The following is a 57,671-nucleotide window of genomic DNA, read 5'->3' on the forward strand; positions in this document are numbered from 1 at the left end:
GAGCCGAGGTCAGTGTTGGCCGCGATGGTCTCGAGGCGGTCGTGGGCGGTCTCGGTGAGGGTGCGCTCGGCCGGGTACAGGAAGTAGGCGTACGCGCGATCGCGGCCGCGGCCAACGCGCCCGCGCAACTGGTGCAGTTGCGACAGCCCGAAGGTGTCGGCGCGTTCCACGATGAGCGTGTTGGCGTTGGAGATGTCGAGACCGGTCTCGACGATCGTGGTACACACCAGCACGTCGTATTGCCTGTCGTAGTAGTCGACGATTACCTGTTCGAGTTGCTTCTCGCTCATCTGGCCATGCGCCACGGCGATGCGGGCCTCAGGCACGAGTTCGGCCAGTTGCACGGCCGCGCGAGTGATGGTCTTGACGGAGTTGTGAATGTAGAACACCTGCCCGTCGCGCAACAGTTCGCGGCGAATAGCGGCGGCCACCTGGGCCTGTTCTTGAGGGCCAACGTAGGTGAGGATCGGGTGGCGTTCCTCTGGCGGCGTCGCGAGCGTCGACATTTCGCGGATGCCCGTGACCGCGAGTTCGAGAGTGCGCGGGATGGGCGTGGCCGACATCGACAGGACGTCCACGTCGGTGCGCAACGCCTTCAAGGTCTCCTTGTGCTCGACTCCAAAGCGCTGCTCCTCGTCGATAATCACGAGGCCAAGGTGCTTGAAACGCACGGAGCCGGTGATGAGCCTGTGCGTGCCGATCACCATGTCGATCGTCCCGTCCGATAGGCCTTCGACGACGGCCTTGGCCTCCTTATCGCTTTGGAAGCGGCTGAGTGCGGCGACTTTCACGGGGAAGGGAGCGAAGCGTTCGGCGAAGGTGTCGACGTGTTGCTTGACCAGCAGTGTGGTGGGGCACAGCAGTGCCACCTGCGTGCCGTCCTGGATGGCCTTGAACGCGGCCCGCACCGCAATCTCGGTCTTGCCAAAGCCCACGTCGCCACACACCAGCCTGTCCATGGGCACCGGCTTCTCCATGTCGGCCTTGACGTCGTCGATCGTGCTCAGCTGGTCGGGCGTCTCGACGAACGCGAAGGCTTCCTCGAGCTCCCGCTGCCACGGAGTGTCCTGGCCGAACTCGCGGCCCTTGGTCGCCATGCGCGCGGAGTACAACCTGATGAGCTCAGCCGCGATCTCCTTAACGGCCTTGCGGGCGCGCCCCTTGGTCTTCGCCCAGTCGGCGCCGCCCATCTTGTTGACTGTCGGAGCCTCGCCACCCACGTACTTGGTGATGAGATCGAGTTGGTCAGTGGGGACGCTCAGCCGGTCCCCCGCCTGCCCCTTCTTGGAAGGCGCATATTCGATCACCAAGTACTCACGTTCGACGCCGCGGACGGTGCGCTTGGTCAGTTCCACAAAACGGCCGACGCCGTGGCTTTCGTGGACCACAAAGTCGCCAGGGCGTAGCTGCAGGGGGTCGACGACGTTGCGGCGCTTCGATGGCACCTTCACCTTTGGCCCGGCGACGGCGGTGGCGCGGCCCGTCAGATCGGACTCGTGGAGCACCAGCAGTCGCTGCTCCGGGACTTGGAAGCCTCCGCCGTTGACTCCGGCGACGATGTCGATTACCCCTGGCGACACCTCCGCAGTGTCGTCGCTGACGCGTGAGGGCAGGTCCGCGTCGCGGCACTGCTCCGCGATGCGCTGCGCCGAGCCGGTGCCGGCGGCAGCAATCACGATGCGCCACCCCTCCGCCAGGCGCGTTCGCGCCAACTCAAGAGCGGCGCCGGCCCTGCCACGGAAAGACTCGAGCGCGACAAAGCCCGTCTCGCTCGCGTCGTCACCACCGAACGGGCCGATGGTCGCCCAGCCGATTCCGGCCGACTCCATCGCCTCGTGCAGTTCATCCATCGTGAGGAAGCCGCCCTTGGCGAGCGGGCTATCGCTGGCCGAGTCGGCAACGGCGGCCAACTCAAGGGGTGCGTCGGCGCCAGCCGTGGCACTCACCCACGCCGCGGCGAGGAACTCCTCCGCCGTGCTGTGGAGGTCTTCAGCGCGGCGCGCCAGCCGCTCCGGCTCAAGCGCGACGATGCGCGTGCCTCGCGGCAGCAGCGCTGGCAGCGTTTCGAGGTGGTCGACCAGCACCGGCAGGAGCGACTCCATTCCCTCGACAACTTGCCCTGCAGCGAGGCGCCCCAACAGGTCAGCCGCCGCAGGAAGCATCGACTGCACGGCGGAGGCGCGGCGTTGCACCTCTTCAGTAAGCAACACTTCCCTGCACGGAGGCGCCCAGAGCCGTTCGACCTCCGCGAGGGAACGCTGGTCGGCCACCGAGAACTGCCTGATCGACTCCACCTCATCGCCAAAGAACTCGATGCGCACAGGGTGAGGGTCCGTCGGAGCGAACACGTCGACGATGCCGCCGCGTACCGCGAACTCACCGCGGCGCTCGACCATGTCGACGCGCGCGTAGGCGGCCCGCGCCAGCCTTTCCACCACGTCGGTGAGGTCGACACGCTCGCCTCGCGTCAACCGGACGGGTTCAAGGTCCGCGAGGCCCGGAGCCAGGGGCTGCAACGCCGCGCGCAAGGGCGCCACGACGATGCGAGGAGCCGGCAATCCAGTCTCCACGGCAGCCTGTTCAGGGTGCGCGATGCGGCGCAAGGTGGCCAACCTGCGCGCGACCGTGTCCGCGCGGGGGCTGAGCCGCTCGTGCGGGAGCGTCTCCCAGTTGGGAAACAGGGCGACCTCGTGAGGGTCGAGATACGCGCCAAGGGCGGATTCGAGGGCTTCGGCGTCGTTGCCCGTGGCGGTCAAGACGACGAGGAGGCTCTGAGGGTCAACGGCCGACGCGATCAGGGCAGGCGACGCCGACGGCGGAGCCACCAGGTGGTCGCCGTCTGCGATGCGGGGTGCCCCGACGGAAGCGACAAGCGGCGCGAGCGGACGTGACAACGGGGGCCTCCAGGGCATGCCAATAGACCGGATTTCCGGCTTCACCATCCTAAGCGCCGACGCCGACACCGCCTCCCGGTAGCGTGAGGCAAATGACAGAGTTGGCCGAGTTGCCCGATCTTGACCAAGCCGACGCACGTGATCTCGTGGGACGCGCGGTGCTCGATGGCCTGCGCCTGGACGGCGCCAACCTGGACGGCACGAGCGCCGCGCAGGTACGCCTCTTGGAATGCGCGCTCGTCGACTGTAGGGCCGATGCCCTCGACCTTCCGGGGGTCACCGCAGTCGACGTCTACGTCGGCGGCCTCCAGGCGCAGACCCTCAGTTGCAGGAACGGCGAGTGGCGCGACGCCACGTGGGCGGAGGTGCGCATCGGTGCCGTGTCGGCCGATGGCTGCGAGTTCACCGACTTCACGGTGCGCGACTCGCGAATCGATCTTCTGTCCCTGCGTGATACGCGCATCCGACGCCTCACCGTGCGCCACTGCCGGATCGACACCCTGGACCTGTCGATGGCTACGGTGGAGGATCTCACGGTCCTCGGAGGCACGGTGGGAGAGGTGTTGACCGAGGAATCGCGCATGACGCGCGTGGACCTGTCAAACACCACACTCGGTGCCGTCGGCCACCCAGGCTCCTTGCGCGGCATGATGCTGTCGCGGCCACAAATCGAGGACATCGCGCCGGCTCTCGCCGCGCACCTGGGGATCGCCGCGAAGGACGTCGGTTAGGCGTCGCGGTCTGGCTCACTCTGGCCGTAGGGCCAGGCAACGACGACGGTCGAGCCGCCCTGCGAACCGTGCACCTCCGGGGCGGAGCCAGCAAGGTCATGACCGAGGTTCATGTGCCAGTCGAAGAGGACCTCGAGGGACGAGCGGATCAGTGGGTAGAGGTCGCGCCGGTAGGGGAAGCTGATTTCTCCGCGCGGCTGGCTGGGGCGGTGCACGAGGGACGTTCCGACGGGCACATCCGGCGGCTGCGGAACGGCCACGCAGAACTCGACCGCGCCCGCAAGATCGTCTGTGACGGGTTCGGGAAACCGCATGTACATGGGTCCGTGATCGAGTGGACCGCACGCCTCAGCGAACACGGCGAACCATGACTGTGCGGCCTGATCGACGCCGATCGCGTTGCATCGCGTCGAGCCGACAAGCGCGAGATGCGCGGGGGCGTGCCCGATGGTGACGTCCAGCGCGGGGGTGCCATCAGGCACCGCGAGCCTGTTGATGACCTGGTGGAGCCGAAACTGCTTGCCTCGGAGCGCCTCGGCCTGGCCGTAGACCAGCGTCTTGATGGCGTCAGCCGCCGACTGGGGCGCGCCCATGTCGGCACCGAGCACGGCAACCACATCCACCAAATCAGCTCGGGTGAAGCCCACGGTACGCAGTTCGCGGAGCAGCACGCCCAGCTCGACCTGGTCTGGATGGTAGTAGCGGAATCCGGTCCGGTCATCGACGAGGTGCGGGGAGATGAGGTCAATCTCCTCGTAGCCGCGGAGCGTCTTGCGGCTCAGGCCGGTGCGTCGTGCGAATTCACCCGCCGTGAGCACGTCGGCGGCGTCGTGCCAGGGGTCACCCGTTGCCGTCCGCATAAAACCCAAGATAGGCCTCCACGTTGTCCACCCAGTACGAGAAGTCGTGGCCACCCTGACCCAACTCGAAGTGCACATCCGCTCCGCGGGTCTCGAGCAACTGGGCGAAGTCTTCCGTGGGTGGCCGGAAACCCCACTCGTCGTTGTCGCCCACGTCGAGGTAGAACTCAAGGCCATTGAGATCGGCTGTCTCTGCCAGCAGGAAGGGGTCTCGCTCCTCAAGGGGCACGTCGGGCGGATACAACCAGGTGAAATCACGGTCAGTGACAAGCGCCGGCGAGTGAGCTCCCACCCGGGAGAACAGGTCGGGATGGCGCAGTGCCAGGTGCAGCGCCGCGAACCCTCCCATGGAGATTCCGCCAACAAAGCGACCGGATCGGTCATCCACCGTGTCGTACTCCTGGTCGATGAAAGCGATCAGGTCCTCGGCCAGGAAGTCCTCGTAGCGGTTGCCGTCGTAGTAGACCGAGGGCCTACCGGGTATGTCGACCATGCCCGACTCGGTGTTGTTGACTCCGAAGCTGTTGTCGATGTTCGGCATGACGATCAGCATCGGCTCGATCACGCCAGTGGCGATCAGGTTGTCTGACACACTCGCCACACCCAGGTTGCTCCACATGTTGTTGTTCTCTCTTTGGCCGTGCAGCAGATACACCACCGGAACCGGACCAAGGTCTTCAAGGCCAGGGGGTTCATACACCGTCACCGATTGCGTGTGCCCGAGCGCCTGGCTTTCGACCTGAAGCTGGTACACCTTGCCCGCGCTCGACGGCGAAGGTGAAGGTGCCACCGCCGCGTCACCCGACGCGATGCTGCCGGGCGACGCCGTCTGGCTCCCCCCGGGACCAGCGTTCACCGTTGTCGGTTCCGCGCAAGCACTCACACCAGCAACAACACAAGCAACCATCGTGACCGCACTCAAGAATCTCATGAACGCGATCTTGACATTGGCCCCAGGGGCCAACACAAGCGTTGCTCGGGCGGGCGTCTGCTAACTCAGCGAGTTCGGCGCTTCCATCTCCACATCCGTCACGTCCGCCTCGTTCACGTTCGGCGGCAACGATGCCGTGACGACAGTGCCGTCGGCGCGCAGCGTGCCGTGATACTTCTGCGGATCAGGCATGCCGTCGATGCGCGGTCCCTGATCCTCGAGAGGCACGACGACCTCGGCGTGAGCAAGGACGTTGTGGTGAGTGCCGCGCACGTCGACGGTGAGGCCCGGACCCTCCTCGATGCTGAAGGCGATCGACTCCTTGCGCACCGTCACCTTGACCCTCGTCCCCCGCTGGGTGAGCCTGAAGGTGAGCGACGGCCACGCGTCGGGAAGCCGCGGGTCGAAGTGGAGCATCGAACCGTGATCGCGCAGGCCGCCGAAACCAAAGACAAGCGCGGACCATACGCCGCCAGCCGAGGCGACGTGCACGCCGTCGGCCGTGTTCGAATGCAGGTTACCGATGTCGACAAAGATGCCGTCCCAGAAGTACTTCAAGGCGAGCTGGTGGTAACCGACTTCTGCCGCGATGATCGACTGGACGACGCCTGACAACGACGAGTCTCCCGTGGTGATCGGGTCGTAATACTCGAAGTCGGAACGCTTCTCTTCCAAAGAGAAATGCTCAGACTGCAAGAAGAGCGCAAGCACCACGTCGGCTTGCTTGAGGACCTGGAAGCGATAGATCACCAGTGGGTGGAAGTGCAGCAGAAGTGGCCGCTTTTCCGGAGGCGTGTTCGCCAGGTCCCACACCTCGCGCTCATTGAATAGCGCGTCTTGAGGGTGGATCCCAAGGTTGTCGTCCCACAGGATGGCCATGGCCTCCGCGGCGCGTTCCCACTCCTCGACTTCCTCCTGCTCAAGACCCAGGCGCGCCACCATCTTGGCGTGCTGATCGGGCCACGTGTCGGCGAGCTTGCGCACCGACTGGGCGGCACAGCGCAAGTTGAAGCGTGCCATCACGTTCGTGTAGAGGTTGTCGTTGACCACCGTGGTGTACTCGTCCGGTCCAGTCACCCCGTGAATGCGGAACGATGTTTCGTTGCCTGCGGTCCCGCGCCAGAATCCGAGGTCCGCCCACATCCTGGCGGTCTGCACCAAGATGTCGATGCCCTCGCGTGCCAAGAATTCGTCGTCTCCCGTGGCGTGCACGTACTTGTTGATCGCGTATGAGATGTCGGCGTCGATATGGTACTGCGCGGTTCCTGCGGCATAGTATGCGGAGGCCTCCTCGCCGTTGATGGTGCGCCACGGATACAAAGCCCCCCGTTGGGCGAGTTCGGCGGCCCGTCGTTCGGCGGCCCCGAGCATCCGGTACCGATATCTGAGGGCGTTGCGCGCCATCACGGGGGACGTGTAGGTGAAGAATGGCACCACGTAGATTTCGGTGTCCCAGAAGTAGTGGCCGCCGTAGCCGGAACCACTGACTCCCTTGGCGGAGATGCCGTTCCCGTCGCCGCGCGCGCCCGCTTGCGCGAGTTGGAACAAGGACCACCTGATGGCCTGCTGCAGACCCGGGTCTCCCCCCACCTCCACGTCGGAGCGTGCCCAGAAATCATCGAGCCACTCTCGCTGCTCCTCGAACTGCTTGTCCGCTCCCTCATCGCGCAGGCGATCGAGCGTGCGGTTGCAACGGTCGGCCAGTTCCCGAGCTGGCACCACACTCGACGTGTGATAACTGACCGCCTTGGTCAGGGAGAAGGTCACGCCGGGCTTCAGTTGAGTGCGGAACACGTGCTTGGCATAGTCCTCCTCCACCTCGCTGAGGCACTCGTAGTCCCCGGTGTAGTCGACCCAATGCTCCATCGCCACGGCCATCGTCATGCCGGAGTTCGCACACTCATACCCCAAGTGGATGCGACCGTCTTCCTCCTTGTGCATACGCGGCTCAAGAACCCGTTCGACAAACTTTTGCGCCTTGCGGGGGTCCGTCTCACCCGTGGGATCCGGGTTGGCCCGGTACTCGTCCAGGCCCGCCTGACGGTTGAGAAGTTGGGAGGAGATCGCGATCGGCGCTTCCTTGTCCAGGAGCGTCACCTCGAAGGTCATCAACGCGGCGTGGCGGTGCGTGAAGGACACCACGCGCCGGGACCGCACCCTCACCCGGTTTCCCGCTGGGGTACGCCACAACAGGTCGCGGGTGAGCACGCCGTCACGCATGTCGAGCGAGCGGTTGTACTCGATGAGGTCCGCTACGGATAGCAACAGGGGTTCATCGTCGACGTACAGCCTGATGACCTTGGCGTCGGGGACGTTGACGATGGTCTGGCCGGTGCGGGCAAAACCGTAGGCCTCCTCGGCGTGGCGGATGGGCCACGTCTCGTGAAAGCCATTGATGAAGGTGCCGTGGGAATGGAAGTCGTGCCCCTCTTCCACGTTTCCGCGCAGTCCGAGATAGCCGTTTCCCACCGAGAACAGGGTCTCGCTGGTGCCGATGTCGTCGTCGTCGAACGTCGTCTCCGTGAGTCGCCATGGGTCGGCGGGAAAGCGCAATCTGTCGACGTACTCCCGCAGGTCGGTCTCGAAGGGCGGGTTGTGAGCGGCCTTCACGGCTGCACCAACTCTGCAAGATCGCGCACCACTACGTCGGCGCCCGCACGCACCAGGCCATCGGCGCCCGCGCCTCTGTCGACGCCGATGACGAGCGCGAAGTCGCCTGCGGCCCCTGCCTGCACCCCCGAGATCGCGTCTTCGACGACGACGGACACGGCGTCGCTCACGCCCAGTTGTGTCGCCGCGTATTGGAACGTGTCGGGCTTGGGTTTGCCTGGCAACGCCTCGGCGGCGGCCACGTTACCGTCGACCACCACTTGAAAGCGGTGAGCAAGGCCTGCGACCCTCAGCACCTCGGCCGCGTTGCGCGAGCTCGACACCACCGCCATCGGAACGTCAAGAGACTCCAAGACATCGATCAGCGCAACCGACCCTGGAAACGCGGTGACGCCTTCTTCGTCGAGCACGGCATTGAAGGCGTCGTTCTTGGAGTTGCCGAGCGCGCACACGGTCTGATCACCGGGCGGGTCGCTTGGAGACCCATACGGCAACTCCACGCCGCGCGAGGCGAGGCACACCTGGACGCCCTCGTACCGGGGCCTGCCGTCGATGTAGGCGAAGTAGTCCTCGTCCGTATAGGCAGGGGTGATGCCATGGGAGGCAAAGAAGGTGGTGAACATGCGCCGCCATGCGGCCATGTGGACGTCTGCGGTGGGAGTCAGTACTCCATCGAGGTCAAACAGGACCGCGCCAAAACTGCGGTCAGGGACCTGCGGAATGGTCCAGTCGGAGCGACCTGAGGTCAATGGGGAACCCCCTTGGGCTGCTGGGTGAGGCCGGCATCGGTCGTGGTGCCGTGCCCCCAGCAAAGGGGGCCGACGTCTTCGATCGTACTGGCGAACCTGTGGCCTGTGTCCAGTGCGGCGGCGAGAGGAGTCACGATCAGGTCACAGATCCCCCCGCCCTCCTAATCCGACGTGTGGAACCGTTGTTGTGCCTCGGAGATGCCCTTGGTGAGGAGGTCCTCAACGGCGTCGGCTGCGAGCGCGACGACGAGGTCGCGCTCCTTGCGCTCAGCGGCGCTGAACGGCTTCAGCACGAAATCGGCTGGCGCTTGGCGGCCAGGGGGACGGCCGATGCCGACGCGCACTCTCACGTAGTCGGGCGTGCCAAGAGCCTTGGTGATGTCCTTCAAGCCGTTGTGCCCACCCGAACCGCCGCCGCGCTTGATCCTGATCGCGCCGTAAGGGATGTCGAGCTCGTCGTGAATCACCACGACGTCTGCCGGCGCAATGTCGTAGTACTTGGCCAAGGCGCCGACTGGTCCGCCGGAGAGATTCATGTACGACATCGGCTTGGCGACGACAACGGCGGCGCCCCCTGGGCCGACGCCTCCCAACCTGATACTCGCGGCCTGGGAGTGAGTCCGTTTGACGGACGAGAACGACGCCGAATACCGCGACGCAATTTCGTCGGCGACCATCTGGCCGACGTTGTGGCGCGTCTGGGCGTATTCGGGACCGGGGTTTCCAAGGCCAACCACCAGAGCCGTCACCGCGTTCTCCTCAGTCATTGCGTCGTGCGGGTCTTCCTGACGTGACGATCCCGTGAGGGAGCGCACAGCACGACGCCCGGCTCGCCACATCGCGGCAAACCGGGCGTCCATGCGTGTCAAGTCTTACTCGGAGTCTGCCTCGGAGGGGCCCGCAGCGGACTCTGCAGCCTCTTCCGCTGCCGCTTCCTCTTCCTCGGAGACGGTTCCGCGTGGCACCGAGATGGCGACGACAGTGGTGTCGGGGTCCGTCACGAGCGTCGAGCCCGCTGGCAGCTTCACGTCGCCTGCAGTGACCTTCTGACCCTCTTCGAGGCCCTCGATCGACACCTCGACCGACTCGGGAATGTGTGTGGCTTCTGCCTCGATCGACAGTGTGTTGTGCTCGGTCACGGCAACGGTGCCGGGGAACGAGTCGCCCACGACGTGCACCGGGATGTCGACGGTAACCTTCTCGCCCTTGCGGACAATCAGCAGGTCGACGTGCTCAATGGTGCGCTTGACGGCGTGGCGCTGGACATCCTTCGCGAGCACCATCTGGCTCTCGTCGTCCCACGCCACCGTGATGAGGGCGTTCGAGTGCTTGAGCGTCATCATCGTCTCGTGGCCTGGCAACAAGACGTGCAGCGGGTCAGCACCGTGGCCGTAGATCACTGCAGGGATCTTGTGCGCCATCCTGGCGCGGCGCGCGGCACCCTTGCCAAATTCGGTGCGCTTTTCGGCAGCAAGCTTGAGCTTGTCAGACATGGTTCTCCTCGAATCGGTCGAATACGGGCCCAGGCAAGGCAGGACGCACCGCATCCGCCGCGTCGATCACGCCAGCCGTGCTGCTTGCCAGCCTCGCCGAGGAACCCGGATAGTCTACTGCGTCTCACGACCAGCCGCGACCTTGATTCGCGGGGCGGAATGCCTGGTGCCGCCGCGGTCGTTGCCACCACCATGACTACCTCTGCGAATGGCACAGCACGCAATGGCACATCGGGAGACGTGTGGGAAAAGACGGCGCGGGGCGGGTACGCCATCACCGGCCTTGTGCACATCGTGCTCGGCTATCTCATCGCGAGGCTGGCCTTCGGTGGCAGCAGTGGCGAGGCGTCCCAGTCCTCTGCGCTTTCACAACTCAGTGAGACGCCAGTCGGCGGCGTCGTTATCTGGGTAGCAGTGGGCGCATGGGCCGCTCTTGCGGCCTGGCAAATCGCCGATGCGCTCCGCAGCCACGACGAAGGGAAGGACAGGGCGAAGGCGGCCGGCAAGGCTGTCGTCTACGCCGTCCTTGCCTTCGTGGCGTACACCGTGGCTCAGGGCACCGGTGGGTCAAGCAACGGCGACTCGCAAGCGCAAGGCTATGCCAGCGACCTCATGCAGGCTCCCGGGGGTCGGGTGCTGCTTGGTGCTATCGGACTCGGAATCTTGGCTGCGGGTGCCTATCACGTCTACAAAGGCGTCACCAAGAAGTTCGAAGAGGACCTGACGGGCGCGCCGAATGCGGTGAAGGCGCTCGGCACGGTCGGATACCCCGCCAAGGGCGTCGCGCTCGGCGCTGTGGGCGCCTTCTTCACCTACGCCGCACTGACGGCGGATCCTGACAAGGCGCGGGGGCTTGACGGAGCAATCGGCGGCCTACTCGACGCCCCATTCGGCCAGCCGATCGTGATCGCTGTAGGCGTGGGCTTCGCGGCGTACGGCCTGTACTCATTTGGCCGCGCCCGCTACGCGAAGATGTGACGGATTCCCGAGGAGCTAGACGTTCCCGTTGAACAGGCTCGTCACGGAGCCGTCGTCGAATACCTCGCGCACAGCGCGTGCGATGAGCGGCGCGATCGACAGCACGGTGAGGCGCTCAAAGCGCTTCTCGTCTGGGATCGGCAACGTGTCCGTCACCACGACCTCGGAGATGCCTGAGTCGCGGAGCCTCTCCACGGCGGGGCCCGACAGGAGGCCGTGAGTCGAGGCCACGATCACGTCCTTGGCGCCGTTCTCGAAGAGCGCGTTGGCCGCCTGGACGATTGTACCGCCGGTGTCGATCATGTCGTCGACCAGCACACACGTGCGACCCTCGACCTCGCCGACGAGTTCGTGGACCTTGACCTGGTTGGGAACCGAGGGGTCGCGGCGCTTGTGGATGATCGCGAGCGGCGAGCCAAGGTGGTCTGACCACTGGTCGGCGAGGCGCACACGGCCGGCGTCGGGAGAGACGATCGTGAGGTTGTCTGGCGCCACGCGGGAACGCACGTACTGCGCCAGCAGCGGCATGGCCCACAAGTGGTCGACGGGACCGTCAAAGAATCCCTGAATCTGCGACGTGTGCAGGTCGACAGACATGATGCGATCGGCGCCCGCCGTCTTGAAGAGGTCGGCCATCAGCCTGGCGGAGATCGGCTCGCGACCCTTGTGCTTCTTGTCCTGGCGGGCGTATCCGTAGCACGGCATGATCACCGTGATGCGCTTGGTCGAGGCGCGCTTCAGTGCGTCCACCATGATGAGCTGTTCCATGATGGCTTCGTTGATGGGGGCGGCGTGCGATTGCAGCACGAACGCATCGGTGCCGCGCACCGACTCACCAAAACGGATGTACAACTCGCCATTGGCGAAGGTGTAGGCGGTGGTGGGGACGGGTTCGATGCCGAGCTCTCTGGCGACGTTCTCCGCCAGTTCAGGGTGTGCGCGGCCGCTGGTAAAGACGAGCCTTCGCTCACTCGTGTTCGAGATCATCGACATCATCGCTTTCCTCGCTCGCTCGGCGCGTCGTCCTGACTGAACGATATCGGTTCGGGGAGAGCCCCCGCGCCGCCGAGGTCCTGTTGGGAAGCCCTCACGGCGGCGTCTGCCGACGCGGTTCCTGGGCGATGGGATGCCACCCAGCCCTCGATCACCTGCTGCGGCACGCTGTTGCGGCCCAGCGCGCCAGAGGGCACATCCCTGCGAATGATCGCGCCAGCCCCCGTGTACGCGCCATCGCCGATTGTGATCGGCGCGATGAGCGAGTTGTCTGAACCGATCCGCACGTGGTTGCCCACGGTCGTGTGGTTCTTGTTCACGCCGTCGTAGTTGACGAAGATGGTGGCCGCTCCGATATTGGAGTGCTCGCCGATGGTCGCGTCGCCCACGTAGCTCAAGTGAGGAACCTTCGAGTGCGCGCCGATGGTTGCGTTCTTGGTCTCCACGAACGCGCCGATCTTGCCGTCCGTACCGAGCGCTGTGCCTGGGCGCAAGTAGGAGAACGGGCCAACCGTCGCGCCTTCGGCGATCGTGGACGAAGAGCCGTGAGTGCGGATCACGGTGGCGTCCTTGCCGACGGTCACATCAGTGAGCGTCGAGTCGGGGCCGACGACGGCGCCGGTAGCGACGCTCGTGGTGCCGTGCAGTTGGGTACCCGGCAGGATCGTCGAATCTTGCTCGAGAGTGACGGTGACGTCGATCCAGGTGGTCGAGGGGTCCACGATCGTCACTCCACTGCGCATCCATCGTTCGAGTACCGATTGATTGAGCGCGGCCCCCATCGCAGCGAGTTGAACCCTGTCGTTGATGCCTTCGACTGCGCCGGGCTGGGGAGCCACAAAGGCACCGACCGGCTTGCCTGCCGCCCGCGCGATCGCCACGACGTCCGTGAGGTACAACTCGCCTTGCGCGTTGTCTCTGTCGAGCCCGCCGAGCACCTCGCGCAGCGTCGCGGCGTCGAACACATACAAGCCAGCGTTGATCTCGGTGATGGCCAGTTCCGCGTCGCTCGCGTCCTTGTGCTCGACGATGCGGGCGACGGCTCCGTCGGCGTCGTGGACGATGCGTCCGTAACCGGTGGGATCGTCAACTTTGGCTGTCATGACGGTGACGGCCCTGTTCCCTGCCGTGTGGTCGGCGAGCATCGCGCTCAGCAAATCCGTGTCCACCAGAGGAACGTCGGCGGAAGTCACGAGGATCGGACCAGTTGCCTGGCTCGAAATGACGTCTTCCCGATCGAGGCCCTCTGCGACGGCGGCGGCCATGGCTGTGGCGTCGAGAGCGGAAAGCCCGCACCAGACGGCGCGCCCCGTTCCCGGGACGTCGTCTTGGTCGGCCATGAGAGCGGCTGGCGCCGCCTCGACGGCGTGCGCGGCCACCTGGTCGCGTGCGTGGCGGACCACCACCACGAGACGCTCGGGCTGAAGGCCTTGGGCGGCAGCAATCGCGTGGTGAAGCAGTGAGCGTCCACCGATTCGGTGCAACACCTTGGGTGTCGAGGACTTCATGCGAGTGCCTTCACCCGCTGCAAGAATCATGACGGCGGCTGGTCGCGTGACGCTCACCGCACCCCCTTGTGTGGGACTGGGACCCCCGTAGGGCTGACCGGGTCAGTCTAGCCGCGCGTGTTCCGCCCCCAGGATTCGAACCTAGACCGCAAGGCTCCAAAGGCCTGCATGCTGCCGTTACACCAGGGCGGAACGGGGATCAAAGTGACTCCCGGCGAACAAGTGTGCCAGGAATCGCGGCACACTAGGAACGTGACAGAGGAAATCAAGCGCGTTCCGCGCGCTCGCATGACCGCCCGCCAGCGTCGGGAACAGCTGGTCGGCGTCGCCAGGGCGCTGTTTGCGGAGAAGGGTTTCGACGGCACTTCTGTCGAAGAGATTGCGCTGAGGGCCGACGTTTCCAAACCGGTCGTGTACGAGCACTTCGGCGGAAAAGAGGGCCTCTACGCCGTCATTGTTGACCGCGAGGTGGAGGCCCTTCTCGGCGCCTTGACAGGGGCCCTGGCGAGCAGGGCGCACCCGCGCCAGCTGGTGGAACGCGCTGCCCTCGCGCTGCTGGGATATATCGAGGATTCACCAGACGGCTTCCGGATTTTGGTGCGCGACTCGCCCGTCGCACAGGCGTCTGGCACCTTCTCTTCGCTGCTGGGGGACGTGTCCTCCCAAGTGGAGGGGCTCCTTGGCGAGCAGTTCAGTCGGCGCGGGCTCGATCCCTTCGTTGCGCCGTTCTACGCGCAAATGCTGGTCGGGCAGGTGGCCCTTGCCGGTCAGCACTGGGCCGAGGTACGCGAGCCAGCCAAGAACGTCGTCGCGGCGCACTTGGTGAATCTCGCTTGGAACGGACTGAGTGCACTCGAACGCGACCCTGCCATGCCAGAGCCGAGGGTTCCGCGGGAGCATCCGAGCGCGTCCGAGTGAAGCACGTGACACGGGTCCCCGAAGCCGCGCCGGTAATCCTGAACTACCCCTTGGAGGGCCGGTTTCGAGCCCGCAACAGCCCGGCCCGGCGCATTCCGAGCCACGGGACTCACCTGATGGGGACGACGTACGCCATTGACCTCATCCCCGTCGACCACCGGGGAAGATCGGCGCCATGGTCGTGGCGCGCTGCGCTCGCCACTGAGCCGCCTGGGGAATTCGTTGGCTTTGGGGAGGCGGTGCTCGCCCCAGCCGCCGGAAGGGTCGTCATCGCGCACGACGGCGAGGCAGACCACGTCGCCCGCAGGTCGCAATTGTCGCTGCTTGCGTACATGGCGGGGCAGCCAGCCCGTCTCCGCACCGGGCCCGGTGCGATCGCTGGCAATCACGTCGTCATCGCGATGAACGAAGGTGGGCCCTTCGTACTCGTCGCCCACTTGCGCGAGGGCACTGTGCGAGTTGCCGTGGGCGACACAGTCAGGGCCAGTCAAGCGATCGGCGAGTGTGGCAACTCGGGAAACAGCACCCAGCCGCACGTTCACATCCAGGTCACCGACAGTGTCGATTGGGAACGCGCAAGGGGACTACCGATCGCGTTCGACGGGCCACTCGGCGTACACCTGCCGGCCGAGTCGGAAGTGGTGGAGGTTCCCAGGCATGGTTCCAGGCAGCGTTGAACGCCCGTTTGCCCTAGGTTGAGCAAGACGGCTCCAGCGGGCGCCCCATCGGGAGGACATCATGCTCCAAGGCTTCAAAGCATTCATCATGCGCGGCAACGTCATGGACCTTGCGGTCGCCGTCGTCATCGGCGCGGCTTTCGGTGCAGTCATCACTTCGCTCGTCAACGACGTGCTGAACCCGGTCATCGCAGGCGTCTTCCAAGTGCCAGACCTCGCGAGCTTTGCGACGTGGACCATCAACGATGGCGGCACTCCAGAGATCGATGACGACGCCATTGTCTCGTTCGGTGCGTTGCTCAATGCCGTCATCAACTTCCTGCTCGTCGCCGCCGCGATCTATTTCGCGGTAGTGCTGCCGCTCAACAAACTCGCCGCTCGCTCGCGCAAGGACGAGCCAGTCGCTGAGCCGGAGGGGCCCACACAAATCGCGTTGCTGACCGAAATCAGGGACGCGCTCAAGAAGTAGTGCGGACCACGCGGGGGCGTTTCTCGGGAAGGCCGACGCAGGGGCCCACTTCTACCGCGGCCGACGCCGGTGCGGCTATCGCTCGAGCAGGACGGCGCCGGTGGCCGGGCCTGTGGCGGTGACCACGGCGTCGGCGACCCCTGCTGTCGTGATCATGGCGCCGATGGCGAGCGCGTGCTGACGCGATCGTGCGAGGCCAGCGACGGTCGGCCCTGATCCGGACACGATCACCCCGAGCGCGCCCGCGTCTTCCATGGTGTCGATGACGCCAGCCAAGCCGGGTGCCAAGTCAAGCGCAGGAGCCTCGAGGTCGTTCCTGAGCGCCGCTCCCAATCTCGCGGCGTCGCCTGCGATGAGCGCCGCCATCACCTCGGTGTTGACGGCGGGTTCTCGCGCGGCGATCTCCCCGAGAGCCACCATCTTGTCGAAGCGCTCGAAGACGCGGGGCGTCGACAGACCGCCGCTTTGGAGGGCGAATACCCAATGGAATTCGCCGTGCGTCATGACAGGAGACAGCTGCTCTCCCCTGCCTAGCCCGATCGCGGTGTGCCCCATGAGACTGAAGGGAACGTCTGCTCCCAGTTCGACAGCGAGTCCGTGGAGCTCCGTACGCGTCACGCCGCAGTCCCACAACTCCGCGCAGGCAAGCAAGGCCGCTGCGGCGTCGGCGCTCCCTCCAGCCATGCCACCTGCGACCGGCACGCCCTTCAGGATGTGAAGGTCAACTCCGTCGACGATTCCGTACGTCTCGCGCACCGCTTCGGCGGCCCGCCACGCGAGGTTGGTCTCATCGAGCGGTACGGGCGTCTCCCACTCGGCAAGCGTGTCAGACCACTCCATGGTGAGGGCGATGGCGCCGTCGGGGCGGTTGCTCGCCGTCACCGTCTCGTAGAGGTCGACCGCCTGGAACACCGTCGCGAGCGGGTGGTACCCGTCGTCGGCAAGAGGCCCAACAGACAGGTGCAGGTTAACCTTGCCGGAGGCACGCGCCCTGACGCGCCGCCGTGCGACTCCCTCTGCCGCCGGATCCGCGGTCACGTCGCGACCCGCGCACTCTCCAGGGCCTCAGCGATGCGCGCAAAGGCCGCCACGTCCAGTTGCTCGCCTCTGGTGAGCGGTTCGATCCCTGCCTGTCGCAGCGCGGCCTCCGCCGCCGTCGGCGACCCAGCGATCGTCGCCAGCGCGCCGCGAAGGGCCTTGCGGCGCTGGCCAAAGGCGGCGTCGATCACTGCGAAGACCTCGCGGCGCGGCGCAGTCGTGAGCGGGACGTCACGACGCTCCATCAGCACGAGCGCGGAGTCCACACGCGGGACGGGCCAGAAGACGGCGCGGCCGACGTCTCCCGCGCGCCTCACTTTGCAGTACCACGCGGCTTTGGCACTCGGGATGCCGTAGGTGCGCGAGCCAGGAGGAGCCGCGAGTCGGTCGGCCACCTCAGACTGCACCATGACCAGGACGGTCTGCAGGGAGGGGAAGATCTCGAGGAAGCGCAGAATCACCGGCACCGACACGTTGTACGGCAGGTTTGCCACGAGCATCGTCGGCTGTTCGGGAAGTTCCGTGACCGTCATGGCGTCCGCCTGGATCACGCTCAAGCGATCGGCCTCGGCTGGGGCGTGTGCGATGACGGTGGCTGGCAGTGCCTCTGCGAGCCTGGGGTCGATTTCGATCGCGGTGACGCGAGCCCCCGTCTCGAGCAGCGCGAGCGTTAGCGACCCAAGTCCGGGTCCGACTTCCACGACGTGATCATCGTGGCTCACGCCCGCGATGCGCACGATGCGTCGCACCGTGCCAGCGTCGACCACAAAGTTCTGGCCCCACTTCTTCGTGGGTGTCGCGCCGAGCGACGCCGCGAGGGTGCGGATTTCAGATGGTCCGAGCAACGTGGCCACGGACCGCTAATACCAATTCTTGGAGGTGAAGTGACCCCAAGCGCCGCACGGGGTGCTGTAGCGGCCGGAGACGTAAGACAGACCCCACTTGATCTGGGTAGCAGGGTTGGTCTGCCAATCGGAGCCAAAGGTCGCCATCTTGGAACCTGGCAGCGCCTGGGGGATGCCGTAGGCGCCCGAATTTCTGTTCTCGGCGGTGTGCGACCAGCCAGACTCGCGCTTCCACAACTCGTCAAGACACTGCCATTGGTCGCCGGTCCAGCCGTAAAGGTCGGCCGCGAGTTGCTGACCGAGGGCGCGGTTCGTCCCGCGCTGCACATCGGTTGCGGGCGGAATGGTGAGGGCGCCGACGGCGACGATCTCGTCGGTAGGTGGAGTCACCACCACGGAGATGCTGGGGAAACGGTCGACCTCGACACCGTTGATGGTCGTGACGGTGTAGCTCACGAGCTCAACGCCAGGCGCACCTGCTTGCACCACTCTTTGGGTGCCCGCCATCGCACCAGGATCCGATTGTTGGATCACGTTGTTGGCGATCGCGTTCTCGGTGGTCACCGTCTCCACCTCAACCTCGACGTCGCCTGCGCTCACGGCGGCCACGGGGACCTCAACGGGCCCATCGTTGCGATCGCGCCAGGCATCGGCAACGTTCGTCGCGCCTGCAGAGGTGAAGGTCGCTGCCGCGACCGCTCCCATGACGACTGTCGTGCCGAGTTGACGGTACGTTCGCAGGCGCGCTCGATTGCGCAGGCGACGCTCACGGCGACCGCCCGGCGCTGGTGGAAGCGTCCGATACGTCATAGATTCCTTGGGTTCAACAGGCGCGTGTCAATCCCCCTTTGTCTCACATCGACACACGTGGGCGCAAACCCAAGGAAATTGCGCGATTCCGTGGTATACGCCTCACCAGGGACCGTAGAGCCGTTCCGACGTGCCGTTGATGGTGGCGCAGGCGAACTCGAGGTCGGAGCCCGTCACCTCCGCGATTGTCAGCATGGTGGTCGCCACTTGAGACGGCGAGTTCACGCGGCCGCGTTGGGGATGCGGAGTGAGGAAGGGGGCATCGGTCTCCACGAGCACGCGCTCAAGAGGAGTGACCGCGAGCGCCGCCCGCAACGCCGTCGCGTTCTTGAACGTCACGTTGCCGGCAAAGCTCACGTAGTAGCCGCGGTGGGCGCACAACTTCGCCATGCCTGCGTCGCCAGAGAAGCAGTGAAAGACCGTGAGCTCCGGTGCGCCGTCTCGCTCCAAGATCTCCAGCACGTCCGCGTGGGCGTCGCGATCGTGGATCTGCAAGACGAGGTCAAGCTCTTTCGCGAGCGCGATGTGGTCCCTGAAAGACGTCACTTGGGCGTCGCGCCGCTCTGGCTCGGTGCGGAAGTAGTCCAGACCCGTCTCGCCAATGACTCGCATGCGTGGCACGCGGGCTAACCGAGCGATCTCGGCCAACGCCTCCTGGTAGTCAAGGCCGCTGTCGTGCTCGCCCGCTGCGTGAAGGGGAGCTTCGTTGGGGTGGAGCGCCACCCCTCCGACCAGACGGTCATCCTCCTGGATGGCCTGGGCGGTCCAACGCGCGGACGCGATGTCGCAGCCAATCTGCACGGCACGGGTGACGCCGACGGCGGCGGCCTCGTCGAGGATCTGAGACGTGCTGCGCGGTTCCGCGCCTCTGTAGGGGAAGTCGAGGTGGCAGTGGTTGTCAACCATCGGCGACGGTAGTCCTGTTCCTGGGGTGGCCCATGCAACGTCGTTCACCCTCCCGACGGTAGCGCTTGCGGGAGGAGGGGACGACGCCTGGCCTTGCCGCCATCCCGTCTCGCGTCATGCGCAACGGGGAAACCGCCTTCTGATTGGATGTCTCGGCGCACCGCCTTACGGTCGCCGACGCAGTAAGCACGCACGCCCGACGCACATCGTGCCCACTTCGCGCCCCTTGCTGAGGCGGATTGCGACCTTCTGAGAAATCGGTTACTGTGCGGAGTTGGCGGGCTCGGCACCGCTCATCAGGCCGCCAGTGCGAATCGAAAGGGGATTCCCGTTAGCGCTCACCCCCACTCCGCGCGGCAGCGTCGCTACGCGGTAGCAGGCACCGGCGCCCGTGCTGCGGCGTACGTCGACGGTTTGCTCGGCGATCACGCACGGTACGGGGCCATCGTGGCGTGGTGCGAGCCCAACCCGGCCAGGGCGTCTTTCTACAACGCCAGGCTCGCCGCGTCGGGCATGCAGGAAGTCCCCACCTATCGGCCCGAGAACTATGAAGACATGATCGCCTCGGAGCGCGTCGACACCGTCATTGTCACCTCACCGGACGACACCCATGCCGACCTGACCGCTCGCGCTCTCGACGCTGGCGCTCGCGTCGTGCTGGAGAAGCCCGTCGCCACGACCGCAGCTGGTTGCCGCCAGATCGCTTCGGCCTTGGAGCGCACCGGCGGGCAACTGTCCGTGACGTTCAACTACCGCTACGCACCCCGCAACGTCGCACTCAAGCGCATCGTCGCATCGGGAGTGATCGGAACCGTCACGGCCATCCATTTCGAGTGGATGCTCGATACCATCCACGGCGCCGACTACTTCCGACGGTGGCATCGCGACAAGGACAGGTCAGGCGGGCTGCTCATCCAGAAGGCGAGCCACCACTTCGACCTCGTGAACTGGTGGCTCGAGGACGCGCCACAGACCGTGTTCGCGCGAGGCGCCTTGAGATTCTACGGAGACGCCGGCGCCGGCAAAGCGGCCTCTGAGACGGCGCGCCCTGAGCGCGGGACGCCAGGCGAGCCTGGCGGGCCCCTACCGGACTCCCCTCCTGATCCTTACCTGCTTGACCTGACCGCCGACGAGACGTCTCGCCTGCTGTACCTCGAGGGCGAGCGCCACGATGGCTACCGGCGCGACGCGGACGTGTTCGGTCCCGGGATCACCATCGAAGACACGATGTCGGCGATGGTCGGTTACCAAGGCGGAGCGACCCTCACGTACTCCTTGGTCGCGTACGCGCCGTGGGAGGGGTACCGCGTGTCCATCACCGGCACCAAGGGCAGGGCCGAACTTGAGGTGGTGGAACGCGCCGCGTCACCCGCCGGGCCAGACAGCGCGGTTGGCTCACCCTCCCAGTCACGCCCTGCCCATCGCGCCAACGCCCCTGGGACCAACGCGCGCCGGGCCGGCCATCGGCTCGTCGTGCAAGGCCTGTGGGAAGAAGCCCGCGAGGTCGCCGTCGACGACGGAGATGGCGACCACGGCGGCGGCGACGCCGCGATGCTGGACGACCTTTTCGACGGCACGCGGGACGATCCGCTCGCTCAACGCGCTGGATGGCGCGACGGACTTCTTGCTGTCGCCGTGGGACTCGCGGCGAACCGCTCTATGCAGTCCGGAATGCCTGTCCGGATTAATGAACTCACTATCGGCGAGATCTGAGGAAGCCATGATCACGAGGCCATTGACCCTTCACCCCGATAGGGCGCTGCCAGCAGAGCCGGCCGTGCGTGAGATCGCAAGGCAGCTCTATCAGAGCGTTGCAGAGCTCCCCATCGTGTCGATGCACGGGCACATCCCCGCCGCACTTCTCGACGCCGACGAGGCGTTCGGCAACCCGGCGGAAGTACTCGTGGTACCCGACCACTACCTCGTGCGCATGCTGTTGTCTCAAGGCGTGTCTCACGATGCGATGGGAGTCCCTCGGCGTGATGGCGGCCCCGTCGAAAGCGACCCTCGTGAGATCTGGCGGCGCTTTGCGGAGAACTGGCACCTCTTCAGGGGCACCCCCACTCGCTACTGGCTTGAGCACGTTCTCGTCACCTTCTTCGGCGTCACGGAGCAACTGTCGGCAGCAACATCGGACAAGGCGTACGACACGATCTCCGAGGTGCTGGCGCGGCCGGATTCGCGCCCGCTGTCACTCCTCGATCGCTTCGGAATCGAGATTCTGGCAACGACGGACTCCGCGGCGTCGACACTGCCCCACCACACCTCGCTGGCACAGCGCGGTTGGGGCGAACGCATCGTGCCGACCTTCAGACCAGACGCGTTGGTACACCCCACCGCACACGGCTGGAGCGACAAGGTGGCGGCACTGGGCGAGGTCACTGGAATCGACACCGGCACGTACGACCGCTACCTCGACGCGCTCGCATCCCAGCGCGAACGCTTCGTTGCAGCTGGCGCACGCGCGAGCGATCACGGTCACGTGAGCGCCGCGGCGGAGGCGCTCGATCCCGCCACCGCGAGGCGCATCTACGATGCATCGCTGCGCGGCGCGGTGACCGAGCAAGAAGCGGCCGCCTTCTCTGGTCACATGCTCGTCGAGATGGCGCGCATGTCGACTCAAGACGGGCTCGTCATGCAGCTCCATCCTGGAGTGTTGCGCGATCACCACGGCGAGGCGTACACGGAGCGGGGGCCCGACATCGGCTACGACATTCCCGCCCCCACCGACTTCACTCACGCGCTCCGGCCGCTGCTCAACGAGTTCGGCAGGGACAACCGCTTGAGGCTGATCCTGTTCACGGTCGACGAGGACACGTACTCGCGCGAACTGGCGCCGCTCGCAGGCGTCTATCCCTCGGTGAAACTCGGTGCCCCGTGGTGGTTCCTCGACACTCCTGGCGGGATGATGCGGTTCCGCGAAGCCGTCACCGATACGGCTGGCTTCTTCAACACCACCGGCTTTGTGGACGACACCAGGGCCTTCTTCACCGTGCCGGCGAGGCATGACCTCGCCAGGCGGATCGACGCAGGCTTCTTGGCTCGCCTCGTCGCCGAGCACCGGCTGGATCTCGATGAGGCTTTCGAGACGGCAAACGAGCTGGCTGTCGGCCTTGCCAAGCGAGCCTACGAGCGGACCGTGTAGGGAGCATGACTGTGTCACCCGATCACCCCAAGACGTCCGCATCGATCACCTCCGTCACCCACACCCTGGAACAACATCGTGTGGTGCCGGTGGTGGTGATCGATGACGCCGCTTGCGCGCACGATCTCGCGGGCTCGCTCGTTTCCGGAGGGCTGCCGATCGCCGAGGTGACCCTGCGCACCGCCGCCGCGCTCGACGCCATCCGCATCATCGCCGCCAGGGGCGACGTCATGGTCGGTGCTGGCACAGTTCTCACGGCCGACCACGTCGATCGCGCCGCCGACGCTGGGGCGCAGTTTGTCGTCTCACCCGGCCTGTCGCGAGCGGTGGTCGAGCGAGCCCTGCACCACGGCATCGGCGTGATTCCTGGTGCCGTGACTGCCACTGAAGTCCAAACCGCCCAGGCGATGGGTCTGGACGTCGTGAAGTTCTTCCCCGCCAACACATCTGGTGGCCCTGCGGCGATCGCGGCTCTCGCTGCGCCTTTCGCCGCGATGCGCTTTGTCCCCACCGGCGGAGTCACCGCCACCAACGTCGGCGACTACCTCTCGCTCGGCTCGGTCGTTGCCGTCGGCGGGTCCTGGATGGTGCCGAGGGACGCCATTGAATCGCGGCAGTGGGACCAGATCGCGGACCTCACCACCCAGGCCGTCGCAGCGGCAAACGCCGTGACGAAGGGAGCATCGTGAGCCAGACCGTCGTGAACCTCAAGCCGGCCGAGGACTGCGCTTACGATGCCGTGGCGCTCGGCGAGGTGATGCTCCGACTAGACCCCGGCGCGGGCAGAATTCGCACCGCCCGCACTTTCACGGCGTGGGAGGGCGGCGGCGAGTACAACGTGGTGAGGGGACTGCGGCGCGTCTTTGATCTGCGCACCGCGATCGTCACCGCGCTCGCCGACAACGAAGTCGGGCGCCTCGTCGAGGACCTCATGCTTACCGGCGGCGTCGATACTTCGCGGGTGACCTGGGTGCCCTACGACGGCATCGGCAGGCAAGTGCGCAACGGCCTCAACTTCACGGAGCGGGGCTTCGGCGTGCGTGGAGCCGTCGGGGTATCGGACCGGGGCCTGAGCGCTGCCTCTCAACTGCGCGCTGACGACGTCGACTTCGACGACCTCTTTGGCAACCAAGGCGTGCGGTGGTTTCACACTGGCGGCATCTTCGCTGCCCTGTCCGATGTCTCGGCGGAGACGTGTCTCGCCGCGGTGCAGGCGGCGCGCAGACACGGCACCGTCGTGTCTTACGACCTCAATTACCGGCCAAGTCTGTGGAAGAGCATCGGCGGCCAGGCTCGCGCTCAAGAGGTTAACCGCGCGATCGCACCCTACGTGGACGTCATGATCGGAAACGAGGAAGACTTCACCGCGGCGCTCGGCTTCCCGGTGCCGGGGGTTGGCGCTGACCTCGCGGAGCTTGATGTGGCGGGTTTCGCCGCGATGATCGACAACGTGGCCAATGAGTACCAGGGGCTGTCCGTCATCGCCACCACGTTGCGGACGGTGCACACGGCGAGCGACAACGATTGGGGCGCCGTCGCCTGGTCGCCTGCCACGGGGATGGTGCGAGCGACCACGCGCGACCACCTGGAGATCTTTGACCGCGTGGGAGGTGGAGACTCCTTTGCCTCGGGCCTCATTCATGGCCTGTTGAGCGGCGCCGACCTGGCGACCGCCGTCGAGTATGGCGCCGCACACGGTGCACTCGCGATGACGACGCCGGGAGACACGTCGATGGCCACGGCCGCCGAAGTGACCAAGCTTGCTCGAGGCGGCGGCGCGAGGGTGGACCGGTAGGGCCACCGGCGGTCACCGAGGGTGCGTGAGTGCCCCGCAGGCGAGCCCGAGCGGCTGCTGAGGGTGCGTGAGTGCCCCGCAGGGGGCTACGCGAGCTCGGAGACGAGGCGTGAGAGCCCCGCAGAGGTGATGAGGTCGACTTGGGTCGCCACCTCGTCGGCGAGCCGGGCGACAACGGCCGCGTCCACGTCGACAGACCACCCGAGTGCGCCTATTGCTGCGCGCACCCAGCGGAGCGCATCGGCGGGGTCATACGCCGACGCAATGGACTCGACAAGAGCCTGGTCGTCCGCGACGGGTGGCCCGTCCGCGGCCACGATCCCGGCGTATCGCAGCAGCGTGCACGCGAGTCCCAGGACTTCGCGTGGTGCCTCGCGACCAGCCGCCCAGCAGTCGACAATGACGGGCAGCGCGCGCACTCGCCACTTCGCGAGCGAATTGAGCGCGATGTCGCCCAACAGGTGCTCGAGGGAGGGATTCGCGAAGCGCTCGAGCGCGTCGGCGGCGAAGGCTCTTGCGTGATCGGGATCGCTCGGCAGTGTAGGCAGCACCTCCCGTTCAAGGAGCGAGCGCAACAACGCGAGCAACTCGGGTCTGGAGATCGCCTCGCGGACCGTGGAGGCCCCCAAGGCGAGGCCGACGGCGGCGAGCAGGGTGTGCGAACCGTTGAGCACGCGCACCTTGGTCTCGCGGTACGGCGCCACGTCGTCCACGTACAGCACTGGCAGTCCCGCACGGTCGAACGGCAGCCGCTCGCGAAGCCGCTCAGTACCGACGATGGCCCACTGCGCGTAGTCCTCGCCCGCCACCGCCACCTCGTCTCGCACGCCCCAGCGCGCCATCAGCGTCTCGGCGTTGGCATGCGGATACCCGGGGACGATGCGGTCAACGAGCGTGTCGTGAAAAGCGCAAGCGCCATCGAGCCAATCGAGGAAGCCCTGGGGCAGCGAATGCTCCGCGGCGTGGCGATGAACCAAAGACCTCAACAGCTGGCCGTTGTCCGCCACGAGTTCGCACGGCACGATGTCGAGCCCAGCAGAGGGAGCACCCTGGAACTCGCGCCAGCGGTCGAACAGCAACGCCGTGAGCTTGCCCGCGAAGGAGTCCGGCGGCTTCGCATCAAGATTGTCCTGCTGCCACACGAGGCCAGCCTCCGTCGTGTTCGACACGATGATCTGGAGGTCTGGGTCGAGGTAGGCGTCCCGATATTCATCAGGGTCGTCATACGCGGAAATGACGCGCTGCACAGATGTCACCAGGGTCGTTCGCTGCATGCGCTGTCCGTGGTGAATCCCCTCAAGTACCACGTGGAACATGCCGCGCTGGTCCCGCAAGCGTTGGAAGGCCTCGTCGGGTCGCGCAGTGGCCTTGACCACGACGATTCCCGCGTCGCTTGCGCCAGCGTCGTTGGACTCCTGCACCATTTGGTCGACGAACCCTCGCAGGAAATTGCCCGCGCCGAACTGCAAGATCCTGCGGGGCCTCGTGTCGGGGCGCGAGACGCCCTCGCCCAAGCGCGGCAGCCGCGCGACCTCGACGTCGCTCACGTCACGGCGCCCAACTGCCACGGGACAAACTCGTCGGCGCCGAGGTCAAGGTCTTCCGACACGGTCGGACGCCCTGACGCCACGGCCAAGATCTCGGCAAGGATCTGGTCACCCACCTCTTCTACGGTCGCCTTGCCGTCGACTATCGTGCCAGCGTTGATGTCCATGTCTTCGCTCATCCGCTCGTACATCGCGGTGTTGGTGGCGACCTTGATGGTGGGGCTCGGCTTGGAGCCCAACACCGAACCGCGCCCCGTCGTGAAGACCACGACGGTTGCGCCGCCAGCAACGATGCCCGTGACGGAAACGGGATCGTAGCCAGGGGTGTCCATGAACACGAGACCGGATTCCGCGACGCGCTCCGCGTACTCGTGGACGGCGACGAGAGGTGCGGTGCCGCTCTTGGCGACCGCGCCGAGCGACTTCTCCAGAATGGTCGTCAGGCCGCCAGCCTTGTTGCCTGGTGACGGATTGTTGTCGAGCGTTCCGCCGCCTCGCGTCATGTACTCGCGCCACCACTCGATCCGCTCGATCAGGCGCGCGCTCACCGTCGGATCAGTCGCGCGCGCGGTCAGCAGATGCTCAGCCCCGAACACCTCTGGCGTTTCCGCAAGAATGCTGGTGCCGCCGAGCGCTACCAGTTGATCTGAGGCATAGCCGAGAGCGGGGTTCGCCGAGATCCCTGAGTAACCGTCAGAGCCCCCGCAATTGAGCCCCAGCACCAGAGCCGACGCAGGGGCCGTCTCCCGGCGGGCCTGGTCGACGACGGGAAGCATCTTCTCGATCGCACTCACGCCCGCGCGCACCGTCGAGCGAATCCCGCCGCTCTCTTGAATGATCATGGTCTCGACCGGCTTGGTGAGGTCGAGCCCGTTGAGCAGTGTCTGCGCCTGCAGCATCTCGCAGCCAAGGCCAAGAACCAGTACGCCGCCGACGTTCGGGTGGTCGGCGTAGCCGCGGAGCGTGCGCATGGTCAGTTGGGCGCCCTCGCTGCTGGGCACCAGGCCGCAGCCTGTGTCGTGGGTCAACGCGATCACGCCGTCGACGTGATCAAAGGCCTCCAGCCCGCGCCCAAACCGGAACTGGTCTGCGATCAGGCGGGCCGTCGATGCCGAGCAATTGACGGTGGTCAGTACCGCGATGTAGTTGCGCGTGCCCCAGCGTCCATCGGCACGCCGGTAGCCCTCAAAGGTCGGCATCGAGACCGCCTGAACGTCGGCGCGCACCGCCGCAGTGCCCACCTCTCGCCTCGCCTCGTCCGCCATCGCGAGATTGTGAACGTGGACGTGGTCGCCTACCTGGATGTCGCGGCTTGCGCGCCCGATCAACTGCCCGTACTTGAGAACGGCGCCGTCGGTCGCAATGGGCCGGATCGCAATCTTGTGCCCACTCGGCACCGTGCTCGACGCCGTCAGGTGGATGTCGCCAACTGTGACGGAGTCGCCACGGGCCAAGCCATCAACGGCAACGCCGACGTTGTCGTCGGCTCGCAACACGAGAATGCGGTTGTCGGACACGGGAACACCACTCTTTCGCTCCCGACAACTCTACCAGTAACCGGTTTCTACGCGGAACTGGACGCAGGAGGAGCGGTGCTGTCCCTGATCACCAACTCGGGCGCGAACCACAGCGCGCCGGTGGTGGGGGTCCCGCCGCTAATCACCGCGCTCAACTCTCGCCAGGCGCGCGCGCCCAACTCCCTGTGCGGCGCGGCGAGCGTCGTCAGCGCGGGAGTCGCATACCTCGCAAACTGAATGTCGTCGAAACCCACCACCGACAGGTCCCGCGGCACGTTCACTCCTCGCTCGCGGGCGCGTGCCATGAGCCCGAAGGCCACCAAGTCGTTATGGCATACGACGGCCGTCACCCCTGCAGCCACGACGGCGTCGGCAGCGTCGTAACCGTCGTCGATCTGCGCCCCACCGGGCAGCACCTGCACTCTCACGTCTGGAAGCTCCAGCTGTGCCTGGCTAATCCCGTCGCGGCGAAGCTGATCAGCCGCGCTCAGCGGGTTGCCAGCGACGTACGCGATGTCTCGGTGGCCTAGATCGAAAAGGTGGCGAATTGCGGCGCGAACGCCAGCCGCGTGGTCGACAACCAGGCTCGGCAGTCCGCTACCGGGCAAGTGACGGTTGATGACGACGGCCGGCGTGAGTCCGCCCAGCATGGACCGGAGTTGCGTTTCAGGAAGTCGCGGCGAGACCAAGATGGCGGCGTCGCAGCGACTGCGAGCATCGAGGGTGATGGTCGCGCCTTCCGCCGCATCCTCCGCCAAGTCCGCAATGAGCACGCGGTACTCGTCTTGAGCCGCCGCTGTGGTGACCCCGCGCAACACCTCTTGGAACATCGGGTTGGTCACGTCAGGCACCACGAGCGCGACGGTGCGCGTCTTGCCGAGCGAGAGGTTGCGACCAAGGACGCTCGGTGAGTAGTGAAGCCGCTCCGCGACCTCCCGAACTTTGGCGGCCAGTTCACCCGCGACGGTGGGGTTGCCGTTCATCACCCGCGACACGGTGGCGACCGAAACGCCTGCCTCGGCAGCGACGTCGGAAATGGTCGCGACGCCGGAGGGCCGCTTTGCCTTCGTGCGTGTTCGCCGCTCGCCCATGCATCCTCCTCAGTGATGCACGAAAGCGTATCGGAAACCGCATTCCCTCCGGCGAGGGCCCGCTGGGGGCGGGCGTCAGCGTCTCGCTACCCCTGTCAGGCTTCCGAACGCATGCGCTCGAGCTCGGCCTCCACCACGTCGTCATCGAGCTTGGTGAAGATGGGGCTTGGCGCCGGCACCGGCGTGCCAGGCACGAGCGCATTGCGATGCCACGTGCCGTGCTGCACCGAGTAATCTCCCTCGATCACGGGATAGCTGCGATCGGCCACGTCAAGGTCTTGAACCTCGGCGATGCGCGGCATCGGCGAGAAGACGCCATCGCCGCCGAGCGCCTCGTGGACCTTCTGTGCGCCGTGCGGCATGAACGGCGCGAGCATCGTGTTGGCGTCGCTCACCAGTTGTGCGGCCACGCCAAGCACGGTCTTCATCCGCTCGGGGTCGGTGGTCTTGAGCTTCCACGGCGCGGTGTCCGCGAGGTACTTGTTCGCGTCGCCGACGATGCGCATCGCCTCGCTCACCGCCTGGCGTTGGCGGTGAATACCGATGAGCCTGCCCACCTCGTCGAATCCAGCCTCCGACGCGGCAAGGGCAGCGTTGTCAATGTCCTGAAGGTCGATCAGTTCGGGGATCGAGCCGATGTTCTTGTGCAGCAGCGTGGCGGTGCGGTTGACGAGGTTGCCCCAGCCAGCCACCAGTTCGTCGTTCGTGCGGCGCTTGAATTCGGCCCAGGTGAAGTCGGCGTCCGACGTCTCGGGCCCTGCAACAGCAATGAAGTACCTGAGTGCGTCCGGCTGGTAACGAGACAGCATGTCGCGCACGTAGATCACGTGCCCGCGAGAAGAAGAGAACTTGTTCGACTCCATCGTGAGGTACTCGCTTGAGACCACCTCGGTGGGAAGTCGCAACTCGCCGAACTCCGAGACCCTGCCGCCCTTGGCGCCCCGACCGTTGGCCGCGAGCAGCTCGGCTGGCCAAATCTGGGAGTGGAAGGTGATGTTGTCCTTGCCCATGAAGTAGTACGACAACGCCTCTGGGTCGTTCCACCACTTGCGCCACGCGTCAGGGTCACCGGACCGGCGAGCCCACTCGATTGAGGCGCTGAGATAACCGATCACGGCGTCGAACCACACGTAGAGGCGCTTGTTCGGGTTGTTGTCCCAACCCATCAGCGGAACGGGGATGCCCCAATCGATGTCACGTGTCATCGCACGAGGTCGCACATCCTTGAGCAGGTTCAGCGAGAAGTTCAACACGTTGGGGCGCCATCCCTGGCGTCCGCCCAGCCACTCCCCTAGCCTCTCGGCGAGCGCCGGCAGGTCGAGAAAGAAGTGCTCGGTCTCCACAAACTCAGGCGTCTCGCCGTTGATCTTGGAGACGGGATCGATCAGATCAATCGCGTCCAGCTGGTTGCCGCACTTGTCACACTGATCGCCGCGGGCGCCGTCGTAGCCACAGATGGGACAGGTGCCCTCGATGTAGCGGTCGGGCAAGGTGCGGCCCGTCGAAGGGGAAATCGCTCCCCGCGTGGTCTTGGCCACCATGTAGCCGTTGCTGTGGCAGGCGGTGAAGAGATCTTGAGCCACGCGGTAGTGGTTGCCGGTGGTGGTCCGCGTGAACAGGTCGTAGCTCAGGCCCAGTTGCACCAAGTCTTCGACAATCACCCTGTTGTAGCGGTCGGCCAGCTCCTGAGGCGACACGCCCTCGCGTTCGGACTGCACCAGGATCGGCGTGCCGTGCTCGTCCGTTCCTGAGACCATCAGCACGTCGTGGCCTGCCATCCGCATGTACCGGCTAAACACATCGGAAGGGACTCCAAAACCGGCCACGTGGCCGATGTGGCGGGGCCCGTTTGCGTACGGCCAGGCAACAGCAGAGAGAATGCGAGACATGCCGCTCATCCTAGTGACAGCATCGGCCGGGTTCCGCAGGCGGCCATCACGCGGGAACGTCTTCGCGGGAGAGGTTCTCACGCTGAACCGCCGTCGCTAGGGTGGAGTCAGACCGCCGGCGCAGCGCCATCGCCGCTAGGGCAGGTCACCACGCGCACCATCCTCAGGAGGCATTCCGCTCATGACCACTGAACCAGCGCCCACCACGCCTGCGCCCCCGCACGCTCACGGCACCCCCAACCCCTTCGCTGGCATCCCGGTGAGCGACTACGTGCGGGATGCGGTCGCGCTCGTCCTGCTGCTCGTGTCGCTGTCGATGCCATGGAACCTCGACGACTTCGCGACCAGGGGTGCCACGGACAACATCGCTGTGGTGCTCGTGACGGTGCTGAGCATCTTGTCGCTCGCGCTGACGTACCTGGCCAGAGCCCAAGTCTTCGGACCGGCAATGACTGTCGGCACCGCCGCCCTCATCAGGGGCGCGGCCAACGCTCCCTACGCGCTCGTTGTCGCCATCTACCTGATCATTGACGCGTCGAAGGGCGCCGACGAGTGGTACTACTCCGGCGGGATCGGCGTCGCCGCGGCGTTTGGCCTTGCGGGAGCGGTTCTCGCCGGCATGCCGCGCGTCGCAGAGAGCGACTCCCTCGCACCGTGGCAAGTGACAGTGATGCAACAGGGCGCAGTAGGCCTTGCCGCGCTGTGGACCGTGCTGTCGTTCCTCAACCTCATCCTGGTGGTGCTGGACTACAAGGACATGGAAGCAGCCACGATCGGCATCGTTGTCCTGTCAGTGCTCATCATCCTTGTCGCCCTCGGTGCGGCAACCTTCGGCCTCTTTGTGCGCAGCGCGGCCGCCCGCGCCGCGGTGTTCGCTGGCACGCTGGCCGTCTTTGGCACCGCTGTCATCGACTGGATGACCGATTGGGACTTGTCAGGCGCCGGTATGGAATCGCTCCATGCCCCCGTGTTCAGCATCCTCCCGCTCATCACGCTTGGCGCCGTCGTCTCATCCCCGCTGGTCAAGGGACACACGAAGGCTGCGGATTCGGCCACGAGGGACTCCGGCGCCGCAACCTGGCTGCTGTTCGCCATCGCTGGCATCTCTGGTGCCGCCATCATCATGACGATTCTGCGTATGGTGGGCGATTTCGATGTCTCGACAGGCGTGGCGATTGGCTACATCGTGACGCTCATCCTGACCACCACGGCGGCGCTCATTGCGGCGGCCTTCGTGCGCCAGAACTTCACTGGCTCGCGGATGGTGGCGATCGCCGTGATGGGCGGAACCATTCTGGTGGGCGTCATCTCGCTTGTGCTCGTCAACAAGCTGGGCGACGTCGGGTTCCTTGACATCCTGCTGCACGTAGCGCTGCCGCTCGCGGTGATCGCACTGCTCGCTCTATCCATGCGCGGCGCGAACGCTCCCGTGGCCCCCGCGCCTGTCTCCCAGGCCGCGGCGGACGACGCAGGGCAGGCTGCCGCTGTCGAGGCCCCTGTGCCCGCCCCTGTCGTCGAGCCGCAGGTCTTGGCGCCGACGACGGAGATCCCCGAGCCACCCGCTCCCGCGTCAGAGGCCGCTGCGGCACCGGAGGCGCACCCACGTGCAGCCGAGGCCGCCGACCCCGACACCTCCGCTCAGGCGCTGCACGAGATCGCTACCACCATCCCGGAGTTGAGGCCCACCGTGGCGGCCAACCCTTCGGCGTACCCCGAACTGCTCGAGTGGATGGGCAAATTGGGCGAGCCTGCGGTGGACGAGGCGATCTCCAAGCGCGACGCTTAAGGCCGGCCACGCGACCGCTGGCGTCCGACGTCAGCGGTCGCTGCGAGCCGCCACCACGGCGGCATAGAGGTCGCGTTGCGGAACACCGAAGGTGGCGGCGAGATCTGCCACCACGGCTTTGGCGCGCTCTCCCTCGCCCACGCGCGTCAAGGCTTCTGCGACGAGGCGCTCAAGCGTCGGCGCCTCTGCGGGACGCCCGGCCACCACGATCACGATCTCCCCACGCGGCTCCTCCGCCTCGGCCCACTCCGCCAAGTCGGCAAGAGGCCCTCGGCGCGTCTCTTCGTAGCGCTTGGTGATCTCGCGCGACACGGAGGCCTGCCGGTCGGCGCCAAAAGCCGCGGCCATGGCCGTCAAGGTGGCCGCCACGCGGTGCGGCGACTCAAAGAAGATCAGCGTGCGTTGCTCGCCAGCCAATGCGGCGAGTGCAGAAGCCTTCTCGCCCTCCTTACGAGGGGGAAAGCCCTCGAAGGCGAAACGATCCGTCGGCAGGCCCGACAGCGCGAGCGCGGCGAGCGCCGCTGACGGGCCAGGGAGCACCTCGACGGGAGCATCGGCCGCGATGGCCACCTGCAAGAGCCGGTAGCCGGGGTCGGAAACCATGGGCATGCCGGCGTCTGACACCACCACCACGGTCTCCCCCGCGAGCACCCTGTCCACCAGTCGCTGGGCGACGCGCTCCTCATTGTGCTCGTGAAGCGCAACCAGCTCGCCGGCGAGGCGAATCTGCGCCCGCATGGCCAATTCCTTGGTGACCCGGGTGTCCTCCGCAGCCACGACGTCGGCCGTTGACAGGGCCTCCCACAGCCTGGCGCTGCCGTCGCCGACGTTGCCGATGGGGGTGGCGGCAAGGATGAGTCGGCCTGGCATGGCTCCAGACTTGCATACAGCGGCGCCGACGCTGTGCTCCCCTGGCCTGGCGGCGACTAGGCTCTTGCCGTGATCGGGACCCTGTGGCGCTGGCGTGCGACCGTCATGGCGTCGGCCGTCACCCTCCTTGCCGCCGTGCTGCGCTTCGCCGATCTTGGCCATCCGCGCGCCCTTGTCTTTGACGAGGTCTACTACGTCCGCGGCGCCTACTCGCTGCTCACCTTCGGATACGAGGGCAATTGGGGAGACGACGAGGGCCACTTCGCGCAAGGCGACTACTCCGACCTCGAGACCGAGGGTGACTACATCGTCCATCCGATGGTGGGCAAGCTACTGATCGCGGCCGGCATGAAGGTGTTTGGCTACGGGCCTTTCGGCTGGCGCTTCGCCGGAGCGCTGCTGGGCACCGCGACCGTGTTGATCGTCGCGCTCCTGATGCGTCGCATCATGCGATCCACGTTGTGGGGCGGGGTCGCCGGGCTGTTGCTCGCGATCGATGGTCTCCACATCACCATGTCGCGCACCGCGATCCTGGACATCTTCCTGACCTTCTTTGTGGTCGCCGCCTTCGCGTTGCTGTGGCTAGACCGATGGCGGGCTCAACGCATCTATGACGCCCATCCAGCCGACACCGTCGGCGACTGGGGGCCGCGCGTTGGCATCAGGTGGTGGCGCCTGGCGGCGCTCGTGGCCCTGGGACTTGCTGCGGGCGTGAAGTGGTCTGGGCTGTACTTCGCCGCAGCGTTCCTCGTGACCTTCGTGCTGCTTGATGCCGCCGACCGCAAGGCCGCCGGATACCGGCACTGGCTGTCGGCAACGGCTCTACGCACGGCCCTGCCCGGCGTGGTGGCAACGCTCATGATCCTGCCCGCCGTCTACATCGCCCAGTGGGCCAACTGGTTCGCGACCGAGGGTTCCTACCGGCGTCGGTGGGCGGAGAACCACCCCGACGAGGGCGTCACGTGGCTCCCTGCGCCGCTGCGGTCGCTGTGGAGCTACCACCAGTCGATGTACGACTTCCACAAGGACCTGTCCACGCCGCACCCGTGGGAGTCCCACCCGGGCGGCTGGATCATCCAGTTCAGGCCGACCTCGTTCTACTTTGAACGCATTGAAGACGCCAGGTGCATGGGCGACAGTTGCGTGCAGGCGATCACGTCGGTGGGCAATCCCTTCATCTGGTGGGCTGGGCTGGCTGCGCTGTGCTACGCGATCTGGCGATTCATGGTCCGCAGGGATCGGCTCGGCATGATCCTCGTGGTGGGAACGCTCGCCTCATGGCTCCCGTGGGTTCCCTTTGCGCACCGCACCATCTTCACGTTCTACGCAGTCACGATGGCGCCTTTCGTCGTGATGACGCTGGTGTGGGCGCTCCAGCGCTTCGCCCAGCCCGACTGGCTTGAGGGTCGCTTCTCGCGCAGGCGCGGCCTCGCGGTGGGCTGGTTCCTGGTGGCAACGATCTTCGTGTCCGCGTTCTTCTATCCGCTCTGGACGGGGCAATCGATCCCTGACTGGTATCGCGACATCCACGTGTGGCTGCCCACCTGGTAGGGACCGCCGCCAAGGCGGGGCTCGACTACGCCCCGGTGTTCTCCACCAGCCGCGACAGCACCAAGGCGCTGCGGGTGTTATCCACCTGACGCGCAAGCCTGATCGTCTCCAGGGCCTCCTCGAGGTCCGTCATGGTGGCGGCGCGCATGCGCACTAAAGCGTCGGCCGATCCCGTGACGGTCCAGGCCTCCACGACGTGGGAGTTACCGCTCAGGATTCGCCTGAGTTCCTCGGGGGCGACCGTGCCGGTGCAGAAGAGTTCGACGATCGCCTCGATGGCCTGACCATCCACGGTGGGGTCGAGCCGCACGCCAAAACCCCTGATCACACCCTCAGCGGTCATCCTGTCGATGCGCCGCTTCACGGCGGAGGCGGAGAGCCCCACCCGCTGGGCAATGTCGGCGAAGCTCGCCCTGCCGTCCACCCTGAGGTGGTCGATGATGAGCCGGTCAAGGCCGTCGATGGTCACGCTGCACCTCCCATTGCGCCCGATTCTTGCACAGCGGACACCGAAGACGCACAGAAATGGCGTCACTGGTCGTATTCGTGCATGACTTTGTTGGCATCCTGTCCCCAGGAGGTCCCCCCATATGACCATCACCGCGCCGTCCCCGCGCGTCACGGAACGCAGCGCTCAAGCGATGAGCGTTCTCATGTGCCGCCCCAGTCACTTCACCGTGAGCTATCGCATCAACCCCTGGATGGATCCCGACAGCCCCACGGATACTGGCCGCGCGGTGACTCAATGGGAACAGTTGCGCGAGACGTACAGGAGCCTTGGCTTCGAGGTGCGGGAGATCTCACCGATCGATGGCCTGCCGGACATGGTCTTTGCCGCAAACGGCGGACTGGTGATCGACGACGTCGCGTACACCGCAAGCTTTCACTACCCACAGCGTCAACCGGAGGGACCCGCGTACGGCTCGTGGTTCGCCGCAGCGGGCCTCACCGTGCACTACGCGCAGTACGTCAATGAGGGCGAGGGCGACTTCCTGCCGATCGGCGACGTGATTCTCGCTGGGCACGGGTTCCGCACTGACACCGCCAGCCACGTCGAGGCCGCCAGCGTTTTCGGACGCGAGGTGCTGCCGCTGGAGTTGGTCAGGCCGGAGTTCTATCACCTGGACACGGCGCTCACCATCCTCGACAGGCGCCCAGGAGCCGAGCACATCGCCTACCTCCCCGGCGCATTCAGCGAACAGAGCCTCGCCGAACTACGCCGGCGCTTCCCCGACGCGATCGAGGTCTCGGAAGCAGACGCCGCGGTGTTCGGCCTCAACGCGGTCTCCGACGGGCTGCACGTCATCACCGCATCGGCCGCGACGGGCTTCCACGCCCAGCTTCGCGACCACGGCTACACCCCCATCGGCGTCGACCTCACCGAGCTGTTGCTCGGCGGCGGCGGCGTGAAGTGCTGCACGCTCGAACTCAGGAGCGCGCCAGGAAAGGAGTCCTGATGGTTCTCTATGTTGATGCCCCCCGCATGCGCGAGTGGATTGCCGAGCGTGGCGTCGAGCCCATCATCATCGATCTGGTGCAGCGCATGGAGCAGGCCTTCACGCGCTGGATGGACTTTGAACGCGAGCCCCGCATCGCTTCGCACTCGAAGCATGGCGTGATCGAGCTGATGCCTACCTCTGACGGCGAGCACTACGCGTTCAAGTACGTCAACGGTCACCCTTTGAACCCGATGGTGGGCCTGCAGACCGTCTCCGGCTTTGGCGTGTACTCCGACGTGGCGACCGGCTACCCGCTCATGGTTGCCGAGATGAACCTGCTGACCGCGCTGCGCACCGCGGCAACGTCGGCCATGGCGGCGCGCTACCTGGCGCGGCCGGACTCCAAGGTGCTGGCCCTCATCGGCACCGGCAGCCAGTCGGAGTTCCAGACGCTTGCCATGCGCGCCGTGGTGGGCGTTGACTCTGTCCGCATCTGGGATGTGGACCCCGCCGCGATGGACAAGTACGAGCGGAACATGGCCGGCCTTGGCTTTGACGTCTACAGGGCGCACAGCGCGGCCGACGCGGTGGCTGGGGCGGACATCGTCACAACCTGCACCGCCGACAAGACCAATGCGACGGTACTCACCAACGACATGGTGACCGAGGGCGTCCACCTCAACGCGATCGGCGGCGATTGCCCAGGCAAGACGGAATTGGACGCCGCCATCTTGTTGCGCTCGCGCATCTTTGTGGAGCACGAGCCGCAGACCCGCATCGAGGGTGAGATTCAGCAGCTGCCTGCGACCCACCCGGTGGAGGCGTTGTGGCGCGTGGTCGCCGGCACCACCCCCGGCCGCACGGACGACGCGGAGATCACGGTATTCGACTCGGTGGGCTTTGCGATTGAGGACTTCGTGGCGCTCGCCTACCTTCGCGATGATGTCGATGGCACCCGCTTTGCGGGCGAGCTCGATCTGATCACGTCCCCGCAGGACCCCAAGGACCTGTTCTCGCTGATTGCGACTCCCGCACTGACGCGGAGCGCTCGCTAGGCGCGCATCGGGCTGGCGGGGGCGATCTCGTCGGCAGCCTCGCCTCTTTCGACGTGGCTCCTGGCGTGCTCGATGGCCTCGTAGAGATGATCGAACAGGTGATGGTGGTGCCTGAGCGCCTCGATCACGCCCGCACGCGTCACCTGGGCAAGGTGGCGTTCCTGGACGCCCTTGATCAGCACGGTGACGCCGCGCGCCTCGAGGGCCTCGACAATCTCGACGAGCACTTGCGCGCCGGTCGCGTCGAGCAACTGCAACTGGGAGAGCCGCAGGATCACCACGGAGACGCCGTCGATCGCCATGACGCGTTCCTGGACGCGTTCGGCGGCGGCGAAGAACAGGGCACCGTCGATGCGGAACACCGCGATGCTCTCGTCGCCTGGCATTCCTGGGGCGGGGAGTTCTTCGCGGTGCACGCCCGCGGTGGCGGCGAGCGCGCGTAGTGCGAAGAACGCCGCAGCAACAAGACCGACGCCGACGGCGTAGATGAGGTCGACGCTCACGGTCACCACGGCGGTGATGACGAACAGCAGCGCGCTGGAGCGGGACGAGCGGAACACGGCGGTGATGGTCCGGCGCGGCACCATGCGCACCGCGGTCACCATCAGCACACCTGCCAGTGCGGCCAAGGGGATGTTGTCCACCACCGTGGCCCCCACCGAGACGATCAGGAGTAGTGCGACGGCGTGCACGATCGCGGCCAGGCGGGTGCGGCCTCCTGAGCGGACGTTGACGGCGGTGCGGGCGATCGCTCCCGTGGCGGGCATGCCGCCAAAGAAGCCAGACGCAACGGAGGCGAGGCCCTGACCCACCAGTTCCCTGTCGGCGTCGTACGGGCCGGTGTTCGAGTGTGCCGATGCGACGCGGGCGGAGAGCAGCGATTCGATGGCCGCGAGCGCGGCGACCGTGGCGGCGGGAACGATCAGTTGACTCGCGAGTTCGAGGCTCACGTGCGGCACCGAGGGTGCGGGTAGCCCGGCGGGGAGGGCCCCGATGAGGGCCACGGGGGCGTGTGCCACGGCGGCGACGATGGTGGCGCCCACCACGGCGAGGATCGAGCCTGGGATGCGCGGCGCCCACACGGAGAAGCCAAGCGTGACGGCCGCGACCCCGGCGACGATGCCAAGCGACCACACGGCGCTACCCCCGCTGGCGTCGGCGATGGCGTTGCCCGCCTCGATCACGGCGTTGGCGCCGTGGTGCGTGGACGTCACCCCAAGGGCTCCAGGCACCTGTTGGAGGAAGATGATGATGGCAATGCCGAGCGTGAAGCCCTCGATGACGGGCCACGGGATGGCCGCGACCGCGCGCCCCAGCTTGAGCACTCCTGCCACCAGCACGAACACGCCTGCGAGGGCGCTCACCACGGCCAGCGCGCCCACCCCGTGCGCGGTGATGATGGGCGCGAGCACCACCACCATGGCGCCGGTGGGCCCCGAGACCTGGATGTTGGAACCGCCGAACACGCCTGCCACGAGGCCCGCCACGATCGCGGTGACGAGGCCCGCAGCCGCGCCGGCGCCGGAGGTGACGCCAAAGGCGAGTGCCAGGGGCAGGGCGACGATGCCGACGGTGACGCCGGCGATGACGTCGCCCTTCCAGGTGGTGCGCAGTTGCGCGTAGTCCGAGCGGCCTGGCAGGAGGGTGCGCAGCCGCGTGGCGCTCATCACGAGCGCGACGCGCTGGCGGGGGCCTGCACGTCTTCGAGACCCTCGGCGATGCGCTGGCGGGCGTCGAGAGTGCGGGAGAGCACCAGGCGCGCGGCGGCGAGTAGTTCGCCGACGCCGGGATCGGCGGCGCGGCAATAGACCTGGGAGGCTCTGCGTTCCGAGACGAGCAGTCCGTAGCGCCTCAGGACCGCGAGGTGCTGGGAGAGGTTGGACGGCTTGAGTCCCGTGTCCTCAATGATGGCCGAGACGGGCACTTCGGGTTGCGCCGTGACCAGTTCGAGGATGCGGATTCGGAGGGGATGTGCGAGGCCGCGGAAGAGGTCCGCCTTGATCTCGTACAGGGGCTGGTCGTGCATGACACCTTCTTGGGGATTGCGACTTTATGGATTTAGCATATCCGCAAGTCAAGGCATGCAAGACCAGAGGGCGCGCACACGCCCGGCCGGTAGCGCCGCGCGATCCGTGCCCTGGACGGCCTGCTACGCCGTGCGGTGCACCACCTGGGCGGAGACCTGGTCGCGCGGCATGATCAGCATCTGGTCGATATTGACGTGAGCAGGCCGCGACGCCACCCACGCGACCGCCTCGGCCACGTCGTCGGCCGTCAACGGCGTCATTCCCTCGTACACCTTGTCCGCGCGCTCCTGATCGCCGGCGAAGCGCACCACCGAGAACTCGGTCTCCACGAGGCCAGGGTCGATCTCGCACACGCGCACCGGCTGACCCTTCGTCTCGAGCCGCAGCACACGCGTGAGCGCCTTCACGGCGTGCTTGGCGGCGTTGTAACCCGCGCCGCCGGGGTAGGGCTCGTGCGCGGCGATCGACCCGATCGCCACCACCTGGCCGTCACCGGAAGCGATCAGTTTGGGCAGCAGCGCACGCGTGACGCGCAGCGTGCCCATCACATTCATCTCGAACATCCGCAGCCACTCGGCATCGTCCGCCTCGGCTACCGACGTGGTCCCGAGCGCACCGCCGGCGTTGTTGACCACCAGATGACACTCGTCCACGGCGTCGCAAAAGGCATCCACGGAGGCCTGGTCGGTCACGTCGAGCACGTGGGCTGTGCCGCCGATCTGGTCCGCGAGCTGCTCGAGCCTGTCCAGGCGCCGCGCCCCCACGATCACGTTCCAGCCCTGAGCGGCAAGAATCCGGGCCGTGGCGGCGCCGATGCCGCTCGAGGCTCCTGTGACAACGGCGGTGCGTTGAGGCATGGCTGAGACTCCGTTTCTCAAGGTGTGACGATGCCCAGCCTGCCGCTCCCGCTGGCGCTCGTCTAGTCTGCGTCGAGGCGGAGGCTGTCGCGTACCAACGCGGCGAGCGCGTCGGGTGCCATCCCGAGCGCGAGCGCCTTGCGTGACAGGTCCAGGATCTGGTCACGCAACTGACTGAGCGTGCCTGCCGCGGCGGTCACCACCGCTCCCCTGCCCCTGCGCATGTCCACCAGGCCCTCTTCGCGGAGCACCTGATACGCGCGCAGCACGGTGTGGAGATTCACCTGGAGGGACGCGGCGAGCTCGCGTGCGGCCGGGAGTTTGTCTCCCGGGCGGAGGTTGCCCTCGACCATGTCCGCCCTGATCGAGCCGGCCACCTGGTCGAAGATGGCCACGTCGCTCGCAGGGTCGATGCGCACCAGCACGGCTACGCCTTTCCGCGGGCCGACGCCCTGGCCGCCAGCGCGGTGAGCACGGCCGCCGCCGTGCGGGCGTCGTCCACGGTGATGACGACGCTGCGGCCTTGGGTGCGGTTGACCCTGAGCGCGTCCCCATTGCGCAGCACGATGCCTGTCACACCGGGGCGCGTGCGCAAGCCGTAACCGCCGAATTCGGCGAAGGCGTTCACGGGGGCGACGCCCACGTCGGCAACGTCCGCGAGCGGCACCCTCACCCGCGGAAAGCCTGGCGCGGCCACGGCGGTGAGGCCGTCGTCGTCGATGGACACGTGGAACACCGTGGCGATGGACGCCGCGAAGGTCAGCAGGGCGAGCGCCCCCAGAAGGATCCACGCGGTCGCGAGTTCCCCGGCGACCCAGGCGGCGATTGCCGAGAGGGCGACCGCCACGCCCACGCCCGCGAGCAGGAGCACGCCCCACCGCGCGATGGTGGTGGTGCGCATCCACACGACGCGCTCGTTCGGGCCCAGGTCGAGCTGCGCGGCCGCGTCCCAGTCGGGGATCTCCGTGTGTTGCTCGGGCTGCACGAACCAGCCAGCCAGGCCCGCCACCGCGCCGACGCCGAGGGCCACGAGCATCCACGGCAGAATTCCTGGCGCGTCGGTGGCGGCGGCCAGCCCCCGCTGCACGGCCACGGAGGCCGTGTTGAGCGTCACCATGAACGCCGACATGCCGAGCGCGAAGGCGGCCATGAACCGGAACGTGGCGCCGCGCGCTCCGCGCCGCAGCATGGGCAGCGTCGTGAGTGCGATCAGCAGAGGCAGCCCCAGCCCGAGGCCGGCGGTGATCGCCAGGAAGGTCCAGCCGCTGCCGAAGCCGTCGGGGGTGTCGCTTGGCCCCCAATGCACGGCGGCCGGGTGGGGGAGGCTGTCGAGCCACGCGGCTTGGAGCGCCAGGCCTGCCACGGTGATGGCCGTGGGCACCGCGAGGGCAACCACCACAAAGCGGGAGACGACGCTGGGCGACGTTGGGGAGGTCATGACGACACCTTTCGAGTGCAACTGTTCTATAAGAACTATAACACTCGGCGTGAGTCGTTGCTAGAGTGTGGCTTCGTTCGCTTGGTGGCGGGGTTTTTGCAGCGCTCCGTGGCGGTCTTGTTGCCGCGATCACGCAGGACTGGCTGCAGGTAGGTGTCGCGGTCTGAACCGAGAGGGGTGCGCCCGGTCGGGGCCGTTTGGATCGCTGCCGCTACGTCAGAGTCCGAAGGCTCCGCCGCTGACGAGGATCACGATGCCGAGGCCGATGAGAACGATGGGGAAGAGGATGTGCTCCCAGCGTTCGAGCACTTCGGCGATCGGGGGGCGGGTGGCGACGAACTTTGCCAGGGCCACCAGGACCGCGACGAGCGCGAGGAAGACGATGCAGTAGGCGACTACTGCGAGAGGTTCCACGCCGAGGAAGACAGGGGTGTAGACGCCGATGTTGTCGCCGCCGTTGGCAAGGGTGACGCCTGCGACTGTCCACACGCCGACCTTCTTGCCGGCAACCTTGGCCTCGTCGTCATCGTCGTCATCGTCTCCGCGCCAGGCCTGCCATGCGGCCCAGAGGCCGAGGCCCAGAGGGATGAGACCGAAGTACGGGATGGCTGCCGAGGGCAGGAATGCTCCGGCACCGATGGTCACCAGGACCGCGGCACCGAGGATGCCGGCGAATCCGAGGTACTGGCCGGCCAGAATGCGGGCGGTAGTGCCGCGCTGGCCTGCCCCTCGTGCGAAGAAGAGGGAGAGCACGATGATGTCGTCGATGTTGGTCGCTGCGAACAGGCCCATCGCCTGCAAGACCGAGGTGAGGATCATGCGCCCTCCCCAGCTGCGTCGCATCCGGGAAGCGAGCAGGCGGGATCGATGCACGGGGCGTCTTCGTCCACTGCCAGGGTGGCATCGACCAGTGCCGTCAGCGCCTGCGCCAGGTGCGAATCGGCGATCTCATATCGTGTCCGACGACCCTCGGGCTCGGAGACGACGATCCCGCAATCGCGCAGGCATGCCAGGTGGTTGGACACGTTCGGGCGTGTCAGGTCCAGATCTCGGGCCAGTTCCGCCGGGTAAGCGGGATGGTCGAGCAGGGTCAAGATGATCCGGGATCGAGTGGGGTCGGCCAGTGCACGACCCAGGCGGTTCATCACGTCGAGACGCGAAGCAATAGTCAGCATGGACTGAACTATACAGCACGCACTGAACACTCGGTCACAGGCGTCAGCCCAGATCGCATGCCCGTAAGGGGAACCCTCACCGGACACCACCGCTACTTACCGAGAGGAACGACGGCACGCCTGGCGGGCTGTCCCGTAAGACCCGTCCGGTGAACTGTCCGGTGAAGGGAGGCTATATGACACACTGGGGAGCATATCCCCCTTGAAGGTCGGCTATGCCCGAGTCTCCACCGACGAGCAGGACCTGACCGCGCAGCGTGACGGACTCGCGGCGTTCGGCGTCGATCCCAAGCGCATCTACGTCGATCACGGGCTCACGGGCCGCAACGTCGACCGTGAGGGCCTGCGGCAGGCGCTGGCAGCGTGTCGGGACGGCGATACGTTCGTGGTCACCAAACTCGATCGGCTGGCGCGTTCGGTCCGTGATGCCCACCAGATCGCCGACGACCTCGCGGCGCGGGAAGTGAAGCTGAGCATCGCCGGATCGGTGTATGACCCGACCGACCCGATGGGGAAGCTGTTGTTCAACGTGCTGGCGATGGTCGCCGAGTTCGAAGCCGACCTCATCCGTGCCCGCACCCGCGAGGGGATGAAGGTCGCCAAGGCCAAGGGCCGGCTGCGCGGGAAGTCACCGAAACTCACCCCCCGGCAAGAAGCTCACCTCGTCCAGCTACATGCTGCCGACGAGCACACCGTGGGCGAGCTGGCCGAGCTGTTCAGCGTGGGCCGCTCCACGGTCTACCGCGCCCTTCAGCGCGCCGAGCGCGGGCGCGAGAACGCCTTGCAGTAGGTGCGTCGTGGACGCTCGAGCGCGGTGGCGAATCCTCAGGCTCCACGTCGAGGACCAGGTGCCCCTCGCGCGCTTAGCTCGCGAGACCGATGTAGGGCTGCGGACCCTGGAGCGCTGGCACGCCCGCTACCGCGCCGACGGCTACGCCGGACTGGAGACAGCCTCACGGGCGGACGCCGGCTCCCGCCGCCTTCCGCCCGACCTCGTCGACCTGATCGAGGGCCTGGCACTGAGCAAGCCGCGGCCGGCCATCGCCACGATCCATCGCAAAGTCACGGGCATCTGCGCCGCCCGGAGGTGGCCGGTCCCCTCCTACTCGGTGGTGTGGGACATCGTGCGGACCCTGGATCCCGGCATGGTCACCCTCGCCCTGGAGGGCGCAGCGTCCTACCGCGACAAGCACGAGCTGGTGCTACGCCGGCAAGCAGAGCTGCCCAACGCGATGTGGCAATCCGATCACACCATGCTCGACATCCTGGTGGTGGGCACCGACGGCAAGCCCGCACGGCCATGGCTGACAACGATCCTCGACGACTGCTCCCGGGCGGTCTGCGGCTACACAGTCTTCCTGGGCGCACCGTCGGCGATGAACACCGCCCTGGCGCTGCGCCAAGCGATCTGGCACAAGACCGACCCGGCCTGGCCGATGTGCGGCCTGCCCGACGTGCTCTACGTCGACCACGGCAGCGACTTCACCAGTGACCAGCTCGCCCACACCGCCGTCGACCTCCACATCCGACTGATCCACTCCACCGTCGCCCGACCCCAGGGACGGGGCAAGATCGAGCGGTTCTTCGGCACCATCAACACCGAGCTACTCGCCACCCTGCCCGGACACATCACCGAAGGGCACCCCTGGCCGACACCGAAACTGTCCCTGGCCGCCCTCGATAGCGCCCTGGAGGCGTTCGTGGCCACCTACAACCACCGCACGCACAGCGAGCTCGGAACCTCCCCGCGCAGCGCGTGGATCGCCGATGGCTGGCTGCCCCGAATGCCCGAGAGCCTGGAAGACCTCGACAGACTGCTGTTGACCGTCGCCAAGACCCGCGTCGTGCGCCGCGATGGCATCCGCTTCCAGGGCCTGCGCTACGTCTCGCCAACTCTGGCCGGCTACGTCGGACGCTCGGTCGTGATCCGCTACGACCCCCGCGACATCACCGAGATCCGCGTCTTCGATCACGACGAATTCGTCTGCAAGGCCGTCAACCAAGAGCACCACGACCAGAAGGTCAGCCTCAAGGAGATCCAGGCCGCGCGCAACGCCCGCCGCCGGGCGCTGCGAGCCGGCATCAACGAACGCATCGCCCTCGTGGCCGCACCTACCGAGACGCCACGGATCACCGAAGCACCGGCTCCGGCGCCGAGGTCGGCGTTGAAGATCTACAAGGAGGACCTCAGGTGAGCCAGCGCTTCATCGTCACCAAGGAGCACCGCCGCTTCACCGAGTTCGCCGACGCCGTGCGCCGCGGGCACACCATCGGTTTGTGCTTCGGATCAGCCGGCGTAGGAAAGACACTCTCCGCGCGCCGCTACGCACACTACGAGAAGGCTCATGACCTGCTGACCTACTGGGGGCCGCGCTCCGACAACGACGCCAAGATCTACGCCGCCTTGAACCGGAGCCGCACCGTGCTCTACACCCCCAGCGTGCTGACCACCCCGCGGACCCTGAAGGACGAGCTGACCCAAGCCATCACCCGCACCAACATGTGCATCGAGCAGCACCTCGTACCTCCCGGCACGGCCACTCCCGAGGCCTGGGGATGGCGACACGGCAGGAACTACGTGGAGCTGATCATCGTCGACGAGGTCGAACGACTGCGTCCCGCCGCTCTGGAACTGCTGCGCGATCGCTACGACCGCGACGACATCGCCCTGATCCTGATCGGCATGCCCGGCCTGGAGAAGCAGTTCAGCCACTACCCCCAGTTCTACAGCCGAGTCGGCTTCGCCCACCAGTACCGGCCCCTGGGACAAGACGAACTGCTGTTCGTCCTCGAGCGACACTGGCGATCCCTCGGCAAGACCCTCGACCCCGACGACTTCACCGACGCCCAAGCCATCGCAGCCATCGCACGGATCACCCGCGGCAACTTCCGGCTCCTCGAACGCCTCTTCCCCCAGATCCAGCGGGTCCTGAAGATCAACGAACTCGACACCATCACCAACGACGTCATCGAAGCCGCACAGAGCACCCTGGTCATCGGTGTCACCTGACCCCGCCACGAAGCGACCGAAGAACCCCGCCATTCAGCAGACGAAGTCACAGCTAGAGCTCGCACCGCCCAGCGGCGATCGCCTTGGCCCACTCCATGTCGGAGCTGTTGTAGCCGTAGCCCGTGGTGCCGCCGGCACCCAGCAGGATCGCGTAGGCATCGGTCACGTTCTCAAAGCGGTCCCCACCTACGTACACCGTGCCGCACTGCCAGCGCGTGAGGTAGTGGGCGGCCTCGTGGATCACCACGTTGCGGCCCTCCCCCTTGGCCCTGTCCCACGACGAGTAGGCGTTGGTGGTCACGGTGATGGTGGAGCCTCCCGTGTAGCAGCCGGAGACCCAGCTTCCCGAGTGGCCACAGGCCGACGACGCCCACGAGATGCTGGTGCCGAAGGCGGCAGCCACACCGTCGAGGTATTGCTGAGGGGTTTGGCCCGAGCGTGCGGCCGAGCCGCCGCCAGATGAGCGCGCCGATTTTGCCGCGGCAGCTTCTGCCGCCTCGCGTGCCAGCCGCTCCTCTTCTGCCTTGCGGGCGGCCTCTGCGGCCTCCCATGCCGCGACCTCTTCCGTCACGGCCGTCAGCGCGGGGGCGAGTAGCGCGGCGACTTCCTCCACCTCGTCGGGCTCTTGCGCCAACAGCACCGCTGCGTCGGCACGATTGCGCTCGACAGCGAGGGCACGGCGGGTCTCAACGGTCGCCTTGCCTTCCGAGGAGGCGTAGAGCTCGTCCGCAACACGCACCTGGATCCGCAGGTCAACCTTGACCTCCATGAGTGCCTTGACGGCCTCGAGGTCCACCTCGACCACAGGCGCTGGTTGCACCTGATACCACCAGGTGGGCTCGTGGTCGGCGCGTAGGCTGGGCGCCGATGCGGCTCCTCCTGAGGGTGTGGAGAAGCCGAGGGTCAACACCGCGACCGACGCGGTGGCGAGGGACAGTGTGGTGGCTTTGCGCATGCGGAGCTTCATGCTTTTCCCATCGACTCCGCCGGGCGCGACATGCGGGATTGTGACGAAAGTCGCATCGGGGGGCATATGCGCCTTTTGTCCGCCTTGTCGGGCTTGCGCGTGAGCGGGGCCTTGCCGAGTGGTAGCGGCGCACATGCGCTGTTACCAGGCGCGTTGCCGATGCCTGGCGGTGGGGCCCTTGCGGACTGGCGGGCGCCTCGCGAAACGTGACATCCGACACACTCGGCCGGAGGCGACTTTCAGCCGCGGGCGCGCCGGCCCTCGCGGGCCTCTTTCACGATGCGAGCGGCGCGCTCGGGGGCCGCCTCCTGCATGGGCTGGGACATGGGGGCATCGTCACATGGGCCTGTGACACGGAAACCGGGAGACGACGCGTCTCAGTCGTCTGGCGACCCGCCTCCAAGGCCCAGGAACCGTTCGAAGTACGCCCCGAGCTTCTCGATGACGCGCTGCTTCTTCTCGCCGTGGCCACCGTCAGCGCTGAAGCGTGAGGCGGGAGGGAGCACCTTGGTGATCGCGGTGCCGCCGGTCCGGAGCGCACCTTCGCGGAAGGCCGCATCGATGAACTCGCGGGCGCGGTCCGGGCGGAGATTCTCCTCGGCGATGATCGCGTCCAACTCGGCCTCGCGGCGGGCTGCGATGAAGGCCTGCCATTCGTCGTCAACGGAGCCGTCGACGGTGACGCGTTCCACGAAGTCCTCGATGAGGTCGCGCTTGTTGCGCAGCGACGGGCTCGCATCGACGGCGCGGGAGATCTCCGCACGCAGTTCCTTGTTATCGCCGTCGCCGTGGCTGGCGCGGTGCTTGTCCACCAGCATGAGGATGTAGTCGACGTTGATCTCGACCTGCTTGATCAGTTCGATCTCGAACACCACGTCGTCGTTGATCGCTTCCTTGTCCGCATCGGTGTCCTTGCGGAACTCGGCATACAGATCGAGATAGACGCTGCGGTAGTCCTGGCTCTGGCGGGGCTCCAGGATCTCGTTGCCCGCGAAGTCGTCGAACGAGGTGAGGATGTTGGTCAGGCGCAGGATCGCTCCGAACAGGGCGATGAAGTCCTTCTGGGCGGTCTCGCCCACAATCTGCTGGCCAAGCGGGAAGCGGTCGAGCAGTTCTGCGACCTTGGTGGCGTAGTCGGCGTAGTACTCGGCGTAGGGCTTGAGGAGCACGATGCCACGGGCATCCTTGTTGCCGAACAGTTCGAGGGCCTTGTTGGTCTCGTCTTCGAGGTCGCGGAAGGCCACGATGTTGCCGTAGGTCTTGACGGAGTTGAGGATGCGGTTGGTGCGCGAGTATGCCTGGATCAGTCCGTGGGCGCGCAGGTTCTTGTCCACCCACAGGGTGTTGAGCGTGGTGGCGTCGAAGCCCGTGAGGAACATGTTGACCACGATCACCATGTCCAGCTCGCGGTTCTTCAGCCGCTGTGAGAGGTCCTTGTAGTAGTTGCCGAACTTGTCTGCCGTGGTGTCGTAGCTGGTGCCGAACATCTGGTTGTAGTCCGCGATCGCGATCTCGAGTTGCGTGCGCGCGTCACCGGTGAGGCCGTCCGTGTCGAATGCCTCGTCGTCCAGCGTCGTGTCGTCGGGCGCTTCGTTGGCTGCGTAGGAGTAGATCATGCCGATCTTCAGCCGCTGCGCCTCCGGCAGGTCCTTTTGCGCCGTGGCGAACGCAAAGTAATAGCGGGTGGCCGCCTCGATCGACGCGGTGGCAAAGATCGCGTTGAAGCCGCGCACCCTCTTGCTCGCGCGGACCGCGTCGGCCTGACGCCGGGCGCGGGAAGACTCGGCGACGTTGGTGACCACCGAATGCTCGTAGCTGGAGGCGCGTCTGGTCTTCTGGTCGAAGTGCTCCAGCGTGTATTGGACGATCTCGCCGATGCGCCTGGGGTCCAGCAGCGCCTTCTCCGTGTCGATCGCGGAGACCTGGGCGTCGGCGACGTTTCCCACCTTGATGGTGTTGACGTAGTCGATGCGGAAGGGCAGCACGTTCTTGTCGGTGATCGCGTCCACGATCGTGTACGTGTGGAGCTTGTCGCCGAACGCCTGCTCGGTGGTCTTCAGTTGCGGGTTGCCGCCCGTGCCTGCGTTGACGGCGAAGATGGGGGTGCCGGTGAAGCCGAACAAGTTGTAGCGCTTGAACGCCTTGGTGATGGCCGCGTGCATGTCGCCAAACTGGCTGCGGTGGCACTCGTCGAAGATCAGGACGACGTGACGCGAGTAGATCTGGTGGCCCTTGTTGGCGGCAACAAAGTTGGCGAGCTTCTGGATGGTGGTGATGATGATCCGCGCACCAGGGTCCTCGAGCTGCTTCTTGAGCACCGCGGTGGAGGTGTTCGAGTTGGCGGAGCCCTTCTCGAACCGGTCGTACTCCCGCATGGTCTGGTAGTCCAGGTCCTTGCGGTCCACCACGAACAACACCTTGTCCACGCTGGCAAGCTTCGAGGCGAGCTGGGCGGTCTTGAAGGACGTCAGCGTCTTGCCCGAGCCGGTGGTGTGCCACACGTACCCGCCAGCGGCGGTGGTGCCCAGGGGCTTGTGGTTGCCCGGCGTGATCGACACATCAATGCGCTGCAGAATCCGCTCGGTCGCGACGATCTGGTACGGCCGCATCACCAACAGCAACCTGTCGGCGGTCAGCACGCAATAGCGCGTCAGGATGTTCAGCAGCGTGTGCTTGGCAAAGAACGTCTTCGCAAAGGACGTCAGGTCCGTGATGGGCTTGTTCTGCGCGTCCGCCCACCACGAGGTGAACTCGAACGAGTTCGACGTCTTGCGGCCTTTGCCAGGCTTCTGCGCGTCCTTCAGATGCGCGTAGCGAGTCGTGTTCGAGTAGTACTTGGTCAGCGTGCCGTTGGAGATCACAAAGAGTTGCACGTACTCGAACAGGCCAGAGCCAGCCCAGAAACTGTCGCGCTGGTAGCGGTCGATCTGGTTGAACGCCTCACGAATGTCCACGCCGCGGCGCTTAAGCTCGATGTGCACCATGGGCAGGCCATTGACCAGCACCGTCACGTCGTAGCGGTTCGCATAGGTGGCGCCTGCGCTGTGCGTATCCGACGGATCGGCACGGTCGATCTCGTACTGGTTGATCACCTGCAGACGGTTGTTGTGGACGTTTCTCTTGTCCAGCAGGGTGATGTTCTTGGTCGAGCCATCGTCACGCTTGAGGATCTGGACGTGGTCCTCCTGAACGCGGACCGTCTTCTCCACGATGCCGTCGTTCTTGCCCGCTATGCACGTGGCGAAGAACCGGTCCCACTCCGCGTCCGTGAAGACCACGCTGTTCAACGCCTCGAGTTGGGTGCGGAGGTTGGCGACCAGCTGCTCCTCGGACGTGATCGGCAGGTACTCGTATGCCTGGGTCTGGAGCAGCCGGATCAGCTCTTGCTCCAGCGCGGATTCTGACTGGTACGCGGCTTGCGACGCGACATCAGGAACGTACTCCGCGACGACCGTGCTCTCCGCCGAGACGGCGATTGGGTCGTAGCGCACTGATCGGTGCGTGCGCGCTCCGGCCGGGTGCTCACTGTTCACGAGTCAGGTCCCTTCACGTGGTCCACATCACGTCCATCGGCGCGGCGGTGATGCGATCGCCGAAGCACTGGCTGGTCTCGTGAGGGGCGGTCATCGGATCCCCAAAGAGGGGCCGTTTGGTGGATTCGCATCGGTAACGCGGTGGATTCGCACACGGCTGCTGGCGGACTCGCACACACGTCCAACTCTCCCAAGGGCGGCCGTCGTGCGAGTCGTGCTCATCTCGGACAGTCAAGCGAGACCCCGCTCTTCCCACGCGCCGTAGGTGCCGCCCTCCCATTGCCACTCGACGCGGCCGTTGCACGATCGACCCATCGCCACTGCTCCCGCCGTGGAGGGGGACGTGAATGCCAGGTCACGGGTGAGGCGGCCGATGCGGCCCTCGACGGCGATGGAGCCATCGGCCACGAGTTTGTTGTGTTGCGCTCGGTAGGAGTCATAGGCGCGGCGCGTGCTCGCCGCGTTGCCGGTTGCGGTCCACGCTCCGACGACGAGGGAGCCAGCGAGCATGGTGAACTCCTCGCCGTTCACTTGAGCCTGGGCGTCCACGCCAGCCTTGGCGTTGCGCAGGTGAAAGATCGGAGAAGGCGGCGCCGCCACAGCGGGTGCGATGGTTGTCTGCGCCCGCTCACGGATGGCGTTGACGCCGAGTACGGGCAGGATGATGTGGAGATGGGCAAGGAACGCCTCGACGTCGGATACCTGCGCCTCAGAGAGCTTGCGCAGTTGCGGGCTCTGGTCGTTGACAACGTCAACCCGCTGCGCCCGCTTGGCCAGGTCGACGAGTCTTGACTCGAGGTACCCCCAGTGGCCCTCGTTGAACGACTCGTCCTTCGAGGTGATGATGACGACGCGGTCCCAGAAGTCCTTGTTGGCTCGATGGTCGCGGAAGCGCCCCGAGAAACTCTCCGTGCGACCGATGTAGCAGCGGGTGCCTCCCAAAGCCTCGGCGTCGTCGCCGAGCAAGAAGTAGGCGCCGTTGCGTTGGGCTTCGCTACGCGCCAGCACATCGGCGATGTCAGAGCGCGGCCCGGAAAGTACGTGGCCGGTCCACCCGGCGATCTCGGCGGTCGTGATGCCGCCAGGAACCCCGTCGACCAAGAACAACTCAATGTGCTTGCCGCTCATGAGGTGGCCTCCTCAAAGGTCAGCAACTTGTCGCGGTAGTACTCGTACTGCTTGCGACGAGCAGCGAGCTCCGCGGGCAGGCCGATGCTGATGTCGTTGACTAGCGCGTCAAGCTTGTCGAGCCATGAAGCGATCCGCTCCTGTTCAGGAAGCGGTACTAGTGGGAAACGAATCTGTTCCGCTTCGGACTTGCGAATCGACGGCACTGCACCCGAATCGTTGGCGAGTTGTCTAAGGTCGAACGTTTGCATCCAGTGATAGAGGAACCTCGACGAGACCTTCCGCCCTGGGATCAAGCCCATGACGTTGTTGTCATAGGCCGACGAGACTGATAGGACTCGCTTCTTGTTCGTAGCGACAGCCGCTCCAATCTTGGGAAAGATGATAGTCCCGGCGGGCGCGGGCTTCACGCCGAGCGCGCGTGCAACGTCATGAGAGACGTAGTTGTTTGACACGCCCATAATCGTCTCGTTACCTAGGGAGTTCATGTCACTGACCTTGTAGAACGGAAAGTCACCCTCTGTGGCACCTTGATGCGCGTTCGGGAAGCCCCATCCGCTACGAACCTCGACCAGTGAACCGAGTTCGACGAGTGGCACATCGACATCGAAGGTCGTGTGCAAGTGGCGATAGTGCTCGTACTGGCGCGTGCGAGCCTCCAGCTCCGCCTCCAGCTCCGCCTCCAGCTCCGCCTCCAGCTGAGTGAACTGATCCAAGATTCTCACGATCTCGCGCTGCACTTCAAGCGGTGGCACCGGGACACGCAGTTCGTTTAAGACGCTCTGTGTCTGGCTCGGGACCCCGCCAGCCTGGTTCATCTCTCCAAGCCTCATCGTGAGCAACTTGTAGTAGAGGAACTTCGGCTCGATCTGGGTGCGATCCACCTCTGTGCGGAAGACTGTGTCCACTACCCAGAACGGCCCTTCTACATAGAAGATGTTGCCGAGCGATCCCTTTCGCGGGATCAACACCGACGGGCCGTGGGCCGCAGCCGTGTCGGCGTGGCGCATTACGCCGCCGCTGCCGTAGACAGGCACGTCGCCTTCGCCTAGAGCCTTGTGATCTTGACCGTTCCGAATCTTCACCACGTCGCCGAGGCGCGAGAACCGCACACCGTTCGAACAGTGCTGCGCGATCAGATCGTCGATGCGACTCACTTGGAGTCCTCCAGGTCGGCGACGATGGCATCGATCGACGTGCGCAGCTCGGCCTGGCGGGCGACGATGCGGGCTATCTCGGCGTTGAGTTCAGTGATGTCGACGGTTTCGCGGGTGTCTTCAGCCTCGACGTATGACGAGACGGCGATGTTGTAGCCGTTGGCCGCAATGTCTTCGTTGGTCACGAGCTTCACGGCGTGATCTTCATCAACGCGGTTCTCCAGCGCGCTGAGAATGCTCTGCTGGTTGCCCGGCATCAGCTTGTTCTTGTTGCCCACGCGCGTGAACTGGGCCGAGGCGTCGACGAAGAGGACGGCGTTGTCGGTCTTGGACTTTTTGAGCACGATGATGCAGGTGGCAATGGTGGTGCCGAAGAACAGGTCCGGCGGGAGCTGGATGACGGCGTCGACGTAGTTGTTGTCGATCAGGTACTTGCGGATCTTCGCCTCTGCGCCTCCGCGGTAGAGCACGCCGGGGAATTCGACGATGGCGGCCGTGCCGTTCACCGCGAGCCAACTCAGGATGTGCATCGTGAAGGCAAGGTCGGCCTTGGACTTGGGCGCCAGTACTCCCGCAGGGGCGAAGCGCTCGTCGTTGATCAGCAGCGGGTTCGCGTCCCCATCCCACTTGATCGAGTAGGGAGGGTTGGACACGATCGCCTCGAAAGGCTCGTCGTCCCAATGCTGCGGGTCCGTGAGGGTGTCTCCGTGCGCCAAGCTGAATTTCTCGTAATTCACGTCATGCAGAAACATGTTGATGCGGGCCAGGTTGTAGGTGGTCAGGTTGATCTCCTGACCAAAGAACCCGCCCACATTGTCCTTGCCCAACACCTTGGCGAACTTGAGCAACAGGGAACCCGAACCGCAGGCGGGGTCATAGACCTTGTTGACGCGCGTCTTGCCCGCCACCGCGATCTTGGCCAGCACCTCCGAAACCTCTTGAGGCGTGTAATACTCGCCACCGGACTTGCCGGCCTGCGAGGCGTACATCTGCATCAGGTACTCATAGGCGTCGCCGAACAGGTCGATCGTGTTGTCGTCCCAGTTGCCCAGCGGCAGGTCACCGATGGCGTCCAGCAGCTTTGCCAGCTTCTCGTTTCGCTTGGCCACCGTGTTGCCCAACTTGGAACTGTTGACGTCAAGGTCATCGAACAGGCCCTTGAGGTCACCCTCGCTGTCGGTGCCCAACGCGGAACCCTCGATGTCCTTGAATACGCGCTCGAGCGTCTCGTTCAGGTTGGGATCGCTGGCCGCGTGGCGTCGGACGTTCTGGAACAGGTCGGAGGGCAGGATGTAGAAGCCCTTCTCCGCAACCGTGACCTCCCTGCCAAACTCGGCGTCGGCGTCGGCAAGGCGTGCGTAGTCGAAGCCGGAATCCCCTGTCTCGTGCTCGCCCTTGTTGATGTAGGCGGTCAGATTCTCCGAGACAAAGCGATAGAAGAGCATGCCCAGCACGTACGTCTTGAAATCCCAACCATCGACACTGCCCCGCAAATCGTTAGCAATGCGCCAGATGGTCTTGTGAAGCTCCGCGCGCTGAGCCTCTTTGGTTGTTGGCGCCATGCGTCGTTCCCCTTGCAACGGTGACCACGGCCCACTGGGGTCGCGGCGATGAGGCCAACGCTAGCGATAGGCACCGACGCGGCGGGCGTGCCTGGCCGGGCTGGCGGCGGATTGGGCCGGGATCCGACGAGGTGCATCGTGCCGCACCGCCCACGAAAACCACAAAAGGCCGCCCTCTCGGACGGCCTTTCCATGGTGGAGCTGAGGGGAATCGAACCCCTGACCTTCTCATTGCGAACGAGACGCGCTACCAACTGCGCCACAGCCCCATCGCCCCTCGCGGAGCGACCAAAAGAGTATCACTTCACGGCCCTCCCGCGGGAATGGCCCAGGGATGCCCGGCGTCGGCAACGCGCGGCCGCCGACGCCGAACGAGTCCTAACTAGCGGCCAAGATGTCTACGACGAACACCAGGGTCGAGTTGGGCGGAATCGCTTCTCCCGAGCCCGACTCGCCGTAGCCCAGCTCCGGCGGGATCACCAACAGCACCTGGCTGCCGACGGTCTTGCCAACGAGTCCCTGGACCCAGCCCTCAATGAGGCTGCCGGACGTCAGGGGGAAGGTTGCAGGCGCGCCGCGCTCCCATGAAGAGTCGAACACCTCGCCGTCGTACACCCAACCGGTGTAGTGGACGGTCACTGACTGGCCCTCCTCAACGACGGGCCCTTCGCCAGTGATCAGGTCCTGAGCGACAAGCTCCTCCGGCATGGTGGCGCCGTTGGGGTACTCGAGCGACGGCGCGCCGTCCTCCGCGAGCACAACAACGGGCAGACCCTCAACAGGCGGGACAGCGGCACCCTCGGCACGGTCAAGCACGTTGCTGACGCCGGTCACGGTGACCACCATGATGCTGCCGCCGGTGCCATCTCCTGGAACGGCGTACAGAAAGTCGACTCCCACGTGGGCACCGTCAAGCACCTCGGCGATGACGGGGTCGATCTGGCCGTCGATGTACTGAACCTGCTCAGGCATGCCCGTCTCGTACGTCGAGTACTGGACCTCGCCGTCAATGCCGGACACGATGATGTAGTCGAGAGCCAGCATCTGGCCCTCGGAAATCTCTTCGCCGTCGCCGTCAGTCACGAGGCGCGCACCGGTCGCGGTGAACTCGACGGGCGTGTCCGCCTCGAGTTCTGGGGCTTCGCCGTCGCCGTTGTCGATCCACTCCATGTCTGCGAGTGCCTCTGCGGGGTCAACGGCGGTGACGGCGCCCGGCTGAGCGGTCGCATCGGGCGACGCACCTGGCGTGACGTCTTCCTCTTGGTTCGGCGCGCAGGCCGCGAGCGATAGGACTACCGCGGCGAGGGCGGCGGAAAGGGTAAGGCGGTGCTTCACGTGCTGTTCTCCCAGCGGTTCGGTGACGCCCCAGTGTCCCATGCGGGCGTGAAAGGTTCGCGCGCTCAGAACTGCGACGTGTGTACTTCTGAACCAACGTCGGACGCGTCGAAGCGTTCCCGTTCTGCGGAAATTCAGCGAATTGTTGCGTGGGTTTCACCCGCTGGAAACACGGACTCAACACGGGTCTCCTACCGTGACGGTGACGCCAAGAGAGCCGGGTGGCGCGCGAGTCCCATCACTGGGGAGGTGCCATGCTCCAGCACGTTGACCCCTTTGTGGGTTCAGAGGTCACCTCGCTGTGCGCGCCAGGGCGCCTAGCGGCGACGTGGTGGTCGCCCAAGCCGCTCATCGGCAACACCCACCCAGGCGCCTGCTTTCCCTTGGGAATGGTCAGCGCTTGCGCGTACTCTGGCGCCTACCCCACGGGCTACGGTCGCTACGACTTGTCCACGGAGGGAGTGCCGCCAGCCCTCAACGACCGCCTGGCGGCCTCTGGCTTCACGCACTTCCAGCAATCGGGCACTGGCGCGATCCGCAAGTACTACAACTACTTTCGCGTCACGCCGATGATCGAACCCCTCGACGACCTTGGCGCCTCCTTTGGTCTTGACGACGAGCACGCCTCGCCTGGGTATTACGCCGCCACTCTCGACAACGGCATTCGCGCGGAAATCACGGTAGGCCCCAAGTCCGCCATCCACCGCTACACCTTCCCTACGCACCCCTCCGCCCGCGTCGTCGTCGACCTATCGCTTGGCGGCCTCGCGATCCCCTACGGCGAGACCATCCCCTTGCGCGCGCACCTTGAGTCAGCGGCGCTGGGCGTGGCCACCGGCGAGATCGTGGTCGAGGGCGTGCCGCTCGCCGTACACATGGAGTGCGACTCAGAGGGCTGGCGCCAGATGCTCTGGTATGACAGGAGGCTCATGCCGGCCGGCGCGCGGCTCGACCTCGATCACATTCGCCACACCACTCTGCGGCCCTTCGGGATCATGTGGGTGGGACCGGCACAAGCTGGCCAGACCGTCGAGATCAGGATGGGCTTCTCCCTGCGCGGCACCGAGCAGGCCAAGGCGAACCTGCGCAAGGACTGCGGCGTTGGCGGGCAGCGCTTCGACAAGCGCCTCAAGCAGACGCGCGGCGCGTGGCAAGACGCCCTCGACGCCGTCCGGGTCACGACGGGCAACGAGGAGCGGCGCAGCATCTTCGCGACCGCGCTGTATCACTCGCTCATCAAGCCATGCTTTGCCAGGGACGAGTCGCCCTTCTGGCCCTCCAATGGCCCCTTCGTGTTCGACATCTCCACGATGTGGGACATCTACAAGACGCAGTTGCCTCTCCTCACGGCGCTCATGCCAGACAGGGCCATCGACCTTGCCAACGCCTTGCTCACCATTTGCGAGCAAGAGGGAAACCTGCCCATCGGCTACCGCATGGCGCGCGGCTCCGACCGCTTCAGCAGGCAGGGCTCCGCGCTCGCGCACACCTTCTTGGCCGACCTGTGCGCTCTCGAGATCCCAGGAGTCGACTGGGACTGGGCACTCGTGACTATGCAGACCGACCTACGCCGCGCCTATGGAGAGGACTACCTCCTCACCGGCAGCGCCCACCCGATCAGCCACACTCTCGACCTCGCCTTCGGATACTGGTGCACGGCGCGAGTGGCCGAGCGGGTCGAGGACGACCGCGTGGTCGCCGAATGCGAAGAGCTCGCCGCCGGTTGGCCAGCGGCTTTTGGGGCCGACGGGCTGCTCATCGACTCAAACTTCTACGAGGGCGTCAAACACAACTACTCGTTCCGGCTCCAGCACGACATGGCCGCCCGCATCTCGCTCGCAGGAGGGGACGACGCCTTTGTGACGATGCTGGACGCGTTCTTTGGCGTGGGCGCGGGTCCCGTCACGCAACCGGGCCTGCGGCCCTCGAAGATCGAGATGAACACCGGCTATGCGCTCGGCAGGTTTGAGGGCCTCAACAACGAGCCGGACATGGAGGCCCCGTGGGCCTACCACTACGCGGGAAGGCCAGACCGCACCGCCGAGGTGGTCCACGACATCGTCAACTTTGCCTTCGGCACCGGGCGTGGCGGCCTTCCAGGCAACGACGATTCAGGGGGCTTGAGCTCCTGGTACGTCTGGGCGTCGCTCGGGCTCTTTCCCGTCGCCGGCCAGAACCTGTTCCTGCTTCACCCACCGTCCTTCGCGTCGGCGTCGCTACGCATGAGCCGAGGGACACTCACCATCAGCACGGCAGGCTTCGCCGAGCCGACGCCAGGCGGCCCCGTCCTCTACGTCCAGTCGGCCACCTTCAACGGCCAGGCAGTTGAAGCCTTCATCGACGGCGGCCACGTGCACGCTGGCGGTGAACTTCACTATGTGCTCGGC

At 66.0% G+C, this 57,671-nt stretch carries 49 protein-coding genes and 2 tRNA genes (2 of these 51 only partly in view); 17 read left to right on the plus strand and 34 right to left on the minus strand.

The genetic code is table 11. The annotated features are described in order from the left end of the window. On the minus strand, window positions 1–2,912 hold the 5' portion of the coding sequence (gene mfd, locus LGT36_RS08780) for a transcription-repair coupling factor (RefSeq protein WP_226264478.1). It extends 625 nt beyond the left edge of the window; only the first 2,912 of its 3,537 coding nucleotides appear in the window; the start codon lies at window positions 2,910–2,912; its stop codon lies off the left edge, out of view. 74 nt (window positions 2,913–2,986) lie between these two features. On the opposite strand from mfd, the gene LGT36_RS08785 reads away from it, so the two are divergent. Further along, the gene (locus LGT36_RS08785) at window positions 2,987–3,625 is read left to right on the plus strand and encodes a hypothetical protein (RefSeq protein ID WP_226097441.1); all 639 of its coding nucleotides are present in this window, start codon (window positions 2,987–2,989) and stop codon (window positions 3,623–3,625) included. On the opposite strand, the gene LGT36_RS08790 is transcribed toward LGT36_RS08785, so the two are convergent. From LGT36_RS08790 to LGT36_RS08815, 6 genes are all read right to left on the minus strand, one after another. Next, window positions 3,622–4,485 (minus strand): MerR family transcriptional regulator, encoded by an 864-nt coding sequence (locus LGT36_RS08790; protein ID WP_226097442.1) that lies wholly within the window; start codon window positions 4,483–4,485, stop codon window positions 3,622–3,624. The genes LGT36_RS08785 and LGT36_RS08790 overlap by 4 nt on opposite strands. Next, window positions 4,466–5,416 (minus strand): esterase family protein, encoded by a 951-nt coding sequence (locus LGT36_RS08795; RefSeq protein ID WP_226097443.1) that lies wholly within the window; start codon window positions 5,414–5,416, stop codon window positions 4,466–4,468. Before LGT36_RS08795 ends, LGT36_RS08790 begins: the two co-directional genes overlap by 20 nt. Window positions 5,417–5,476: 60 nt before the next feature. Continuing rightward, the gene (locus tag LGT36_RS08800) at window positions 5,477–8,026 is read right to left on the minus strand and encodes a glycoside hydrolase family 65 protein (protein WP_226097444.1); all 2,550 of its coding nucleotides are present in this window, start codon (window positions 8,024–8,026) and stop codon (window positions 5,477–5,479) included. Then, a complete protein-coding gene (locus LGT36_RS08805; RefSeq protein ID WP_226097445.1) occupies window positions 8,023–8,775 on the minus strand; it encodes an HAD family phosphatase in 753 nt (250 codons plus the stop codon). Before LGT36_RS08805 ends, LGT36_RS08800 begins: the two co-directional genes overlap by 4 nt. A 161-nt stretch (window positions 8,776–8,936) precedes the next feature. Beyond that, window positions 8,937–9,542 (minus strand): aminoacyl-tRNA hydrolase, encoded by a 606-nt coding sequence (gene pth / locus LGT36_RS08810; RefSeq protein ID WP_226097457.1) that lies wholly within the window; start codon window positions 9,540–9,542, stop codon window positions 8,937–8,939. 105 nt (window positions 9,543–9,647) lie between these two features. Beyond that, on the minus strand, window positions 9,648–10,268 hold the full coding sequence (locus tag LGT36_RS08815; RefSeq protein ID WP_226097446.1) for a 50S ribosomal protein L25/general stress protein Ctc: 621 nt from the start codon (window positions 10,266–10,268) through the stop codon (window positions 9,648–9,650). A gap of 192 nt (window positions 10,269–10,460) precedes the next feature. Between LGT36_RS08815 and LGT36_RS08820 the strand changes: the two genes are divergently transcribed. Further along, complete coding sequence (locus LGT36_RS08820) at window positions 10,461–11,246, plus strand: DUF1206 domain-containing protein (protein WP_226097447.1); 786 nt, start codon at window positions 10,461–10,463, stop codon at window positions 11,244–11,246. A gap of 15 nt (window positions 11,247–11,261) precedes the next feature. On the opposite strand, the gene LGT36_RS08825 is transcribed toward LGT36_RS08820, so the two are convergent. From LGT36_RS08825 to LGT36_RS08835, 3 genes are all read right to left on the minus strand, one after another. Then, complete coding sequence (locus LGT36_RS08825) at window positions 11,262–12,242, minus strand: ribose-phosphate diphosphokinase (RefSeq protein ID WP_304515548.1); 981 nt, start codon at window positions 12,240–12,242, stop codon at window positions 11,262–11,264. Beyond that, a complete protein-coding gene (gene glmU, locus LGT36_RS08830; protein WP_226097448.1) occupies window positions 12,239–13,804 on the minus strand; it encodes a bifunctional UDP-N-acetylglucosamine diphosphorylase/glucosamine-1-phosphate N-acetyltransferase GlmU in 1,566 nt (521 codons plus the stop codon). Before glmU ends, LGT36_RS08825 begins: the two co-directional genes overlap by 4 nt. A 63-nt stretch (window positions 13,805–13,867) precedes the next feature. Beyond that, window positions 13,868–13,939: transfer RNA gene (locus tag LGT36_RS08835), tRNA-Gln, on the minus strand. Between the two features lie 96 nt (window positions 13,940–14,035). On the opposite strand from LGT36_RS08835, the gene LGT36_RS08840 reads away from it, so the two are divergent. The 3 genes from LGT36_RS08840 to mscL all read left to right on the plus strand — a co-directional run bounded on the left by LGT36_RS08840 (window position 14,036) and on the right by mscL (window position 15,811). After that, complete coding sequence (locus LGT36_RS08840; protein WP_226097459.1) at window positions 14,036–14,665, plus strand: TetR/AcrR family transcriptional regulator; 630 nt, start codon at window positions 14,036–14,038, stop codon at window positions 14,663–14,665. Between the two features lie 116 nt (window positions 14,666–14,781). Continuing rightward, window positions 14,782–15,342: a M23 family metallopeptidase gene (locus LGT36_RS08845; protein WP_226097449.1), complete on the plus strand. Its 561-nt coding sequence runs from the start codon at window positions 14,782–14,784 to the stop codon at window positions 15,340–15,342. Window positions 15,343–15,403: 61 nt separating this feature from the next. Further along, entirely contained in the window at window positions 15,404–15,811 is a 408-nt protein-coding gene (gene mscL / locus LGT36_RS08850) for a large conductance mechanosensitive channel protein MscL (RefSeq protein ID WP_226097450.1), read from the plus strand. 75 nt (window positions 15,812–15,886) lie between these two features. On the opposite strand, the gene LGT36_RS08855 is transcribed toward mscL, so the two are convergent. The 4 genes from LGT36_RS08855 to LGT36_RS08870 form a co-directional block, all read right to left on the minus strand. Continuing rightward, window positions 15,887–16,849 (minus strand): 4-(cytidine 5'-diphospho)-2-C-methyl-D-erythritol kinase, encoded by a 963-nt coding sequence (locus tag LGT36_RS08855; protein WP_226097451.1) that lies wholly within the window; start codon window positions 16,847–16,849, stop codon window positions 15,887–15,889. Then, window positions 16,846–17,703: a 16S rRNA (adenine(1518)-N(6)/adenine(1519)-N(6))-dimethyltransferase RsmA gene (rsmA, locus tag LGT36_RS08860; protein ID WP_226097452.1), complete on the minus strand. Its 858-nt coding sequence runs from the start codon at window positions 17,701–17,703 to the stop codon at window positions 16,846–16,848. Before rsmA ends, LGT36_RS08855 begins: the two co-directional genes overlap by 4 nt. Before the next feature lie 6 nt (window positions 17,704–17,709). Next, on the minus strand, window positions 17,710–18,504 hold the full coding sequence (locus LGT36_RS08865; RefSeq protein WP_226097453.1) for a G5 domain-containing protein: 795 nt from the start codon (window positions 18,502–18,504) through the stop codon (window positions 17,710–17,712). A 102-nt stretch (window positions 18,505–18,606) separates the two neighbouring features. Beyond that, on the minus strand, window positions 18,607–19,458 hold the full coding sequence (locus LGT36_RS08870) for a TatD family hydrolase (RefSeq protein WP_226097454.1): 852 nt from the start codon (window positions 19,456–19,458) through the stop codon (window positions 18,607–18,609). A 276-nt stretch (window positions 19,459–19,734) separates the two neighbouring features. Here LGT36_RS08870 and LGT36_RS08875 point away from each other — a divergent pair, with 276 nt between their 5' ends. Genes LGT36_RS08875 through LGT36_RS08890 form a run of 4 tightly spaced genes read left to right on the plus strand, consistent with a single transcriptional unit; the run spans window position 19,735 to window position 24,350 of the window. After that, entirely contained in the window at window positions 19,735–21,123 is a 1,389-nt protein-coding gene (locus tag LGT36_RS08875; protein ID WP_226264645.1) for a Gfo/Idh/MocA family protein, read from the plus strand. A 7-nt stretch (window positions 21,124–21,130) separates the two neighbouring features. Further along, window positions 21,131–22,555 (plus strand): glucuronate isomerase, encoded by a 1,425-nt coding sequence (gene uxaC / locus LGT36_RS08880; protein WP_226097645.1) that lies wholly within the window; start codon window positions 21,131–21,133, stop codon window positions 22,553–22,555. A 5-nt stretch (window positions 22,556–22,560) separates the two neighbouring features. Further along, window positions 22,561–23,244 carry a bifunctional 4-hydroxy-2-oxoglutarate aldolase/2-dehydro-3-deoxy-phosphogluconate aldolase gene (gene eda, locus LGT36_RS08885; protein WP_226097644.1) on the plus strand — a complete coding sequence of 228 codons (684 nt, stop codon included), beginning with the start codon at window positions 22,561–22,563 and terminating at the stop codon, window positions 23,242–23,244. Beyond that, a complete protein-coding gene (locus LGT36_RS08890) occupies window positions 23,241–24,350 on the plus strand; it encodes a sugar kinase (protein ID WP_226097643.1) in 1,110 nt (369 codons plus the stop codon). Before eda ends, LGT36_RS08890 begins: the two co-directional genes overlap by 4 nt. 86 nt (window positions 24,351–24,436) lie before the next feature. Here the strand turns inward: LGT36_RS08890 and LGT36_RS08895 are convergent, their stop codons facing one another. From LGT36_RS08895 to metG, 4 genes are all read right to left on the minus strand, one after another. Continuing rightward, window positions 24,437–25,897 (minus strand): tagaturonate reductase, encoded by a 1,461-nt coding sequence (locus LGT36_RS08895; RefSeq protein WP_226097642.1) that lies wholly within the window; start codon window positions 25,895–25,897, stop codon window positions 24,437–24,439. After that, entirely contained in the window at window positions 25,894–27,414 is a 1,521-nt protein-coding gene (locus tag LGT36_RS08900; RefSeq protein WP_226097641.1) for a UxaA family hydrolase, read from the minus strand. The genes LGT36_RS08895 and LGT36_RS08900 overlap by 4 nt, the downstream gene beginning before the upstream one ends. Before the next feature lie 47 nt (window positions 27,415–27,461). Further along, window positions 27,462–28,505 (minus strand): LacI family DNA-binding transcriptional regulator, encoded by a 1,044-nt coding sequence (locus tag LGT36_RS08905; RefSeq protein ID WP_226097640.1) that lies wholly within the window; start codon window positions 28,503–28,505, stop codon window positions 27,462–27,464. A 95-nt stretch (window positions 28,506–28,600) separates the two neighbouring features. Then, window positions 28,601–30,394: a methionine--tRNA ligase gene (metG, locus tag LGT36_RS08910; RefSeq protein ID WP_226097639.1), complete on the minus strand. Its 1,794-nt coding sequence runs from the start codon at window positions 30,392–30,394 to the stop codon at window positions 28,601–28,603. 181 nt (window positions 30,395–30,575) lie between these two features. Between metG and LGT36_RS08915 the strand changes: the two genes are divergently transcribed. Continuing rightward, the gene (locus tag LGT36_RS08915; RefSeq protein ID WP_226097638.1) at window positions 30,576–32,180 is read left to right on the plus strand and encodes a hypothetical protein; all 1,605 of its coding nucleotides are present in this window, start codon (window positions 30,576–30,578) and stop codon (window positions 32,178–32,180) included. A gap of 30 nt (window positions 32,181–32,210) precedes the next feature. Here the strand turns inward: LGT36_RS08915 and rsmI are convergent, their stop codons facing one another. Beyond that, the gene (gene rsmI / locus LGT36_RS08920) at window positions 32,211–33,050 is read right to left on the minus strand and encodes a 16S rRNA (cytidine(1402)-2'-O)-methyltransferase (protein ID WP_226097637.1); all 840 of its coding nucleotides are present in this window, start codon (window positions 33,048–33,050) and stop codon (window positions 32,211–32,213) included. 69 nt (window positions 33,051–33,119) lie between these two features. Here rsmI and LGT36_RS08925 point away from each other — a divergent pair, with 69 nt between their 5' ends. Next, window positions 33,120–34,601, plus strand: coding sequence for a dolichyl-phosphate-mannose--protein mannosyltransferase (locus LGT36_RS08925; RefSeq protein ID WP_226097636.1), 1,482 nt, complete (start codon window positions 33,120–33,122; stop codon window positions 34,599–34,601). A 25-nt stretch (window positions 34,602–34,626) separates the two neighbouring features. On the opposite strand, the gene LGT36_RS08930 is transcribed toward LGT36_RS08925, so the two are convergent. Further along, window positions 34,627–35,070: an Lrp/AsnC family transcriptional regulator gene (locus LGT36_RS08930; protein WP_226097635.1), complete on the minus strand. Its 444-nt coding sequence runs from the start codon at window positions 35,068–35,070 to the stop codon at window positions 34,627–34,629. Window positions 35,071–35,191: 121 nt separating this feature from the next. Here LGT36_RS08930 and ddaH point away from each other — a divergent pair, with 121 nt between their 5' ends. Beyond that, window positions 35,192–36,058, plus strand: a complete 867-nt coding sequence (gene ddaH / locus LGT36_RS08935; protein WP_226097634.1) for a dimethylargininase — start codon at window positions 35,192–35,194, stop codon at window positions 36,056–36,058. Further along, the gene (locus tag LGT36_RS08940; protein ID WP_226097633.1) at window positions 36,058–37,095 is read left to right on the plus strand and encodes an ornithine cyclodeaminase; all 1,038 of its coding nucleotides are present in this window, start codon (window positions 36,058–36,060) and stop codon (window positions 37,093–37,095) included. Before ddaH ends, LGT36_RS08940 begins: the two co-directional genes overlap by 1 nt. On the opposite strand, the gene LGT36_RS08945 is transcribed toward LGT36_RS08940, so the two are convergent. From LGT36_RS08945 to LGT36_RS08975, 7 genes are all read right to left on the minus strand, one after another. Further along, entirely contained in the window at window positions 37,092–38,762 is a 1,671-nt protein-coding gene (locus LGT36_RS08945) for a SulP family inorganic anion transporter (RefSeq protein WP_226097632.1), read from the minus strand. The two genes, LGT36_RS08940 and LGT36_RS08945, sit on opposite strands and share 4 nt — an antisense overlap. Next, the gene (locus tag LGT36_RS08950) at window positions 38,762–39,121 is read right to left on the minus strand and encodes a helix-turn-helix transcriptional regulator (RefSeq protein ID WP_226097631.1); all 360 of its coding nucleotides are present in this window, start codon (window positions 39,119–39,121) and stop codon (window positions 38,762–38,764) included. The genes LGT36_RS08945 and LGT36_RS08950 overlap by 1 nt, the downstream gene beginning before the upstream one ends. Before the next feature lie 123 nt (window positions 39,122–39,244). Further along, complete coding sequence (locus LGT36_RS08955) at window positions 39,245–39,979, minus strand: SDR family NAD(P)-dependent oxidoreductase (protein ID WP_226097630.1); 735 nt, start codon at window positions 39,977–39,979, stop codon at window positions 39,245–39,247. Between the two features lie 62 nt (window positions 39,980–40,041). Then, window positions 40,042–40,404: a GntR family transcriptional regulator gene (locus LGT36_RS08960; RefSeq protein ID WP_226097629.1), complete on the minus strand. Its 363-nt coding sequence runs from the start codon at window positions 40,402–40,404 to the stop codon at window positions 40,042–40,044. Between the two features lie 2 nt (window positions 40,405–40,406). Then, window positions 40,407–41,417, minus strand: a complete 1,011-nt coding sequence (locus LGT36_RS08965; protein ID WP_226097628.1) for a DUF1648 domain-containing protein — start codon at window positions 41,415–41,417, stop codon at window positions 40,407–40,409. 216 nt (window positions 41,418–41,633) lie between these two features. Then, window positions 41,634–42,236, minus strand: a complete 603-nt coding sequence (locus LGT36_RS08970; RefSeq protein ID WP_084074631.1) for a cadmium resistance transporter — start codon at window positions 42,234–42,236, stop codon at window positions 41,634–41,636. Next, window positions 42,233–42,592 carry a helix-turn-helix transcriptional regulator gene (locus LGT36_RS08975; protein ID WP_006590980.1) on the minus strand — a complete coding sequence of 120 codons (360 nt, stop codon included), beginning with the start codon at window positions 42,590–42,592 and terminating at the stop codon, window positions 42,233–42,235. The genes LGT36_RS08970 and LGT36_RS08975 overlap by 4 nt, the downstream gene beginning before the upstream one ends. 193 nt (window positions 42,593–42,785) lie before the next feature. Here LGT36_RS08975 and LGT36_RS08980 point away from each other — a divergent pair, with 193 nt between their 5' ends. Genes LGT36_RS08980 through LGT36_RS08990 form a run of 3 tightly spaced genes read left to right on the plus strand, consistent with a single transcriptional unit; the run spans window position 42,786 to window position 45,602 of the window. Continuing rightward, window positions 42,786–43,382: a recombinase family protein gene (locus tag LGT36_RS08980; RefSeq protein ID WP_226097646.1), complete on the plus strand. Its 597-nt coding sequence runs from the start codon at window positions 42,786–42,788 to the stop codon at window positions 43,380–43,382. A gap of 7 nt (window positions 43,383–43,389) precedes the next feature. Then, window positions 43,390–44,787 carry a Mu transposase C-terminal domain-containing protein gene (locus LGT36_RS08985; RefSeq protein WP_226097627.1) on the plus strand — a complete coding sequence of 466 codons (1,398 nt, stop codon included), beginning with the start codon at window positions 43,390–43,392 and terminating at the stop codon, window positions 44,785–44,787. Beyond that, window positions 44,784–45,602, plus strand: a complete 819-nt coding sequence (locus LGT36_RS08990; protein WP_226097626.1) for an AAA family ATPase — start codon at window positions 44,784–44,786, stop codon at window positions 45,600–45,602. The genes LGT36_RS08985 and LGT36_RS08990 overlap by 4 nt, the downstream gene beginning before the upstream one ends. Window positions 45,603–45,654: 52 nt before the next feature. On the opposite strand, the gene LGT36_RS08995 is transcribed toward LGT36_RS08990, so the two are convergent. The 7 genes from LGT36_RS08995 to LGT36_RS09025 all read right to left on the minus strand — a co-directional run bounded on the left by LGT36_RS08995 (window position 45,655) and on the right by LGT36_RS09025 (window position 55,284). Then, window positions 45,655–46,569, minus strand: a complete 915-nt coding sequence (locus tag LGT36_RS08995; RefSeq protein WP_226097625.1) for a hypothetical protein — start codon at window positions 46,567–46,569, stop codon at window positions 45,655–45,657. Between the two features lie 377 nt (window positions 46,570–46,946). Beyond that, on the minus strand, window positions 46,947–50,060 hold the full coding sequence (locus tag LGT36_RS09000; RefSeq protein ID WP_226097624.1) for a type I restriction endonuclease subunit R: 3,114 nt from the start codon (window positions 50,058–50,060) through the stop codon (window positions 46,947–46,949). A 273-nt stretch (window positions 50,061–50,333) separates the two neighbouring features. Then, entirely contained in the window at window positions 50,334–51,230 is an 897-nt protein-coding gene (locus tag LGT36_RS09005; protein ID WP_226097623.1) for a GIY-YIG nuclease family protein, read from the minus strand. Continuing rightward, window positions 51,227–52,387: a restriction endonuclease subunit S gene (locus LGT36_RS09010; protein WP_226097622.1), complete on the minus strand. Its 1,161-nt coding sequence runs from the start codon at window positions 52,385–52,387 to the stop codon at window positions 51,227–51,229. The genes LGT36_RS09005 and LGT36_RS09010 overlap by 4 nt, the downstream gene beginning before the upstream one ends. Next, the gene (locus LGT36_RS09015) at window positions 52,384–53,949 is read right to left on the minus strand and encodes a type I restriction-modification system subunit M (RefSeq protein WP_226097621.1); all 1,566 of its coding nucleotides are present in this window, start codon (window positions 53,947–53,949) and stop codon (window positions 52,384–52,386) included. Before LGT36_RS09015 ends, LGT36_RS09010 begins: the two co-directional genes overlap by 4 nt. Before the next feature lie 193 nt (window positions 53,950–54,142). Beyond that, a tRNA-Ala gene (locus LGT36_RS09020) sits at window positions 54,143–54,218 on the minus strand. A 109-nt stretch (window positions 54,219–54,327) separates the two neighbouring features. Continuing rightward, window positions 54,328–55,284, minus strand: a complete 957-nt coding sequence (locus LGT36_RS09025) for an FKBP-type peptidyl-prolyl cis-trans isomerase (RefSeq protein ID WP_226097620.1) — start codon at window positions 55,282–55,284, stop codon at window positions 54,328–54,330. Window positions 55,285–55,538: 254 nt separating this feature from the next. On the opposite strand from LGT36_RS09025, the gene LGT36_RS09030 reads away from it, so the two are divergent. Next, window positions 55,539–57,671, plus strand: partial view of a glycoside hydrolase domain-containing protein gene (locus tag LGT36_RS09030; protein ID WP_226097619.1) — the 5' portion only. It continues 75 nt past the right edge of the window; only the first 2,133 of its 2,208 coding nucleotides appear in the window; the start codon lies at window positions 55,539–55,541; its stop codon lies off the right edge, out of view.

The sequence above is a fragment of the Demequina sp. TMPB413 genome (assembly GCF_020447105.2).
GTDB lineage: Bacteria > Actinomycetota > Actinomycetes > Actinomycetales > Demequinaceae > Demequina.

What these genes read in the sequence shown, in the direction of transcription:
- LGT36_RS08785 (WP_226097441.1), top strand. Translation starts at nt 2,987, where the DNA reads ATGACAGAGTTGGCCGAGTTGCCCGATCTTGACCAAGCCGACGCACGT.
- LGT36_RS08790 (WP_226097442.1), bottom strand. Translation starts at nt 4,485, where the DNA reads ATGCGGACGGCAACGGGTGACCCCTGGCACGACGCCGCCGACGTGCTC.
- LGT36_RS08795 (WP_226097443.1), bottom strand. Translation starts at nt 5,416, where the DNA reads ATGAGATTCTTGAGTGCGGTCACGATGGTTGCTTGTGTTGTTGCTGGT.
- pth (WP_226097457.1), bottom strand. Translation starts at nt 9,542, where the DNA reads ATGACTGAGGAGAACGCGGTGACGGCTCTGGTGGTTGGCCTTGGAAAC.
- LGT36_RS08815 (WP_226097446.1), bottom strand. Translation starts at nt 10,268, where the DNA reads ATGTCTGACAAGCTCAAGCTTGCTGCCGAAAAGCGCACCGAATTTGGC.
- LGT36_RS08820 (WP_226097447.1), top strand. Translation starts at nt 10,461, where the DNA reads ATGACTACCTCTGCGAATGGCACAGCACGCAATGGCACATCGGGAGAC.
- LGT36_RS08825 (WP_304515548.1), bottom strand. Translation starts at nt 12,242, where the DNA reads ATGATGTCGATGATCTCGAACACGAGTGAGCGAAGGCTCGTCTTTACC.
- LGT36_RS08840 (WP_226097459.1), top strand. Translation starts at nt 14,036, where the DNA reads ATGACCGCCCGCCAGCGTCGGGAACAGCTGGTCGGCGTCGCCAGGGCG.
- LGT36_RS08845 (WP_226097449.1), top strand. Translation starts at nt 14,782, where the DNA reads ATGGGGACGACGTACGCCATTGACCTCATCCCCGTCGACCACCGGGGA.
- mscL (WP_226097450.1), top strand. Translation starts at nt 15,404, where the DNA reads ATGCTCCAAGGCTTCAAAGCATTCATCATGCGCGGCAACGTCATGGAC.
- LGT36_RS08865 (WP_226097453.1), bottom strand. Translation starts at nt 18,504, where the DNA reads ATGACGTATCGGACGCTTCCACCAGCGCCGGGCGGTCGCCGTGAGCGT.
- uxaC (WP_226097645.1), top strand. Translation starts at nt 21,131, where the DNA reads ATGATCACGAGGCCATTGACCCTTCACCCCGATAGGGCGCTGCCAGCA.
- eda (WP_226097644.1), top strand. Translation starts at nt 22,561, where the DNA reads ATGACTGTGTCACCCGATCACCCCAAGACGTCCGCATCGATCACCTCC.
- LGT36_RS08905 (WP_226097640.1), bottom strand. Translation starts at nt 28,505, where the DNA reads ATGGGCGAGCGGCGAACACGCACGAAGGCAAAGCGGCCCTCCGGCGTC.
- metG (WP_226097639.1), bottom strand. Translation starts at nt 30,394, where the DNA reads ATGTCTCGCATTCTCTCTGCTGTTGCCTGGCCGTACGCAAACGGGCCC.
- LGT36_RS08915 (WP_226097638.1), top strand. Translation starts at nt 30,576, where the DNA reads ATGACCACTGAACCAGCGCCCACCACGCCTGCGCCCCCGCACGCTCAC.
- rsmI (WP_226097637.1), bottom strand. Translation starts at nt 33,050, where the DNA reads ATGCCAGGCCGACTCATCCTTGCCGCCACCCCCATCGGCAACGTCGGC.
- ddaH (WP_226097634.1), top strand. Translation starts at nt 35,192, where the DNA reads ATGACCATCACCGCGCCGTCCCCGCGCGTCACGGAACGCAGCGCTCAA.
- LGT36_RS08940 (WP_226097633.1), top strand. Translation starts at nt 36,058, where the DNA reads ATGGTTCTCTATGTTGATGCCCCCCGCATGCGCGAGTGGATTGCCGAG.
- LGT36_RS08945 (WP_226097632.1), bottom strand. Translation starts at nt 38,762, where the DNA reads ATGAGCGCCACGCGGCTGCGCACCCTCCTGCCAGGCCGCTCGGACTAC.
- LGT36_RS08950 (WP_226097631.1), bottom strand. Translation starts at nt 39,121, where the DNA reads ATGCACGACCAGCCCCTGTACGAGATCAAGGCGGACCTCTTCCGCGGC.
- LGT36_RS08955 (WP_226097630.1), bottom strand. Translation starts at nt 39,979, where the DNA reads ATGCCTCAACGCACCGCCGTTGTCACAGGAGCCTCGAGCGGCATCGGC.
- LGT36_RS08965 (WP_226097628.1), bottom strand. Translation starts at nt 41,417, where the DNA reads ATGACCTCCCCAACGTCGCCCAGCGTCGTCTCCCGCTTTGTGGTGGTT.
- LGT36_RS08970 (WP_084074631.1), bottom strand. Translation starts at nt 42,236, where the DNA reads ATGATCCTCACCTCGGTCTTGCAGGCGATGGGCCTGTTCGCAGCGACC.
- LGT36_RS08975 (WP_006590980.1), bottom strand. Translation starts at nt 42,592, where the DNA reads ATGCTGACTATTGCTTCGCGTCTCGACGTGATGAACCGCCTGGGTCGT.
- LGT36_RS08995 (WP_226097625.1), bottom strand. Translation starts at nt 46,569, where the DNA reads ATGAAGCTCCGCATGCGCAAAGCCACCACACTGTCCCTCGCCACCGCG.
- LGT36_RS09005 (WP_226097623.1), bottom strand. Translation starts at nt 51,230, where the DNA reads ATGAGCGGCAAGCACATTGAGTTGTTCTTGGTCGACGGGGTTCCTGGC.
- LGT36_RS09015 (WP_226097621.1), bottom strand. Translation starts at nt 53,949, where the DNA reads ATGGCGCCAACAACCAAAGAGGCTCAGCGCGCGGAGCTTCACAAGACC.